Annotated in this window: 45 protein-coding genes, 1 tRNA gene and 2 riboswitches (1 of these 48 running past the window's edge); of the genes, 16 read left to right on the plus strand and 30 right to left on the minus strand. The window is 59.9% G+C overall.

Annotated elements, in window-relative coordinates:
- The coding region (locus NDJ10_RS06130; protein ID WP_296160468.1) for a 4Fe-4S dicluster domain-containing protein at positions 1 to 144 on the plus strand (144 nt) is incomplete at its 5' end.
- Between the two features lies 1 nt (position 145).
- On the opposite strand, the gene NDJ10_RS06135 is transcribed toward NDJ10_RS06130, so the two are convergent.
- Positions 146 to 967 (minus strand): phosphatase PAP2 family protein, encoded by an 822-nt coding sequence (locus tag NDJ10_RS06135; RefSeq protein WP_296160324.1) that lies wholly within the window; start codon positions 965 to 967, stop codon positions 146 to 148.
- 96 nt (positions 968 to 1063) lie between these two features.
- Between NDJ10_RS06135 and NDJ10_RS06140 the strand changes: the two genes are divergently transcribed.
- From NDJ10_RS06140 to gcvP, 5 genes are all read left to right on the plus strand, one after another.
- Positions 1064 to 2818: a phosphoethanolamine--lipid A transferase gene (locus tag NDJ10_RS06140; protein ID WP_296160325.1), complete on the plus strand. Its 1755-nt coding sequence runs from the start codon at positions 1064 to 1066 to the stop codon at positions 2816 to 2818.
- 83 nt (positions 2819 to 2901) lie between these two features.
- The gene (locus NDJ10_RS06145; RefSeq protein WP_296160327.1) at positions 2902 to 3906 is read left to right on the plus strand and encodes an alpha/beta hydrolase; all 1005 of its coding nucleotides are present in this window, start codon (positions 2902 to 2904) and stop codon (positions 3904 to 3906) included.
- A 113-nt stretch (positions 3907 to 4019) separates the two neighbouring features.
- Positions 4020 to 4124, plus strand: a riboswitch (glycine riboswitch).
- Between the two features lie 21 nt (positions 4125 to 4145).
- Positions 4146 to 4278: riboswitch (glycine riboswitch) on the plus strand.
- Between the two features lie 64 nt (positions 4279 to 4342).
- Complete coding sequence (gene gcvT, locus NDJ10_RS06150) at positions 4343 to 5488, plus strand: glycine cleavage system aminomethyltransferase GcvT (protein ID WP_296160328.1); 1146 nt, start codon at positions 4343 to 4345, stop codon at positions 5486 to 5488.
- A 52-nt stretch (positions 5489 to 5540) separates the two neighbouring features.
- On the plus strand, positions 5541 to 5915 hold the full coding sequence (gene gcvH / locus NDJ10_RS06155; protein ID WP_296160329.1) for a glycine cleavage system protein GcvH: 375 nt from the start codon (positions 5541 to 5543) through the stop codon (positions 5913 to 5915).
- A gap of 14 nt (positions 5916 to 5929) precedes the next feature.
- Positions 5930 to 8812: an aminomethyl-transferring glycine dehydrogenase gene (gene gcvP / locus NDJ10_RS06160; RefSeq protein WP_296160330.1), complete on the plus strand. Its 2883-nt coding sequence runs from the start codon at positions 5930 to 5932 to the stop codon at positions 8810 to 8812.
- 41 nt (positions 8813 to 8853) lie between these two features.
- Here the strand turns inward: gcvP and NDJ10_RS06165 are convergent, their stop codons facing one another.
- Complete coding sequence (locus NDJ10_RS06165) at positions 8854 to 10008, minus strand: DUF4382 domain-containing protein (RefSeq protein ID WP_296160331.1); 1155 nt, start codon at positions 10006 to 10008, stop codon at positions 8854 to 8856.
- A 396-nt stretch (positions 10009 to 10404) separates the two neighbouring features.
- Between NDJ10_RS06165 and NDJ10_RS06170 the strand changes: the two genes are divergently transcribed.
- A complete protein-coding gene (locus NDJ10_RS06170) occupies positions 10405 to 11232 on the plus strand; it encodes a proteasome-type protease (RefSeq protein WP_296160332.1) in 828 nt (275 codons plus the stop codon).
- Positions 11233 to 11259: 27 nt separating this feature from the next.
- Here NDJ10_RS06170 and NDJ10_RS06175 read toward each other — a convergent pair whose 3' ends face one another.
- Positions 11260 to 12093, minus strand: a complete 834-nt coding sequence (locus NDJ10_RS06175) for an undecaprenyl-diphosphate phosphatase (RefSeq protein ID WP_296160333.1) — start codon at positions 12091 to 12093, stop codon at positions 11260 to 11262.
- A gap of 70 nt (positions 12094 to 12163) precedes the next feature.
- The gene (locus tag NDJ10_RS06180; protein ID WP_296160334.1) at positions 12164 to 12766 is read right to left on the minus strand and encodes an isochorismatase family protein; all 603 of its coding nucleotides are present in this window, start codon (positions 12764 to 12766) and stop codon (positions 12164 to 12166) included.
- Between the two features lie 217 nt (positions 12767 to 12983).
- Here NDJ10_RS06180 and NDJ10_RS06185 point away from each other — a divergent pair, with 217 nt between their 5' ends.
- The 3 genes from NDJ10_RS06185 (at position 12984) to NDJ10_RS06195 (ending at position 16405) form a co-directional block, all read left to right on the plus strand.
- Entirely contained in the window at positions 12984 to 15254 is a 2271-nt protein-coding gene (locus tag NDJ10_RS06185; protein ID WP_296160335.1) for a xanthine dehydrogenase family protein molybdopterin-binding subunit, read from the plus strand.
- A 35-nt stretch (positions 15255 to 15289) separates the two neighbouring features.
- Positions 15290 to 15754, plus strand: a complete 465-nt coding sequence (locus tag NDJ10_RS06190) for a (2Fe-2S)-binding protein (protein WP_296160336.1) — start codon at positions 15290 to 15292, stop codon at positions 15752 to 15754.
- Positions 15755 to 15829: 75 nt separating this feature from the next.
- A complete protein-coding gene (locus NDJ10_RS06195) occupies positions 15830 to 16405 on the plus strand; it encodes a C40 family peptidase (RefSeq protein WP_296160337.1) in 576 nt (191 codons plus the stop codon).
- A gap of 2 nt (positions 16406 to 16407) precedes the next feature.
- On the opposite strand, the gene NDJ10_RS06200 is transcribed toward NDJ10_RS06195, so the two are convergent.
- From NDJ10_RS06200 to NDJ10_RS06320, 25 genes are all read right to left on the minus strand, one after another.
- Entirely contained in the window at positions 16408 to 16725 is a 318-nt protein-coding gene (locus NDJ10_RS06200) for a hypothetical protein (protein WP_296160338.1), read from the minus strand.
- Between the two features lie 41 nt (positions 16726 to 16766).
- A complete protein-coding gene (gene dinG / locus NDJ10_RS06205; RefSeq protein ID WP_296160339.1) occupies positions 16767 to 18896 on the minus strand; it encodes an ATP-dependent DNA helicase DinG in 2130 nt (709 codons plus the stop codon).
- Positions 18897 to 19694: 798 nt separating this feature from the next.
- Entirely contained in the window at positions 19695 to 19910 is a 216-nt protein-coding gene (locus tag NDJ10_RS06210; protein WP_296160340.1) for a hypothetical protein, read from the minus strand.
- 12 nt (positions 19911 to 19922) lie between these two features.
- Positions 19923 to 20351 carry a hypothetical protein gene (locus NDJ10_RS06215; RefSeq protein WP_296160341.1) on the minus strand — a complete coding sequence of 143 codons (429 nt, stop codon included), beginning with the start codon at positions 20349 to 20351 and terminating at the stop codon, positions 19923 to 19925.
- A 125-nt stretch (positions 20352 to 20476) separates the two neighbouring features.
- Complete coding sequence (locus NDJ10_RS06220) at positions 20477 to 22915, minus strand: DUF3987 domain-containing protein (protein WP_296160342.1); 2439 nt, start codon at positions 22913 to 22915, stop codon at positions 20477 to 20479.
- Positions 22908 to 23219: a hypothetical protein gene (locus tag NDJ10_RS06225; protein ID WP_296160343.1), complete on the minus strand. Its 312-nt coding sequence runs from the start codon at positions 23217 to 23219 to the stop codon at positions 22908 to 22910. Before NDJ10_RS06225 ends, NDJ10_RS06220 begins: the two co-directional genes overlap by 8 nt.
- Positions 23220 to 23230: 11 nt before the next feature.
- A complete protein-coding gene (locus NDJ10_RS06230) occupies positions 23231 to 23458 on the minus strand; it encodes an AlpA family phage regulatory protein (protein ID WP_296160344.1) in 228 nt (75 codons plus the stop codon).
- 535 nt (positions 23459 to 23993) lie between these two features.
- A complete protein-coding gene (locus NDJ10_RS06235; protein WP_296160345.1) occupies positions 23994 to 25232 on the minus strand; it encodes an integrase arm-type DNA-binding domain-containing protein in 1239 nt (412 codons plus the stop codon).
- Between the two features lie 193 nt (positions 25233 to 25425).
- Positions 25426 to 25502 (minus strand) — tRNA-Pro (locus NDJ10_RS06240).
- A gap of 34 nt (positions 25503 to 25536) precedes the next feature.
- Positions 25537 to 25986 carry a MerR family transcriptional regulator gene (locus tag NDJ10_RS06245; RefSeq protein ID WP_296160347.1) on the minus strand — a complete coding sequence of 150 codons (450 nt, stop codon included), beginning with the start codon at positions 25984 to 25986 and terminating at the stop codon, positions 25537 to 25539.
- 92 nt (positions 25987 to 26078) lie between these two features.
- Positions 26079 to 26417: an integration host factor subunit alpha gene (locus NDJ10_RS06250; RefSeq protein ID WP_296160348.1), complete on the minus strand. Its 339-nt coding sequence runs from the start codon at positions 26415 to 26417 to the stop codon at positions 26079 to 26081.
- Positions 26418 to 26452: 35 nt separating this feature from the next.
- The gene (gene pheT / locus NDJ10_RS06255) at positions 26453 to 28897 is read right to left on the minus strand and encodes a phenylalanine--tRNA ligase subunit beta (protein ID WP_296160349.1); all 2445 of its coding nucleotides are present in this window, start codon (positions 28895 to 28897) and stop codon (positions 26453 to 26455) included.
- An 89-nt stretch (positions 28898 to 28986) separates the two neighbouring features.
- Positions 28987 to 30060, minus strand: a complete 1074-nt coding sequence (gene pheS, locus NDJ10_RS06260) for a phenylalanine--tRNA ligase subunit alpha (protein WP_296160350.1) — start codon at positions 30058 to 30060, stop codon at positions 28987 to 28989.
- Positions 30061 to 30170: 110 nt separating this feature from the next.
- Complete coding sequence (gene rplT, locus NDJ10_RS06265; protein WP_296160351.1) at positions 30171 to 30530, minus strand: 50S ribosomal protein L20; 360 nt, start codon at positions 30528 to 30530, stop codon at positions 30171 to 30173.
- Positions 30531 to 30555: 25 nt separating this feature from the next.
- Positions 30556 to 30759 carry a 50S ribosomal protein L35 gene (rpmI, locus tag NDJ10_RS06270; RefSeq protein WP_296160352.1) on the minus strand — a complete coding sequence of 68 codons (204 nt, stop codon included), beginning with the start codon at positions 30757 to 30759 and terminating at the stop codon, positions 30556 to 30558.
- A gap of 167 nt (positions 30760 to 30926) precedes the next feature.
- The gene (gene infC / locus NDJ10_RS06275) at positions 30927 to 31520 is read right to left on the minus strand and encodes a translation initiation factor IF-3 (protein ID WP_296160470.1); all 594 of its coding nucleotides are present in this window, start codon (positions 31518 to 31520) and stop codon (positions 30927 to 30929) included.
- A gap of 79 nt (positions 31521 to 31599) precedes the next feature.
- Positions 31600 to 33513 carry a threonine--tRNA ligase gene (gene thrS / locus NDJ10_RS06280; protein WP_296160353.1) on the minus strand — a complete coding sequence of 638 codons (1914 nt, stop codon included), beginning with the start codon at positions 33511 to 33513 and terminating at the stop codon, positions 31600 to 31602.
- A 141-nt stretch (positions 33514 to 33654) separates the two neighbouring features.
- Positions 33655 to 34974 (minus strand): isocitrate lyase, encoded by a 1320-nt coding sequence (gene aceA, locus NDJ10_RS06285; RefSeq protein WP_296160354.1) that lies wholly within the window; start codon positions 34972 to 34974, stop codon positions 33655 to 33657.
- A 346-nt stretch (positions 34975 to 35320) separates the two neighbouring features.
- Entirely contained in the window at positions 35321 to 36790 is a 1470-nt protein-coding gene (locus NDJ10_RS06290; RefSeq protein ID WP_296160471.1) for an aldehyde dehydrogenase, read from the minus strand.
- A 31-nt stretch (positions 36791 to 36821) separates the two neighbouring features.
- Complete coding sequence (locus tag NDJ10_RS06295) at positions 36822 to 37682, minus strand: ABC transporter permease (protein WP_296160355.1); 861 nt, start codon at positions 37680 to 37682, stop codon at positions 36822 to 36824.
- 78 nt (positions 37683 to 37760) lie between these two features.
- Positions 37761 to 38666 (minus strand): ABC transporter permease subunit, encoded by a 906-nt coding sequence (locus NDJ10_RS06300; RefSeq protein ID WP_296160356.1) that lies wholly within the window; start codon positions 38664 to 38666, stop codon positions 37761 to 37763.
- Positions 38667 to 38675: 9 nt separating this feature from the next.
- Positions 38676 to 39776 (minus strand): polyamine ABC transporter ATP-binding protein, encoded by a 1101-nt coding sequence (gene potA, locus NDJ10_RS06305; RefSeq protein ID WP_296160357.1) that lies wholly within the window; start codon positions 39774 to 39776, stop codon positions 38676 to 38678.
- A gap of 97 nt (positions 39777 to 39873) precedes the next feature.
- A complete protein-coding gene (locus tag NDJ10_RS06310) occupies positions 39874 to 41034 on the minus strand; it encodes an extracellular solute-binding protein (RefSeq protein ID WP_296160473.1) in 1161 nt (386 codons plus the stop codon).
- Positions 41035 to 41126: 92 nt separating this feature from the next.
- A complete protein-coding gene (locus NDJ10_RS06315) occupies positions 41127 to 42536 on the minus strand; it encodes an aspartate aminotransferase family protein (protein ID WP_296160358.1) in 1410 nt (469 codons plus the stop codon).
- 48 nt (positions 42537 to 42584) lie between these two features.
- On the minus strand, positions 42585 to 43952 hold the full coding sequence (locus NDJ10_RS06320) for a glutamine synthetase family protein (protein ID WP_296160359.1): 1368 nt from the start codon (positions 43950 to 43952) through the stop codon (positions 42585 to 42587).
- Between the two features lie 124 nt (positions 43953 to 44076).
- On the opposite strand from NDJ10_RS06320, the gene NDJ10_RS06325 reads away from it, so the two are divergent.
- The 6 genes from NDJ10_RS06325 (at position 44077) to NDJ10_RS06350 (ending at position 56609) form a co-directional block, all read left to right on the plus strand.
- Positions 44077 to 45555 (plus strand): PLP-dependent aminotransferase family protein, encoded by a 1479-nt coding sequence (locus NDJ10_RS06325; protein ID WP_296160360.1) that lies wholly within the window; start codon positions 44077 to 44079, stop codon positions 45553 to 45555.
- Positions 45552 to 49124 carry an exodeoxyribonuclease V subunit gamma gene (gene recC / locus NDJ10_RS06330; protein ID WP_296160361.1) on the plus strand — a complete coding sequence of 1191 codons (3573 nt, stop codon included), beginning with the start codon at positions 45552 to 45554 and terminating at the stop codon, positions 49122 to 49124. Before NDJ10_RS06325 ends, recC begins: the two co-directional genes overlap by 4 nt.
- Positions 49121 to 52702: an exodeoxyribonuclease V subunit beta gene (gene recB, locus NDJ10_RS06335; protein WP_296160362.1), complete on the plus strand. Its 3582-nt coding sequence runs from the start codon at positions 49121 to 49123 to the stop codon at positions 52700 to 52702. Before recC ends, recB begins: the two co-directional genes overlap by 4 nt.
- Positions 52699 to 54462, plus strand: a complete 1764-nt coding sequence (gene recD, locus NDJ10_RS06340; protein ID WP_296160363.1) for an exodeoxyribonuclease V subunit alpha — start codon at positions 52699 to 52701, stop codon at positions 54460 to 54462. Before recB ends, recD begins: the two co-directional genes overlap by 4 nt.
- A 200-nt stretch (positions 54463 to 54662) precedes the next feature.
- The gene (locus NDJ10_RS06345) at positions 54663 to 55538 is read left to right on the plus strand and encodes an HNH endonuclease (protein WP_296160364.1); all 876 of its coding nucleotides are present in this window, start codon (positions 54663 to 54665) and stop codon (positions 55536 to 55538) included.
- Positions 55539 to 55985: 447 nt separating this feature from the next.
- Positions 55986 to 56609, plus strand: coding sequence for an FMN-binding negative transcriptional regulator (locus NDJ10_RS06350; protein ID WP_296160366.1), 624 nt, complete (start codon positions 55986 to 55988; stop codon positions 56607 to 56609).
- 67 nt (positions 56610 to 56676) lie between these two features.
- Here NDJ10_RS06350 and NDJ10_RS06355 read toward each other — a convergent pair whose 3' ends face one another.
- Positions 56677 to 57671, minus strand: partial view of an FAD-binding oxidoreductase gene (locus tag NDJ10_RS06355; protein WP_296160367.1) — the 3' portion only. 304 nt of this gene lie beyond the right edge of the window; only the last 995 of its 1299 coding nucleotides appear in the window; its start codon lies off the right edge, out of view; the stop codon is at positions 56677 to 56679.

Here is a 57671-nt window from a genome sequence, read left to right on the forward strand (position 1 = left end):
AAAAACGACGACAACACGGACCGCCTGCAGATCAACGCGGCCAATTGCGTGCATTGCAAGACCTGCGATATCAAGGACCCGACGCAGAACATCGTCTGGGTCACCCCAGAGGGTGGCGGTGGGCCCAATTACGCGGGAATGTGAGTTACCGCTCCTGGCTGTCGCGGCCAGGAGATAGGCTGGGACTGGCCTGCGTTGATGGATCAAGGCATTCTCTTTTTTGGGTAAGCCACCCAAACACCAGGTGGTTAGCCAAAGCAAGGAGCCAGCAAATCCAACCCGTCCATAGGGTGTGGCTGGGATAGTGCGCGCCGCGCACGGTTTGTGTCAGGCCGAAAACCAGACCCAGTAAAAGAACAACGAACAACATCAACCGGCCACGCCGGCGCATGGTTGTGTGGCTCGACGACAGCCACGGCAAGGAAAGGGCGATGAAGGCGAAAGCTGAGGCGACATGACCACCAGGAAAGCAATGCCCGGCACCACCATCGCTGAGGCCCCAACGCCAATGTGACACATACCAGGCCTTGCCCCCAAAATCCTGCAAATCCCACGGACAGCTGGTCAAACTGAAGTGCTTCAGAGTGCTGATCGTCACCAAGCACAGTCCGATGCCGACCGGGATTTCAATGTGCTGCCAACGGGGCAGGATGCGAAACAACCCGGCTGGCCACCAGATCATGGCCGTCAGTGCCAGAAAAACCGCAAAAGCCAGTTGCCTGCTGCGGGTGTGCAGTATTTCCCCCAGCCACCAGTTGTTTCGCAAAGCAAAACCCTGTTCATTAGCAAGCCAGTGCATCACGGTCAGGTCCAACCCGGAAAAATCCCAGATCAGCAGCCCCACCAGACTACCCACCGTGAAAAACGCCAGACGCAGAGAAAGTGCCAAATCAAAAGCTGATAGGCGGGTGGGTCTGTTGTGCATGTGTGCTGAACGGGTCTTGGTTTTTCGGGGCAGCTTTGCCATGAACCTGGTGGCAGGATTATGGGCAAGTTTGAGTTAATGCTGGGTTAATACAAGGCTTCAACAATCGCGGCTGTATTTTTACCGGCGCTCATTGTGATGACCCTCTCGCTTGCTTCTCACCGTCCGTTACACCCTGTTGCCATGTCGCTGATTTTGGCGCTTTGGCTGAGCACCATTGGCAATGCGCCGCTGTGGCTTGCGCTGCTGGGCTTGCCCGAATCGCACACCCCCAGGGCCTGGCTTGGCATCGCAGGTTTTGGCGTCGTGGTGTTGGCCACTACCGTGGTATTTCTAAGCCTGGTGGTCTGGCCGCGGTGGCGCAAACCGGTCGGACTTGTTTTGCTTCTGGTCGCAGCATGCAACAGCTATTTCATGTACACCTATGGCGTGGTTATCGACCCAAGCATGCTGACCAATGCGGTTCAGACCGATGCACGGGAAGTGCGCGATCTGTTATCGTGGTCGATGCTGACGGTGGTCATGCTGGGCGTTCTGCTGCCTGGTTGGTGGTGGTGGAAACAACCGGTGCAGCAGGTTCCTGCCAGAGCCCTCGTGGTCAAGCAAATCAGTCTGGCCGTGGTGGCCACCCTGGTCATGCTGGTGGTGGTGTGGTTGTCGTTCCAGGACCTGGCCTCAACCATGCGTAACCACAAATCCTTGCGCTACATGGTCAATCCCTTCAATACGGTTTATGCCACAACGCGTCTGGTGGTGGGTAAGTCGGCGCATGCAAGCCAACTCATTCAACCCATTGGCGAGGATGCGGCCCTGCTAGGCAGTGCCAGTGACGCTGACAAATCGCCCTTGATCGTGCTGGTCGTGGGCGAGACGGCGCGGGCCGCCAACGTGGGTCTGGCAGGGTATGCCCGAGACACCACGCCACGCCTCAAGCAACTGCAAGACGGTGGCGAGTTGGTGTATTTTTCAAATGTCTCTTCCTGCGGAACCAACACCCAAGTGTCGTTGCCTTGTATGTTCTCTGACCTGGGACACGATGCCTATGGAAAAACCGAAGCGCGTTTTGAGAATTTGCTCGACGTCCTGCAACACGCGGGCATGGCTGTGTTGTGGCTGGACAACCAATCCGGCTGCAAAGGCGTCTGTGATCGGGTACCTCACGCCGATACCCGCGAACTCAAGGACCCCGCGTTGTGCCCTGACGGCGAATGTTTCGACGAAGCAATGCTGCGCGTACTGCCCGAACGCCTGGGCCAGCTGGAGCCTGCTCGACGTGCGCGCGGCACGGTGGTCGTGATGCACCAGATGGGCAGCCACGGGCCGGCGTATTACAAGCGAGCACCCACCGAATTCAAGGTGTTTACCCCTGAATGCCGCAGCAATGTACTGCAAGAATGTTCCGGCCAGGAAATCGTCAATGCCTACGACAACTCGGTACGTTATTCGGACCACTTTTTAGGCCAGACCGTGGCTTGGCTCAAGACCCAAAAACGCCCGACCGCGCTGGTGTATGTCTCTGACCACGGTGAGTCACTGGGGGAAAAAGGCTTGTACCTGCATGGCATGCCCTATGCCATGGCACCCAAAGAACAAACCAATGTGCCGATGGCCGTGTGGTTCTCCTCACCCATGCTCAATCATCTGGGCTGGGATAAATCATGCTGGCTTGCGCAAGCCAGCCAACCGGTTACACATGACAACCTGTTTAGCTCCATGCTGTCGCTGGCGCATGTGCAGACCCGCTTGTACAAACCGCAACTGGACGTTTTTTCAGCATGCCCATCAGGTCAGCAGCAGGCTCAGGCCACCACCGGACGACCCAACGTGTCAGAGTACGCGGCAAAACCCCTGAACACAACCGTTGACACTGCACCTAAACCCAGCCACGGATAGCGACTGTGCCGAGTCGTCGGCCGAGAAATGGTATGGTTGGGTAACTACGACAGCAGCTGGCCTGCTGACTTGCGGGTTTTGCTATGAATCATGAAATTGAATGGACGTCCTGGGCGCCAGATGTACTGCCCGGCTTCGAGCAGGCTACCCTGTCAGGGCTGCTTGCATCAGATGGTCCTGTCGCGGTGGTGCTGGTTCGCAGACGCAGCCTCAAACCGTCTGGCAAGGCGGTCCTTTATGTCCACGGCTATGTAGACTACTTCTTTCAAACCCATCTGGCAGATTTCTACAACAAGGCAGGATTGGATTTTTATGCCGTAGACCTTCGTCGCCACGGACGATCCATGCGCGCCCATCAACTGCCGAACTACACCAGCGATATCGATGAGTATCTGCAGGATGTCGATGCCGCTGTCAATTTTCTGCAAGGGCAAGAGGGTGTGGACTGGCTGCTTCTCAACGGTCATTCCACCGGGGGTCTGGTGGCAGCCCTGTACGCGCACCGTGGGCAACATCGCGCGGCTGTACAAGCCGTGTTTCTGAATAGCCCGTTCCTGGACATGAACCTGCCTTGGTGGCAGGAATTGCTGCTGGAACCTTTGGTCGCGTCGCTTGGAAGCGTGTTGCCACACTGGCAGATCCCGCATCATGTGGTTGTTTACGGTGAAAGTCTGCATGCGGATCATCATGGTGCCTGGCGCTACAACACCCAGTGGAAGCCCATCGAAGGATTTCCCGTTTATGCCGGTTGGTTTCGCGCCATGCACCGGGCGCACGCAGAAGTCGCACAGGGGCTGTCCATTGATTGCCCTGTTTTGGTGATGCACGCACAGCGCAGTACCTGGCCGAAGCGCTGGAGCGAAGAAACCATGAGCACCGACATTGTTCTGGATATTGCAGACATGCAACGCCTAGCGCCCGGCCTGGGGCGTCAGGTTGAACGGCTGGCAATTGCAAACGGCGTGCATGATCTGGTCCTGTCGGCCCCACAGATAAGGGAAAAGGTGTTCAACAAATTGTTGAATTGGCTGGTCCGAATGGGTGCAACCCAATCCATTGCGCCGTACCATGGATCAGCTGTCGGTTAAGTGCTGGCTGCGCAGCGCACCTTGCCAGCATTGTTGTTTTCAGGTTTTTGTGGGAAGGTCGTCAAGGCAACAACTTTGACATAAATCCCGATTTGTGTCCGAGCCTGTAGAATTTATACCGTTCAGGAGAGAGCCAACCCATCGAGGTGGCCGCCGAAGGCGCAGAGTTGCTGATTGCAGCAATTTGAACGCTCAGGCAAAAGGACTGACAACCGTCACGAAGTCGCCAGACTTTTTGACGTCTCCCCACTGGAGAGAGGTCAGCCTTGGCGTATGCGCCAGGGCCGATCCACCGAAGGAGCAACCCAAACCCGGCGCCTTGCGCAACTGGTTTTGGCGAATCTCTCAGGTAAAGCGGACAGCGGGGGCAGCCCATGGCATTGACGCGGCGTCAGGTCATGGAATTTGATTTGCCCCCTGCTCTATTGGAGTCTTGATGTCCGCCTCACCTGACGATCTTCTGAAAGTCCCGCTCAACGACCTGCATCTTGCTTTGGACGCCCGCATGGTGCCGTTTGCCGGCTACAGCATGCCGGTGCAATACCCCGACGGCCTGATGGCCGAGCACAAACACACGCGCAGCGCGGCCGGCTTGTTCGATGTCTCGCACATGGGCCAGTTGCGGCTGGTGGGGCCGGATGCCGCTGCGGCTTTTGAGAGCCTGATTCCGGTCGACGTGATCGACCTGGGCGTGGGCAGGCAGCGCTACGGCCTGCTGCTCAATGACGCAGGCGGCATCATCGACGACCTGATGTTCGTCAACCGTGGCACGGACATCTTTGTCATCGTCAACGGCGCTTGCAAGGTGGGCGACATCGCGCACATCCAGGCCCGAATTGGCGGCCGTTGCCAGGTCATCCCGAGCCCTGAGCGCGCCCTGCTGGCGCTGCAAGGCCCGCAGGCCGTGAACGCCTTGTCGCGGCTCGCCCCTGGGGTGGAAAAGCTGGTCTTCATGACCGGCGGCCACTTCAGCGTGCAGACGGGTGACCGGGCCATTGACGTGTACCTGACGCGCAGCGGCTACACCGGTGAGGACGGGTTCGAGATCTCGGTCCATGAATCCGACGCGCTGGCATTGGCCAAGGCGCTGCTGGCACAGCCTGAAGTCAAGCCAATTGGCCTGGGTGCGCGCAATTCACTGCGACTGGAAGCCGGCCTGCCGCTTTATGGCAACGACGTTGACACCACTACCACGCCGGTTGAAGCCGGCCTGCAATGGGCGATCCAGAAGGTGCGCCGCGCCGGTGGTGCACGCGCGGGTGGCTTCCCGGGCGCAGACAAAATTCTGGCGCAACTGGGGGGCGAAACAGGTTCGGTGACACGCAAGCGGGTTGGCCTGAAAGCGCTGGCGCGTATTCCGGTGCGAGAGCATATTGAGCTGCAAAATCTGGCTGGCGAGCGCATCGGCGAAGTCACCAGCGGCCTGCTCGGCCCCAGCATCGACCAGCCCATCGCCATGGGCTATGTACCGCCTGCCCTGGCCACCCTGGGCAGCCAAGTCAACGCCATGGTGCGCGGTAAGCCGGTCCAGATGGAAGTGGTGGCCATGCCCTTTGTGCCGACCAACTATTTCCGCGGTTAATGCCTTTTCCAGTCCCTTCCCCACTTTTTATTCAAATTTTCAGAGAATCACCATGACCATCAAATACACCCCCGACCACGAATGGATCAAGATTGACGGCGACATCGGCACCGTCGGCATCACCCACCACGCACAAGACGCCTTGGGCGATGTGGTGTTTGTGGACCTGCCCGAAGTAGGCAAAACCTATGCGCACAAAGACCCGGCTGCTGTCGTCGAGTCCGTCAAGGCCGCCGCTGACGTCTACATGCCGGCCAATGGCGAAGTGACCGAAGTCAACGAAGCCCTGCGCGACGACCCCTCGCTGGCCAATTCCGACCCACTGGGCGCGGGCTGGTTCTTCAGGTTCAAACTGGCCAACCCGGCCGACCTGGATACCTTCATGGACGAGACCAGCTACACCGCCTTTGCCGCCGACGCACACTGAGCAGGCCGCCCACCATGACTCCCATTGCTCTTTCGCCTTTGGGCGAACTTGAAAACGCGTCTGAATTCATTGCACGCCACATCGGCATCGGTGCCGCTGACGAAGCTCTCATGCTTAAAACCGTGGCGGCGGCGTCGCGCGCTGCGCTCATTGATGACATCGTGCCGCGCAGCATCGCCCGCAGCCAGCCTATGGCCATCCCCGCACCCATCACCGAGGCCGCCGCACTGGCCGAACTCAAGGCCATGGCGGGCAAAAACAAGGTGCTCAAAAGCTACATCGGCCAGGGCTATTACGGAACCCACACGCCCGGCGTGATCCTGCGCAACATCCTGGAAAACCCGGCCTGGTACACCGCCTACACGCCCTACCAGGCCGAAATCAGCCAGGGCCGCATGGAGGCGCTGGTCAATTTCCAGACCATGGTGATGGACCTGACCGGCATGCCCATGGCCAATGCCTCGATGCTCGACGAAGCCACCGCCGCCGCCGAAGCCATGACCATGGCGCTGCGTGCCAGCAAATCCAAATCGACCACGTTCCTGGTCGATGCCGAGGTGCTGCCGCAAACCCTGGCTGTGATCCAGACCCGCGCCGAGCCGCTGGGCATCAGCGTCAAGGTCTGCCATACCAGCGACGACTTGGCGCAAGACAGTTTTGCCGTGCTGCTGCAATACCCCGGCACCAGCGGTGTGGTACGCGATGACCGCGGCCTGATAACGGCCATCAAGGCCCGGGGTGGCATCGTCATCATGGCGGCCGACCTGCTGGCGCTCACGCTGCTCACCGCCCCCGGTGAGCTTGGCGCCGACATTGCCGTGGGCACCACCCAGCGCTTCGGCATGCCCATGGGCAACGGCGGCCCGCACGCCGCCTACATGGCCTGCCGCGACGAACACAAACGCACCATGCCCGGCCGCCTGGTGGGCGTCAGTGTCGACAGCCACGGCAAACCTGCCTACCGGCTGGCACTGCAAACGCGCGAACAGCACATCCGCCGCGAAAAAGCCACCTCCAACATCTGCACCGCACAAGTACTGCCGGCAGTGATTGCCAGCATGTACGCGGTTTACCACGGCCCGGCTGGCCTCAAGCGCATCGCACAACGCGTGGCCACCTTGACCGCCGTGCTGGCTGCGGGTCTGAAGAGCCTGGGTTTTGCCATCACCAATGCCAGCGCGTTTGAGACGCTCACCGTGAACACGGGCGACGCCACCGCATCGATAGCCGCCAAGGCGCTCACCGCCGGTGCCAACCTGCGCCTGGCATCCAGCCAGACACTGAGCGTGTCGCTCGATGAGACCACCACACGCGCCGACGTGGCACAGCTCTGGAGCTTCTTTGCCAAACCGGGTCAGACCCTGCCCCAGGTCGTTGATTTCGAACAAAACACGGCCACCCTGCTACCCGCCGCCCTGTTACGCAACAGCAGTTACCTGACGCACCCGGTGTTCAACACCCACCACTCCGAGACCGGCATGCTGCGCTACATTCGCCGCCTGTCCGATTTTGATCTGGCGCTGGACCGCACCATGATCCCGCTGGGCAGCTGCACCATGAAGCTCAACGCCGCCAGCGAGATGATCCCGATCACCTGGCCCGAGTTTGCCAACATCCACCCCTATTGCCCCGAAGACCAGCGCGCGGGCTACGCCGAACTCGACGAGCAACTGCGCGCCTGGCTTTGCGAAGCCACCGGTTACGCCGGCATCAGCCTGCAACCCAACGCAGGCAGCCAGGGCGAATACGCCGGCATGATGGCCATCCGGGGCTACCATGAAGCGCGCGGCGAGGGCCACCGCAACATATGCCTGATCCCGAGCAGCGCGCACGGCACCAACCCCGCCAGCGCCACCATGGTGGGCATGAAGGTGGTGGTGACGGCCTGCGACGCCAACGGCAATGTCGACATGGCCGACCTCCAGGCCAAGTGCGAACAGCACAGCGCCAACCTCGCTGCCATCATGATCACCTACCCCAGCACCCACGGCGTGTTCGAGACCAGCGTCAAGGAACTGTGCGCGCTGGTGCACAGCCACGGCGGGCGGGTCTATGTGGACGGTGCCAACATGAACGCGCTGGTCGGCCTGGCTGCGCCCGGTGCCTTTGGCGGCGACGTGAGCCATCTGAACCTGCACAAGACCTTTTGCATCCCGCACGGCGGCGGCGGCCCCGGTGTCGGCCCCGTGTGCGTGGTGGCCGACCTGGTGCCCTACTTGCCCGGCGCGGGCGTCGGTGCCGTGTCAGCAGCGCCTTTGGGCAATGCAGCCGTGCTGCCGATCAGCTGGATGTACTGCCGCATGATGGGCGCGGAAGGCCTGAAGGCCGCGACCGAGGTCGCCATTTTGAGTGCCAACTACATCAGCGTTCGCCTGAAGGACCACTACCCCACGCTCTACACCAGCGCTTCTGAAGACGGCAAACCCGGCCGCGTCGCGCACGAGTGCATTCTGGATTTGCGGCCCTTGAAGGAAAGCAGTGGCGGTGTCCACGGCGTGACCGCCGAAGACGTGACCAAGCGCCTGATGGACTACGGTTTCCATGCGCCCACGCTGAGCTTTCCGGTACCCGGCACACTCATGGTGGAGCCCACCGAAAGCGAAACGCTCGATGAGCTCGACCGCTTCATCAACGCCATGATCGCCATCCGCGAAGAGATTGCCAAAGTCGAGCAAGGCGTCTGGCCAAAGGGCAACAACCCGCTGAGCCATGCACCACACACGGCGGCGACGCTGCTGGCTGAAACCTGGGACCGGCCTTACTCCAGGGAACTGGCTGCGTTTCCACTGCCCAGCCTTAAATCTTCCAAGTACTGGGTGCCGGTGGGGCGCATCGACAACGTCCATGGCGACCGCCACCTGTTTTGCTCGTGTGTTCCGGTCACCGACTTGAATTGAGAGAATGGCACAGGGGCGTTTATCGCCCCTGTCCTGATCACTCAAGGCACTAACACAAAGTCCTGCGTTGCATTTGTCACTGAAATGTCCTTGCTGACCGATTGGGGTTGGTAACCGGTCGCAGACGCTGCCACGCTGTACTTGCCCGCCATGCCCACTTGCATCGCCAGAGCAATCGGCAAAATGCCGCTGCCAAATTGACCAAGCATGGGTTCGCCAATGGGCAAGCTCAGGCTGTAGGCACCACCATTCAAATCATCAGCCGCGACCGACTTCACCGTCACGGTGGGTGCGGCACCAAAAGTTTGTTTCGCAGCCACGTAGGCCATTTCAGTGGTGCTGACCGGAGTCAACACGGCCGTGCCACTCACCGTGCCCATCAATGAAGTCGGCATCGTGATCCGCGTGTCCGTGGTGCTCAGCGGAACTATGCTGGTTTCAGTTTCGACCAGCACACCGGCAATGACCGCCGTGGAACGGCCATTGGCGGTCAGAACAACATCGTAGCTACCCGCTGGAAGGCGCGCCAAGAAGAATTCACCGGTGCTCATGTTGGGAGCCGTGGTCTGAACAACCACGCCATTCTGCTGCGCCGTCACCATGACGCCGCTGCCCAGCATGGCCGGGTCGATGAAACCGTTGATACCATTGAGCACAAAGGGGACGACCTTGATCACGGGTTTCAGCGCGTAATCACCGTTGGCGCGCTTCACGATCGACTTGCAGGCGTCGAAGTCCATCACCAGGTCAACCCGCTGGCCGGAAACCACGTCGAACTCGTTGACCAGCTTGATGCCGCTTTGCACCGCACTGGGGGTCACGAGTGCGGTCTCAACGCCACCCGTCGGGACCACCGAGTTGGCAAGTGCGTTTGACGTGTTTCGGTCCAAAACCAGACGCAGTTGCGTGTAGTGACCTGCCGCCAAGGGAGTCTCGCCAAGCGGCTCCAGCACACCATTGTTCAAATCGAGCAAATTGATCTTGCGTGCCGGGTTGAGGGTGATGTCGGTCCAGCCACCCTCACTCTCGGAGGCCGTGCTGCTTTGATGGACACGCACTTTGTTGACGGTCACGTTCACTTCATCAAAGCCGCAGGCGGGTGCATCGGTCAGGGACACCCCAAGCGTGCCCGGCGCACTTGCGCCACCGCCCCCGCCGCAACCGGCGACCAAGGCCGCCAGCACCGATGTTGTCATGAATGCCCGTGATTTGGACCAGGAAAATGGATTCATACTTTTCATTTCGTTCATCCTTTAAAAGTGACTTTGCAGACTGTCCACCCAAGCGATGTGCAGCCGGTATTCATCAGGCTTGCAGGTCATCACAGGCCTCATGAGCTTGCACAATGCACTTCAAATCGAAGCTGGTCTGTGCGCCAGTTCACACTTACTGCGATGCATCACCCCTCACAACGCAGCAATCTGCTACAAGCGTTTTCATTCTGGCACTGGCATATGTGGCCAGGCAATAGTCAAAAGACCCGGAATTGAAACAACATGTTTCTCCATGATTCCGACTTCGGGAAAGTTCTTGAGACTGCTTCCAGGTGTGCTGGCCATTAAACTAGCCCCATTCATTTCAAACCTGTACCCATGACATATTGCGTCGCCATCAAACTCAACGCCGGACTGGTTTTTCTGTCCGATTCCCGCACCAACGCGGGCCTGGACCAGATCAGCACCTTTCGCAAAATGATCGTTTATGAAAAGCCCGACGACCGCTTCATGGTGCTGCTGTCGGCGGGCAACCTGAGCATCTCGCAGTCGGTGCGCGAGATTTTGCAAGTGGAAAAACTCAAGGACCGCGACGAGGACGAGGGCATCACGATCTGGAACGCCAAAAGCATGTTCGACGCGGCGCGGGTGCTCGGTTCGGCCATTCGCCATGTCTATGAGCGCGACGCCGCCGCGCTCAAGCTGGCCGGTGTCGATTTCAATGTCTCACTGATTTTTGGCGGCCAGATCAAGGGTGAAGGCATGCGCCTGTTCCAGGTCTATTCGGCCGGCAACTTCATCGAGGCCACGCCCGAAACCCCGTATTTCCAAGTGGGTGAATCCAAGTACGGCAAGCCCGTGCTGGACCGCGTCATCACCCCGCACACGCCGCTGGATGAGGCCGCCAAATGCGCGCTGGTGTCGATGGATTCCACCCTCAAATCCAACCTGTCGGTCGGCCTGCCGCTGGACATGGTGGTGTACGAAGTCAACCAGTTCCAGACTGACAAAGTGGTCTGCATTGACGAGCACAACCCCTACTTCAAGATGATGCACAACAGCTGGGGCGCCAAACTGCGCGAGGTGTTTGACAGCATCGAAGACCCGATGTGGAACGGCGAGCAAACCAGCGTGCCGCTGATGCAGCCCGCCAGCCGCAACCAGGCCCTGAAGAAAATCACTTCTCCGCAGGAAAAGTTAATCTGACACCCTTGGGCTGCCCTCAGCTGATCGTCAAGCTGTCCAGTTGACAGTGCCGGTCCAGGCGGTGGCCAGCACCACGATGCCAAACACAATGCGGTAGTAGGCAAAGCCAACGAAGCTGTGCGTTGAGATAAAACTCAGCAACCAGCGAATGCACAACCAGGCGCTCAAAAAGGACATCACCAGTCCGACGACAAACATCGGGGCGTCCGCCATGGACAGCAAGGCACGGTCCTTGACCAGACTGTAGGCGCCGGCGCCGATCAGTGTCGGGATGGCCAGGTAAAAGGAAAAGTCCGTGGCGGCCTTGCGGCTCAGGCCCAGCAGCATGCCGCCGATGATGGTGGCGCCGCTACGGCTCATGCCCGGAATCATGGCCGTGCACTGCGCCAGCCCCACTTTGAGCGCGTCCATGGCCGTCATGGCGTCCACGTCATGAATGCGCGTCACTGCCGGATTTTTTTGCTGGCGCCGTTCGGCCCAGAGGATGATGAAACCACCAATGATGAACATGCTGGCCACCACCACCGGCGTGAACAGATGCGCCTTGATGGCCTTGCCGTAGAGCAGACCCAAAATGACCGCAGGAAAGAATGCAATCAGCACGTTCAAGGCAAAGCGCTGCGCCTGCTTCTCAGACGGCAGGGACACCACGGTGTCACGAATTTTTTGCCAGTAGACCAGGATCACGGCAAAAATGGCACCAGTCTGGATGGCAATGTCGAACACCTTGGCCTTGTCGTCGTCAAAACCCAGCAAGGCGCCGGCCAAAATCAGGTGCCCGGTGCTCGAAATCGGCAAAAACTCGGTCAACCCCTCCACCACGCCCATGATGGCGGCCTTGATCAGCAAAACAATATCCACGCAAGCTCCCTTACAACAAGCGGCAGATTATCGCTGCCTGCACCGCGCTGCTGAGGGCTGGCGACTGGCCTTACTTGATCAAGGCGTGCACTGCCTTGAACTGCGGCACTTCGGCGCTGCGCAACCACTCGAAAGCCACCATTTCCGTGGTCACCAGTTCGGCCCCGGCGCCGGCCAGGCGGTCAAAGGCGGCGTCGCGGTTGCGTTCGGTGCGCGAGCTGCAGGCGTCGGTCACCACCCAGACCTCAAACTCGTCTTCGAGCAAATGCAGCGCGGTCTGCATCAGGCACACGTGGGCCTCGCAGCCGGCGATCACGATGCTGCTGCGCTCGGTGGGCGTGTTGGAAGGTTTTTGCAGGTGCTTGGGCAGGCTGCGCGCGTTGCCTGCCGGTGCCTTCACCGGCGGGCGCAGCCACTCGCCCAGGCCTTCTTCGACACCACTGAACTGCATCTTGGCCAGCGTGCGCTGGCACAGGGCGCGCAGTTCAGGCGGGTTTCCGCCGAGCTTGGACGGGTTCTGCTCGGTGCCCCACACCGGCACCTGCATCCATTGGGCCGCCTGCGCCAGGCGCATGGCATTGGCCAGAACCAGTGGCGCTTCGAAAATGGCAGGCATCAGGCGGGTCTGGTAATCAACCAGCACCAATTGGGAAAGTTCAACGTCAAGCAGCATGGCGGGCTTTCAAAAATATAAGAAGGACAATCCCGGATTAAACCGCAGCTTGACCCCGGTTTTGTCGTGCCACAGCCGATCCTGCCTCAAGGACGTTCGAACGCATGCACTGCAGATCAAGTCTGCCATGGCAACGCCGTCTTGTCATGCCGGGCTCGACCAGACCTCCATGGGTTCCGCGGTAGCATGACGGCTTTCACCTCCCTGAAATTCAAGCATGCTCACACGTAGAAACTGGTTACTCGGCACCGTCGCTGCCACTGGTGCCTTGGTGGTGGGCTGGTCGCTGATGCCGGTGCGCCAGCGCCTGACGGGCTCGCAGGCGCTGTCCACCGGGCCAGGACAAAACGCCTTCAATGGCTGGGTCAAGATTGGCTTGGACAGCAGTGTGACGGTAATGATGGCCAAGTCGGAGATGGGGCAAGGCGTGCACACCGGCCTGGCCATGCTGCTGGCGGAAGAGCTCGATGCCGACTGGGCCCGGGTGCGGGTGGAGCACTCGCCGGTTGACGCCATCTACAACAACCTCAGCGCCGTGGTCGATGGTCTGCCGTTTCACCCGGATGACGACAGCGCGCTCAAAATCACCGCGCAGTGGCTCACCGCCAAGCTGATGCGTGAATTTGGCGTGATGATGACCGGCGGCTCCTCCAGCATCAAGGACCTCTGGCTGCCCATGCGCGAAGCCGGTGCCTCGGCCCGTGCCATGCTGATCGAGGCCGCCTCCCGCCAATGGCAACTGCCAGCCACCGAATGCACGGCAGCGCTTGGGCGCGTCACCCACCCCAGTGGCCAGTCCGCCAGCTTTGGCGAATTGGCCCGGGCCGCCAGCCAGCTGCCTTTGCCGCAAGACCCCAAGCTGAAGAGCCCGGCCCAATTCACCCTGATCGGCCACCCCAGACGCCGCCTGGAGGCGGCCTCCAAGCTAGATGGCTCGGCCGTTTTTGGCATGGACGTGCTGCCGCATGGCCTGCTGTACGCCAGCGTCAGCATGTGCCCCACGCTGGGCGGTCGCGTAGCCGGTTTTCAGGGTGATGCAGCGCTCAAGCTGCCCGGCGTGCGCCAGGTGCTCAAGCTCGACGCCTACCACGGCAGCACCGGTGGCGTGGCGGTGGTGGCCGACACCCCATACCACGCCAGCCTGGCGCTGGCTCAGGTGCGGGTCGACTGGGAGCACGGCCCCAACGCCACACTCGACAGTGCCGCTGTCATGGTGCAACTGGCGCAAACGCTGGATCAACAGGATGGCTGGGCCTATTACCGGCATGGTGATGTCAACACAGCTCTGGCCGCGGCCAGCAAAACCATCACGGCCGACTACCTGGTGCCCTACCTCGCCCACACGCCGATGGAGCCGATGAACTGCACGGTGCAATTCAGGGACGGCGTCGCTACGGTCTGGGCATCAACCCAGGTGCCCGGACTGGCGCGCGCCGCCGCCGCCAGGGCGCTGGGCATTGCCAGCGACAAGGTCACGGTGCAAGTGCAGTTTCTGGGTGGTGGTTTCGGCCGCCGGCTCGACGTCGACTTTATCGGCCAGGCCGCCGCGATCGCCAAAGAGGCCGGCGGTGCGCCGGTGCAAACCTTCTGGAGCCGGGAACAGGACATCACGCACGACTTTTACCGGCCGGCCTGCGTCTCACGCTTCACGGCAGGGTTCGATGCCCAAGGTGCACTCAGTGCCTGGAAAAATACCTCGACCAGCCAGGCCATCGTGCCGCAAATGCTGAAGCGCCTGTTCAGGCTGCCATCGGCCGGACCCGACAAAACTGCCGCCGAAGGTGCCTTTGACCAAGCCTACGAGTGGCCCAACGCCCGCATTGCCCATGAAATGGTGGAGCTCGGCGTACCGGTGGGCTTCTGGCGCTCGGTAGGCCATTCGCACCAGGCGTTTTTCAAGGAATGCTTCATGGATGAGGTGGCGCTGGCTGCGGGCCAGGACCCGGTGGCGTTTCGGGCTACCCTGCTGCAAAAACATCCACGCCATCTCAAGGTCCTGCAACAGGTCGCCGTCATGTCGGATTGGGGCCACACTTTCAAGCCCGCACCGGGCGCCTTGCCGCGTGCCCGGGGTGTGGCGCTGCACCAATCCTTCGGTTCGGTGGTGGCGCAGGTGGCCGAGGTCTCGGTGGATGCCAGCCAGAAAATCCGGGTGCACAAGGTCTGGTGCGTGATCGACTGCGGCTTTGCTGTCAACCCCAATCTGATCCGGCAACAGCTGGAGAGCGCCATTGTGTTTGGTCTGTCTGCGGCGCTCTACGGTGAGATCACCATCAAGAGTGGCCAGGTGCAACAAAGCAATTTTCACGATTACCCGATGCTGCGCATGGACGAATGCCCTGTCATCGAGAGCCACATCATGACCAGCACCGAGCCGCCCGAAGGCGTCGGCGAGCCCGGCACGCCACCGATTGCACCGGCCGTGGCCAACGCTGTGTTTGCCCTGACGGGAAAACGCCTGCGCGCCCTGCCCCTCAAACTGGCCTGAGACTGCTTGCCCAGCCGCCAACCAGGAAATCCACCATGACCCTACGCATCAGACTCAACGGTAAAACCATCGACGTCGCGGCCGAACCCGAGACCCCGCTGCTGTGGGTCTTGCGTGGCGAACTGCACACCAATGGCACCAAATTCGGCTGCGGCATGGCGCTGTGCGGAACTTGCACGGTGCATCTGAATGGCGAACCGGTGCGCGCCTGCGTGACGCCGCTGGCCGCTGTAGGCACAGGTGAAATCACCACCATCGAAGGCCTGCACGGCCCACAAGCCGATGCCTTGCGCCAAGCCTGGATCGATCTGGACGTGGTGCAATGCGGTTACTGCCAGAGCGGTCAGCTCATGAGCGCCGCCGCCTTGCTGAAAGACAAGCCCCAACCCACGGATTCCGACATTGACGAAGCCATGAGCGGCAACCTGTGCCGCTGCGGCACCTACCCGAGGGTTCGGGCGGCCATTCATCAGGCGGCAAAAACCATCATACAGACTTGAATATTATTTAAATCAATGGCTTACGAGATTCTTCAAGCATCCAATTGCGCTCAATAAAGTGTGTAAACTACGCCGATGCGCATCGCCCTCCTCATAACCTCCTTGCTAGTTGCCGCCAGTGCCTATGCTGCGCCGGCTGACGCGCCTGATGACATGAGCCGTTTTTTAAGTGACAAGGGCTTGTTGTCGCAAATGGACCAGATGCGCCAGAAAGTCACCAGCAAGGCGTCAGACCTGGTGGTCAACGCGCTGGGCTTCCTGGGTGTGCCCTACCAGCGGGGCGGCAACAACGCGGAAACCGGTTTCGATTGCAGTGGTTTTGTCAAAGCCATGTACGAACAGACCGTGGGCCTGATCCTGCCGCGCAAGGCCGAACAACAGGCTGCAGCCACCCAGCAAATTGACCGCTCTGAACTGCAGCCGGGCGACCTGGTATTCTTCAACACGCTGCGCCGCGCCTTCAGCCATGTGGGTATTTACATCGGTGACGGCAAATTCATCCATTCACCCAAACCCGGCGCCCAGGTACGCGTGGAAAACATGGGGATTTCCTATTGGAGCCATCGTTTTGACGGCGCGCGACGCGTCACTACGGCCGGAAATGGCAACGCCATCCTCGGGGCAGCCACGGCAGACCCGGCCCAGCGCTGAGTTCAGCGGCGTTTTTCGCTGACGTCGGAGACATCCGTGACCTCGGTCACCTCGGCATCAATCACATCCATCGGCATTTGGTTTCGGCTGGCGCCAGGCGTTGTGGACCGGTAAGCCCGTTGCCACAGGTCGGCCCGGTTCATCCTGAAAACCCAGGGCTGCACCGGTCGGCCAGTCAGCTTGGCCCACAAGGCCCGCAGCAGCCACAGCATGAGCACCAGGCTGGCGGCAAACAGCAAACTGGCCATGAAAATCAGCGCTGCCGCCAACAATCCCAGACGCAATATCCAGCGCATCACTTGCTTTACAAAGTTATTCACCCATCGATTCCTTGAACACAATCCATGCTGTCATCATCGCATCAAACGACCAAAACCGTCTCTGGCGCGCGTCTTGAAACCGCATAGGGAGGCAGGCCTTGCAGCATGCGGCGGCCGTAGCCGGTGCTCAGCAGGCGCTTGTCGTAACAAATGACACGGGCCAGGTCGGTTTCGGAGCGGATCGCCCGGCCGGTCCACTGCAGCAGCTTGATGCCGGTGGCTGGCACCACCAGCTCTGAAAACGGGTCACGTCCGGAACGTTTGAGCCATTCGGCACGCGCCTCTTCAACCGGATCCGAGGGCGGACTGAACGGCAGCTTGGCAATGAACACCGTTTCGCACAGCAATCCCGGCAAATCCAGCCCCTCGCCAAACGATTGCAGCCCGAAAATGACCGAGGCGCGCCCTGACTCTACCCGAGCCTGGTGGATGCCGAGCAAACGACCGCGCGCCATTTGCCCCTGTACCAGCACAAGTTCCAGCAAACTCGCATCCAATGCATTCACCGCCACCTGCATTTGCACGCGCGAGGTAAACAGCACCAAAGCGCCATGCGACACCGCGCGCAGGTCTGCCAGCAAGGCGGCCACCATCTGGGTGGTGTAGAGGTCAACTTGCTTCGGGTCGGCAGCGGTGTCGGCCACCACCAGCTGACCCTGGGCGCGGTAATCGAACGGGCTTTCCACCGCCAGCGTGTTCACCTGCGGCAAATCGGCCAACCCGGTCTCGCCGAGAAAAAAGTCAAAGCTGCCGCAGGTGGTGAGCGAAGCCGACGTCACCACGGCGCCGCGTACCTGCTGCCAGAGGTGTCGGCGCAGCAGGTCGCCGGGCACGATCGGGCAGGCGTGCGCGCTGATCGAAACCAGGCCAGAGCTGGTGTCTGACTTGAGCCATTTGGCCAGCGGCGGCTCATCACTGCTAAGCCACTGCGCGCTGGTACTCACCACGCTGCTGAGCTTGGGTGCCATCTGGCCCAGCCTGGCGTATTGCACCGAGCAGTTGGCGGCCTGCGACGGATCTTCCTTGGCACGTGCTTTCAGCTCTGCACCCAGGGCCTCCAGCGCATCAGACAATGCCGCAGCGTGGCCATGGATGAGCTTGAAGGGCTCCAGCACGGCCTCTGGCACGAGGCCATCCTTGAAACGGTAGACCGCGTCATAACCGGTCGACAGGCCACGCACCAGCTCCAGCGCCAGCCTGCCCGCGTCCAACAGCGCGGTCTTGAGCTGCTGCGCCAACGTGCTGACATCCTGCGCCAGCACAAGCCCCATGTTGTCGGCCACCTCGACCAGGGTCTTGGGCAGCTTGTCGAGCCAGCGCAGGCCGGTCAGGTCCATGGCGCTGGAAAACTGGTCCAATGCGACGGCTGGCAAATGGTGCCCCTCGTCGAACACCACCAGACAGTTGTCCAGATCCGGCAGCGCCTTCATGCCCAGCGACGCCAGTACCAGGTCGTGGTTGGCCACGATCACCTGCGCCTGCGCCAATTGCATGCGGGCCTGGTAGTAACTGCAGGTGGAAAACCGCGGGCAATAGCGTGCCGTGCAGGTGTGGCGCTCGGCGGCCACGGTCGACCAGTCACGTGCCTCGGGCTGCTCGGCCAGACTGTCGCGGTCGCCGTCCCATTGGCCTGTGCTCAGGCTTGAGGCCAGCGTTTCGTACAAGGCCAGACGCCGCTCCATCGGATCCTGCCATACCACGCCCCGGTTGGGTTTGAACGTACCGGGAACCTGTGCTGCAGTCGGCTCGTCGTCGCCTTCAAACAACTCTGCCGCGTCTTCCCCGACATGCCCCGCCAGGCGTTCCAGCTTGAGCTTGCAGACATAGCGCCCGCGGCCCTTGGCCAGGGCGTAGACAAAGGGCGTGTCAATCACGGCCGCCAGCGCCGGCAGGTCTTTGGTCATCAATTGCTCTTGCAGCGCCACGGTGGCGGTCGACACCACCACCCGCGTCTTGCGCGCCAGGGCCAGCGCCACGGTGGTCGACAAATACGCAGCCGACTTGCCGACGCCGGTGCCGGCCTGGATCACGGTGACCGCACTCTGCGGATTGTCCTGGTCGCCCAGCGTCACACCGTGCAAGCTGCTGGCAATGCGCTGCGCCATCTCGCGCTGGCCGCTACGTGCACGAAACCCGGGCGTGGCAGCCACCACGCGGTCAAATGCCGCCATGGCGAAGGCGCTCAAATCAGGATCATTCAATCAAGCACCCGCAAGAACAACTTGAACATTGATGCAAAGGGCATAGCGGAAAGTAAAAAAGGATTGGAAAGCTGATGCTTTTCAAGCCTTTAAATCATGGTCGTGTGAAAGCGCTCTAAAGATAGGCTGTAAGCCGCATGAATGCTATGTTTTACTTTTGAAAATGTCATTTCGTTCCCCGTTTTGTTCCCCGCTCTTGCCTTCGATACCCATCAAACCAGCCCGATTTCAGGCACGGTGTTTTTGATCTTGAATGGGCAAAAGTATTTTTCATGCCGTGGCTGATTTGCTACGCCGCCAGACTAACCAGCTCTGCATTGTCGCCTCGCGTGCGCTGCGATTTGCTGATTGATTTGAATGTCTTGAAAACGGGGATTTATTCTCTGCATGAGATACGGTGTGGTTTCCGGCCTTGGTAAGTGCCAGACATTCAAGGCCCCCTGCCCATGCATTGCTTATATAAACAACAATCTATAGATCGTGGAAAACTGTCGAATCTCGCGCCTCTGCGCACCCGTGGCTGAGTATGCCTTGGGAGTACCTTTTCTCTTTGGTGGGTCGTGCCGCGGTGTCAATTGCCTCGCGCGCGCGCATTTGGTCATCGTGACTTTTGATAGCCTCCTGCCATTCAGCCGGGAAAACGTCAGTAAAGTGGCCAAAAGTAGCAGCACGCGGCCGGGGAAAACTGCCTTGTAACAGGGAGATAACAGCAGGCTTTCCGGGAAACCTGCCATTAAATAACGGTGAAATACTATGCCGCGGCCGGGATTAGGGCCGAATGTCTTTGGACAACTGCCACTTGTCACGATCAGCGCCGTAAAGTGCTGGCGCTTTCCATCGCAGTGCACATAGGCCCGTAATCACCAGCCTGTCAATCAGCGCTTGTGGCCTTGCGTCAGGGAACATTGCCGCCGCCAATGCCAGCGCCTCAAGTGCAGCACTGCCGGGCATGTAGTCAATTCGAGTTCGTTCGCTTTTGGTCATGGTGAAAAGTCCTTAACTGATTGATTTGGTTTGGCTTTTGATAACTGACTCCCTGAATCCGTCACAGCGTTGGAGTTGCTGCACCAGATCAGCAGGCAACTGGTTATCACGCGCCCGGTGTGCCACCTTTGCGGCCTGCCAGTTGCCACAGCGCCAGCTTGTCACGCCGTAGCCTGTCAGGTGCGTGCATTCCAGGCATAGCGCCCGGTCGTCTGAGTCACGATCACGCTGCACCAGTTTGTCAGCCAGTGATTCAGCGTCAATCTGGATCAGTCCCTTGTCGGTGAAACGCGCCAGCCGTGCCGTGAAGGTGTCGATTTCGCTGCCCGTCATGGCCGTGGAATGTGGCCAGCACCAGCGGTCAGGGTCGTGAATGGCCACCGTATCCGGTGGGGGTGCCGGGTCATTTGCTGCCGCGGGATCACCCTTGATTTTCTGCATGGGTGCCAATATGGGCGCTACAAAACCTACAAAACCCCCTGTTTCATCGTCATTGATAGGTTTCGTAGCTTTCGTAGCGTCCGTTTCAGCGTGCGTGCTGATTTTTTTCAGCCTTGATAGCCACGTCATACCGCGCCACCTTTCAGCAGCGCCGGGTTAATCAGATAGCGGTCGCTCGGTCTGCCACCTGTCGCGCCAGCCTGCACTATGTCCCTGCGTAACCAGTCGTAATCTGTCAGCACGTCCGCTGCCTTGCGTACTGCCTCCGGTGTGGTCAGTCCGGCCCAATGCTTTACCGCCACCTGCCGCGGTGTGAAGTTGTCTAGGATCACGCCGTCACTGTCTGCCAGCTTTCCGGTTTTGATCTTGAACAGCAGCGTTTCCGCGCCCGTGGTTTCAGGGATCACCGCCGCCGCATAAAGCCTGTTGGCATGGGTGCGCAGATAGTCACCCATTGCCAGCGCCCGGATCAATTCAGCCTCATGAATCACGCCCCCGCTGTCCGGTGTGTCAATCAAGGCAAACACCAGCGCCAGCGCCGGGATCAGTTTTCTGTATTTGGACAAGTGCGACACCATCGCCGGGTGCAGGTCATCGCCGCGGATTTCAGTCTCGAAGGGAACCAGCCATTCAACAAACAAGTCTTGCGCGTTGGGACTGAATCGCCAGATCACGGGGTCGGTGTCACTGGCAGGTTGTAGCAGCGCCAGCCGCTCAAACACGGCCCATGCGGTTTGCTTTGCCGGGGTGTCTGGCCATTGGTCAATATGAACAAAATCGCCCGTCACGTCTGGCCATACCGTCAGGCCAAAGCGCTGCAATAAACCATCATCAGCACTGCCACCAGCCACCGCGCCGCGGACATATTCCTGAATCCTGCCCGGTTGTATGCCGCCGATCATCGCAAGGCAAACACGGGGGATATGAACAGTGCCACGCCCGATCCGGTCAAAGGTGTAGCCCTGATTGCCGTCATAGCTTTGCAGGTAGAACGCCCTCGATCCTTCTTCCCCTTGCTTGTCCAATCCAGTCAATAGCCCGTAAAGCTCATCACGATAGGACAAGGTTCCCCATTGGGTTTGCTGCATCAGTTCGCCCAGCTTTGCCACCGTTGCATCGTTGACGATATAGCGCCGCGCCATTGGCTCTGCCGGGGTGTCCAGTGGTGCCAGTAGCTGCCGCGCTGCCGCCGGGTCTTTGGATGCTATGCCCTTGGCTTTTTTCTCGTTGGCATCGTCCTGCATGGCCGTGACTTTGCAGTCCAGTTCCCATGCTTCATGCGCTGCCTGCCACAGTTCAAACTCTGCCGCCTGTAGTCGGTTAAGTGGCTTCAATGTTTCCCCCAGCGCCGGGGACTTCTTAACGCCCGGCCTGCCCACTACCGCGCCCCAAAGGTTCGGGACTACCTGCCAATCGTCCTTAGCTTTTGGCTGGATCACTGCACGCGCCCCGATCAAACTAGACAAGGCCACCAGCGCCGCCACCGCGGGAAAGTCTGCCGGGCATTGCATCCGGTGGGCAATATCCATCACCCAGGCACGCAAGGCCACGGGCAATAGCTCCGCGTCAAAGGGATCAACCGGGGGCAATGCGTCTGGCAGTGGCGTGGGGTCTGGCCATGCGTCCGCGCTGCCCGTTGGGGTGCTTGCTGGCGCTGTCACCAGTTCGGCCCGATCAATGCACGCCTTCACCGCGTCCAGTCCTGCCAGTTGGTGCAGGTCGTTGAAGTCGGTCGCACTGTCTGGCCTGTCGTATCCGAAAAACTCCGGTATTGCCAAATAGCCACCCACTGCCAGCGCTGCCGCCCGTGCTTTGGTCATGCCCGGATTGCCTGCCGTCAGGTGGTCATCGTCCGCCGCAATGATGATTTTCAGCGCCGGGTACTTCTCGCGCAAAGCTGTTGCCACCGCGTCTAGGTTGCCAGCGTTGAAGGCCACCGCCACCGCGCTGCCCGTGGCTTCATGAATGCTTGCGCCAGTAGCGAAGCCTTCGCAAACGATCACGCTGCCAGCAGGTTTTCCAATTGAAAAGTAACAGCCCTTCACCCTGCCGCCGGGCATAAATAGTTTGCTGCTGTCCGGTGCAATGGTCTGCAAACTGTAAATCGTGCCAGCCGTGGTGCGCATGGGGATCAGCAGGTTATCGCCCTCGATCTTCACGCCGTGGGGTTTGATGCCTTTGCGAGTCAGGTAATCATGCTGGGTGCAGAGCTTTGCGGCCGTCCAGCGCTTTGCAGCATCATGCGCGGCCTGTTGCTGGCGCTGCACCTGTTCTGCTTCACGCTGGCGCTGCATCGCCTGTACGCGCTCACGGTTCGCCTGTCGCTCTGCTTCGGTCATGGCCGTGTCTGACTTGCTGCACCAGCTTTGCGTAAAGCCTTCGCGCCAGCCACCGAAGCTGCCAGCCGCTATGCCGTCACTGTGCAGGCAATACCAGCCTGAATCATCCCGCGGCCTGCCGTTGGTGCTGAATCGGTGGATCACGCCGTCATCAATGATCGTGTCCGGTGGTGTTAGTCCCGCCGCTGCAATGGCCTGCCTGAATTGGTCAATCACGTCATTCATGATTCACCCCCAATTTCACCGCGAAGGCTTGAAGCTCTGCGAAGTCCTGACAGTACCGGGACATGCCGTATTTGCTCACCAGGTAGTCACCGCTCTGGCCTTTGTGGACTGCATGGCCAGCTAGCGCCAGCCGTGCTATTTGGTTGGCAATGGCTTTGCCGTCATGGGCTTGATTAACGGCCCCGTGGCTGCGAAAATCTGCGCTGTTGGTGTCAGTGTGCAGGCCGTTGGTGTTGATAGCGCCAGCGGCCTTTTCAATGGGCGTGTTTACTCCCGGCGCGCCGCCGTTGTTGGTAGTGAACATGGCGGTTCACCTTATTTCAGCGAAGCGATCAGATTGTGAATGTCGCTAGATTTCCAGCAAGTCACGCGATCAGACAATTTGATTCCAGCAGGGAATTTGCCCGACGCGACACCAGCCCACCAGTGCGAGCGACTGACGGGGACAAGGGATAACACTTTTGGCAAACGGTACAGCGCCAGCAGCTCAGTGTTGCCTTGAGGGGTTGCGACATTGGTAGCTTGGGTGGTTGTCGTGGTCATGGATGCTTTCAAAACAAGGTTGAAAAAGCTCAATGCACGGGGTACACCTGAATAAACGATCAGTACTCGTAAACCCTTATCGGACTTACGGGGACTGATTTGGACTAATTTTCAGTGTATAAACTAGGGCTTGAACAGTGTCGCAACTTTTCAAGGCCTTGTGCCCCTAAGCCCGTCATCGTGTTAGAAGCGTTGACGGGCTTTTGCATTTAAGAGCACTACCGAAAACTTACACAATCCTGAATTGACTTACCGGACTGTGTTGGCTTTCGGCAAGTCCAAGTTTATTACTCATTTGCGCTCACTTTTTATCTGTTCAGCCTTTGAGGGTCGCAAAACTCTACCTGTAGTGTTTTTATAGCAATAAAACGGCTGATTTAGTGTCTTTCGTTGATACCGCAACACGCCGCAATACACACGCAATACACCGCATAAACATGGTTTGTCGCTCGTTGTCGCTCTCAATTAGAGTCTTCTCTCTAATTCAGAGTAAAGGGGCAACTAATTGCGCGTTACCAGTCGAATAGTCTGCAAATCACGCCGCCTTGAACTGGATCACGTCCGCGCCCTTGGCCAGCTTGTCCAGGTAGTCCGCCCATAGCTGCATCATGTTTGCCCGGTGTTGCAGGTAGGTGGTGCGGTTGTAGCTGCGCCCGTTGCTGTCCTTCACCGCGTGGGCTAACTGCGCTTCGATCACCAGCGGGTCAATATCGTGGATTTCTGCCAGCATAGTGCGTGCCGTCGCTCTGAATCCGTGCACGCTCTGTTTATCCGGCCCGTAACCCAGCGTCAGCAGCGCCGCCCGTAGGGTGTTGTCAGATATGGGTCGGTCGTGGCTGCGCTCACCGTAGAAACACAATTTGCTGTGCCCGGTAATGGGGTGCAGCTTGCGCAGAATCTCTACTGCCTGAGTTGGCAGGGGGACTAGGTGGGGATCACCGTTTTTCTTGCCCTCTACCCGCCGTTTCATGCGTGCTGCCGGAATTGTCCACAGTGCCGCGTCCAGATCAAATTCAGCCCATGCCGCCGCCCTGAGTTCGCCGGGTCGTTGAAACAGCAGGGGTGCCAGTTGCAGCGCCGCCCGGACTATCGGCCCTCCCTGATAGCCACGGATCACGCGAATCAGTTCGCCCAGCTTCACGGGGTCGGTAATGGCTGCAAAGTGTTTGCCGTGGTGTGGCTTCAATGCGCCCTTAATATCTGCGCTTACGTCACGCTGTGCCCGGCCCGTGGCCACCGCATAGCGCCAGACCTGCCCGGCCGTAGTCAATACCCGGTGTGCCACGTCCAATGCGCCGCGTTCCTCTACCTGCCTCACCGCTGCCAATAGCTCTATCGGTTCAATGTCGCCTATGCGCCGCGCTCCGAAGTGGGGGAACAGGTCTTTTTCAAGATTGCGCTTTTCCCGAATGGCATAGTGACTGCTCCAACTGGACAACTTCATTTCATACCATTCCAGCGCCGTCACTTTGAAGGTGTCCGCGTCCGCCGTAATTGCCTTGAGCTTTTCAACCTTGCGCACCTGTACCGGATCACGGCCTTCGGATTTATTGAGCTTTGCAGCTTCACGGGCTTTGCGTGCTGCCGTCAGGGACACGCCGGGATAGCTGCCCAGCGCCAGCCGCTTTTCAACTCCCGCCGCTGAATATTTGAGAAACCAGCGTTTCGATCCTGCCGGGCTAACCTCCAAATACATGCCAGCCGCGTCAGTGAACCGTGCACGCTTCTTTTCAGGTGGGCAGGTAGCGTTTCTGCATTGGGCATCGGTCAGCATGGGGTTTCTCCTATGAAAACGGGGAACAAGTGCCTAAAAATACCGTTCCCCGTCGTTTCGTTCCCCGCTATGTTCCCCGCTTTGGGCTTGGCTGTCAATGTACGCCGTTGTACTGCATTGCACTGTAGCTAGACGTTTCCCCAATGAAAAAGGGCTCCAACTATCTCTAATTGGAGCCCTTTGGACTGTCTATTGGTCGGTGTGAAAGGATTCGAACCTTCGACCCCTTGCACCCCATGCAAGTGCGCTACCAGGCTGCGCCACACACCGAAGCTCTAAATTATAACCACAGAGCAGCCCGGTTTCAGAGGGCAGGCGACAGCAAAGCGCGTATTTCGTGGAGCTCATGGCGCACATGGAGCCAAGGGTCGTCAGACAAGTCAACAGGCAGCAAGGCGCTGTGCCCGGAAAAAACAGCAGGCAGGCTGTCATGCACGTCTATGACATCAACACTTTCAGGCAGGATTTCAGACAATTGGCGTTGCTCACGCTGGGACTGCATCAGTTCGTGCATTTTGTTACGTGCACCGCTGATGGTAAAACCCTGGTCATAGAGCAACTCGCGTATACGCCGGATCATCAGCACTTCGTGGTGCTGATAGTAGCGTCGGTTGCCACGGCGTTTCATGGGTCGCAATTGGGTAAATTCCTGCTCCCAGTAACGCAGCACATGGGGTTTGACACCGCACAACTCACCCACCTCACCAATGGTGAAGTAGCGTTTGGCTGGAATTTGGGGAAGCGAATTCTCCATGTGAATCAACAATCTAAGCTGCAAATGTGCAAGCGTACTCTAACTGAGCCCACACTGTAAAGACAGCTTACCCGCATAGGGCTGGCTGATGTTCAAACTTCATCGGAAGTTGCCATGGTGCCTGCCTGAATCTGCTCCTTGAGCTTCTGGCTGGCGTGAAAAGTGACCACCCGGCGTGCAGCTATGGGAATGGCCTCGCCGGTGCGCGGATTGCGCCCGGGGCGCGGTGACTTGGTGCGAATCTGGAAGTTCCCAAAGCCGGTGATCTTGACATCGTCGCCATCAACCAGACTGTTGGATACCAGGTCGAAAAAAGCATCGACCATGTCCTTGGACTCGCGCTTGTTCAGACCGATCTGTTCAAACAGCAGCTCGGCGAGTTGCGCCTTGGTGAGCGCAGGGGTTTCCAATGTTTCAACCGTAATGTCCATCGATGACTCGCTCGGTAGCTAGGGGGATAACCGACTCAGGCACGCTGACGCGCAGCAACTTTTTCGCTCAAGGCAGCGACCACGGCGGCCACAGCTTCTTCGATTTGCTGTTCAGACAAGGTCGCGTCCTGGGCATTAAGCGTCAAACGGATGGCCATGCTTTTCTCTGGCGACCCATTCTGCACATCCGTCGCCTGCTGCCTGGGCCGATAGATGTCGAACAGCACCGCGTCACACAGGATACCGCCACAGGGTGCTGCCCAAATGGCCTGCATCAGGGCGTCATGCGTGACCGACTCGGCAACCAGCACCGCAATGTCACGCTCGACGGCCTGGAAGCGAGGCACGGCCTCGAAGCGTGGCACCTGGCGACCCAGCGCTGCGTCCAGATCCACTTCAAACATGACAGGCGCTTGCACCAGATCATACGATTGACGCCATTTGGGATGCAGTTCACCGACAAAGCCAATCGCCGCACCCGCACCCGCACCCGCACACAGCACACGCGCACAACGCCCGGGATGCATGGCCGGGTGCTCGGCGGGCTCGAAGCTCAGGCGGATGGGCGCGAACAGGGCTTCAAGGTCGCCCTTGACGTCAAAGAAATCAACCGGGCGCTCTTTGCAACCCCAGTCAGGCGCGTCGACCGGACCCATGGCGACGCCGGCAACACGCATGGGCTGATCAAAGCCCTGCACCGTGGTGTCAGAACTTACCACCGAATCGTCACGTAAAAACACCCGGCCCAACTCAAAGACACGTACGCGCTGCGCTTTGCGATCCTGGTTGAACTTGAGCACCTGCAGCAAGGAACCGAGCAGGCTTGAGCGCATCACGCTCATCTGGCTGGCAATGGGATTGAGCAACTTGATGGGCTTGGGATTGCCGGCCAGCTCATGCTCCCAACTCGCTTCGACAAAGCTGAAGTTGATGGTCTCCTGGTAGCCCAGGGCGGCGAGTGCGCGGCGTACCGCAAACGGGCTGCGTTGGCTCTCGGGGCGAACCTTGGCCGTGATGGGTGCTTGCGGCGGCGTTTGCGGCAGCTTGTGGAAGCCGATCATGCGGGCGACTTCCTCGATCAGGTCTTCTTCAATTTGCAGGTCGAAGCGGTAGGAAGGCGAAGTGACTTCGATGACACCGTCACCTTCAGTCACAGGCAGACCCAGACCGGTAAGCGCCTTGACGCATTGCGCCTGGGTGAGTGGCATGCCCAGCACGCGGGCGGCCCGCGCCACGCGCAAAGCCACTTTGGCGGGCTGGGGCATGGCGACCTGCTGGTCGTCCACAGGGCCGCACACGGTGGCTGGCGTGCCGCAAATCTCCATCACCAATTGCGTGATGCGCTCAATGTGTTCGACGGTAAGTTCAGGATCAACGCCGCGCTCGAAGCGGTGGCCGGCGTCGGTGGAAAAATTGAAGCGACGTGAGCGCCCGGCGATGGCCCTGGGCCACCAGAAGGCGGCTTCGACATAGATGTTGCTGGTGTCATTAGACACGGCGGTGGCGTCACCTCCCATGATGCCGGCCAGGGATTCGACCTGGACCGCGTCGGCGATCACACCCACCTGGGCGTCAACGGTGACGGTGTTGCCATTGAGCAGTTTGAGCGACTCTTCTGCCCTGCCCCAGCGCACATCGAGGCCGCCGTGGATTTTTTCAAGATCAAAAATATGCGATGGCCGACCCAGCTCAAACATCACGTAGTTGGAGATATCGACCAGGACCGTCACACTGCGCTGACCGCAGCGGGCCAGGCGGTCGACCATCCAGGCCGGTGTGGCGGCCTTGGGGTTGACGCCTCGAATGATGCGGCCGGAAAAACGACCGCACAAATCAGGCGCGCTCACCGTAACCGGCAACACCTCGGTCAGGGCACACGGAGCCGTTGAGAACGCCGGCGTTTTCAGAGGCGCACCCGTGAGTGCGGACACCTCACGCGCCACGCCATAAACGCTCAGGCAATGCGCCAGGTTGGGCGTGAGTTTGAGCGTGAACAGGGTGTCGTCAAGCAGCAGATGCTCACGGATGTTTTGCCCCACGACAGCCTCGGCGGCCAACTCCAGCAGGCCACCGTGGTCTTCGGAAAGCTTGAGTTCGCGGGCCGAGCACAGCATGCCAAAACTTTCCACACCACGCAGCTTGCCGACCTTGATCAAAAAGGGCTGGCCATCTTCACCGGGCGGCAACTCGGCGCCTACCATGGCGCACGGCACCTTGATGCCAACCCGGGCGTTCGGCGCACCACAAACGATGGTGAGCAGTTCCGGTTGGCCAACGTCGACCTGGCAAACACGCAGACGGTCGGCATTGGGGTGCTGCACCGCTTCCCTGATTTCACCGACCACGATGTGGCTGAACGGTGGCGCCACGGGCTTGAGCTCTTCAACCTCCAGACCGGCCATGGTCAGGGTTTCGGCGAGTTCGGCAGTGCTTAACGGTGGGTTACAGAATTCACGCAACCAGGATTCAGGAAATTGCATAGTGGTTCAATCAATTAATCCGAAGGGGATATGGATCGCCGCGCTTTGCTCGCGATGACGACACCTATCGCTTGACAAATGTGTTTTTCTTAGCGGAACTGCGACAAAAATCGGATGTCGCCATCAAAGAACAAGCGCAGGTCGTTGACACCATAGCGCAGCATGGTGAGCCGGTCCGGACCCATGCCAAAAGCGAAACCGATGTAGCGTTCGGGGTCCAGACCCATGTTGCGGATCACGTTGGGGTGGACCTGGCCGGAGCCCGCCACTTCGAGCCAGCGCCCGGCCAGCGGACCGCTGGGGAACTGGATGTCAATCTCGGCGCTGGGCTCGGTAAACGGGAAAAAGCTGGGCCGAAAGCGCAGCACCAGGTCGGGGTTTTCAAAGAAAGTGCGGCAAAAATCAGTAAAGACGTATTTCAGGTCCTTGAAACTGATGGCCTCGCCCACCCACAAGCCTTCACACTGGTGGAACATGGGCGAATGGGTGGCGTCGCTGTCGACCCGGTAGGTACGCCCGGGCGCGATGACGCGGATCTCGGGCATGTCGCCACTGTACAGCGTGCCGTCGTTGGCGCTGCCATGGGCCAGGCGGTGATTCTTGACGTGCTGTACCGCGTGGCGGATCTGCATCGGGCTGGTGTGAGTGCGCAGTAAATTGGGGGCCTTGTCGCTGCCGCCTTCGACATAGAAAGTGTCGTGCATGGAGCGCGCAGGATGGTCTTCGGGGGTGTTGAGTGCAGTGAAGTTGAACCAGTCGGACTCGATTTCTGGGCCTTGCGCCACTTCAAAACCCATGGAACCAAAAATGGCCTCGATGCGCTCCAGGGTCAGTGACACCGGATGCAGACCACCGCTGCCACGCTGGCGGCCGGGCAAGCTCACGTCAAGGGCTTCGGCTTGCAGTTGCACCTGCAGTTCACGGTCGGCCAGCGCTTGGCGACGGGCGTTGAGCGCGACTTCGATGCCTTGCTTGGCCTGATTGATGGCCGCGCCTTGCAATTTCTTTTCTTCGACCGGCAAGCTGGCCAGGCCCTTCATGAGCTCAGTGATACGGCCGGATTTGCCCAGATACAGGGCCTTGCTGTTTTCAAGTTCAGCAGGGGTATGGGCCAACTCAAAAGCGGCACGGGCTTGTTCAACAACAGCGGTCAAGTCGTTCATAAATATTCTAGAAAGCTCTGATCCAAGGAAAAAGGGCTAGTGCCTTTTCAAGCTCTAGCCCTCATCTGTTTTTTGCAGGAAGCTATAAATTAAATAGCAACCAACGCAACTCAAGCTGCCAGTTTGGCCTTGACTTGTTCCACGATACCAGCAAATGCAGCCATGTCATGGATCGCAATATCAGACAAAACCTTGCGGTCAATCTCGATGCTTGCTTTCTTCAGACCGTTGGCAAATTGGCTGTAGGTCATGCCACACTGACGGGCAGCGGCATTGATACGGGCAATCCACAACTGACGGAAAACACGTTTTTTGGTACGGCGGTCACGGTAGGCATATTGCCCTGCCTTCATCACCGCTTCTTTAGCGATGCGGAAGACATTACCACGACGACCACGGAAACCTTTTGCAAGGGCTAAAACTTTTTTATGGCGGGCGCGAGCCGTTACACCACGTTTGACGCGAGGCATGTGAGTACTCCTTGTTCGTCGTTAATTAAATACCACGGCCTGGCAGCATCTGTGCCATGTGACCCATATTGGTCTCATGAACAGCAGTTGCACCACGCAATTGGCGTTTATTTTTAGTGGTCTTCTTGGTCAGAATGTGACGTTTGAAAGCGTGACCGCGTTTAACGGTGCCACCTGGACGGACGCGGAAGCGTTTCTTCGCCGCGCTTTTGGTCTTCATTTTGGGCATTTACTGCTCCTATTACATTGTGCTCGTGAGGCGTCTGCAAGCAATTTGCAGCCTTGATGGCCCCGAGCCACTTTTTAAGTGGCGAGTTAAAAACCCACCACTCTCAGCAGCGGGAATGAACCCGCCACTGCTGTGGCAAACCCCTTGCGGATGTCTGCCCCAATCTGTTACGCGCTGGCGCTGACCTCGGTCACCACCGGCTTGGCCGCCGCAACTTTCTTGCGCCCGGGCGCGATCATCATGATCATCTGGCGCCCTTCGAGCTTGGGAAACTGCTCGACCAAAATCGTATCGCCCAACTCATCACGAATGCGGTTCAGCAAGGCCATCCCGAGCTCTTGGTGGGTGATTTCCCGACCACGAAAACGCAAGGTAATCTTGCATTTGTCGCCGTCTGCCAGAAAGCGCTTGATGTTGCGCATCTTGATGTTGTAGTCGCCGTCATCGGTACCGGGGCGGAACTTGATCTCCTTGATTTCGATCACGGTCTGCTTGGCCTTGGCTTCGGCAGCTTTCTTTTGTTCCTGGTACTTGAACTTGCCGTAATCCATCAAACGACACACGGGCGGATTGGCAGTTGCAGCAATCTCGACCAAGTCCACGTCCAACTCACCCGCCATGCGCAATGCGTCATTGATGTTGACAACACCCAGGGGCTCGTTTTCAACACCCGAGAGGCGAACCTCTGGAACCATGATTTCCCGATTCAATCGGTGTTTGCGTTCTTCGCGGTGACGGCGATCACGAAATTCGGTAGCGATGACTTAATCCTTCACAAAAACTGCCACATCCATCGTGGCCAAAACTGGGCAGTGCAACCCCCATGAACAATTCAAAAAATCAAAGTATTGATTTATGCGTCACGTCCGCTGAGATTTTTTGAACAAACTCAGCAACCGACATCACGCCAAGGTCTTGTCCACCCCGGGCTCGCACTGCAACAGCACCGGAAGCCATCTCTTTGTCGCCAATGACGATCAGATACGGCACCTTCTGCATTGAATGCTCCCGTATTTTATACGTGATTTTTTCATTGCGCAGATCTGCCTCTACCCTAAAGCCTTGATTTTGCAGCGTTTTGACGACATCCCGGGCATATTCAGCCTGCGCGTCAGTGATGTTGAGCACCTTGACCTGCACCGGCGCGAGCCAGGTTGGCAGGGCGCCAGCGGTTTCCTCAATCAGAATTCCGATGAAACGCTCCAGGCTGCCGACGATAGCACGGTGCAGCATGACCGGGCGATGGCGGGCACTGTCTTCCCCGACGTAATCGGCATCGAGCCGTTCGGGCATCGAGAAATCGACCTGGATGGTGCCGCACTGCCAATGCCGGCCAATGGCGTCTTTGAGGGTGTACTCGACCTTGGGGCCGTAAAAAGCACCTTCGCCAGGGGACAACTCGAACTCACACCCCGAGGCGCGCAGGCTCTCGATGAGCGCGTGCTCGGCCTTGTCCCAGATCTCGTCGGAACCGATGCGCTGCTCGGGTCGGGTGGCAATCTTGTAAATGATGTTCTTGAAGCCAAAGTCGGCATAGACCTTTTGCAGCAGCGTGGTGTAAGCCACGCATTCGGCCAGGATCTGGTCTTCGGTACAGAAAATGTGACCATCGTCCTGGGTAAAGCCGCGCACGCGCATGATGCCGTGCAGACCGCCGGTGGCTTCATTGCGGTGGCACTGGCCGAACTCACCATAGCGCAAAGGCAGGTCGCGGTAGCTTTTCAGGCCTTGCTTGAAAATCAGGATGTGGCCCGGGCAGTTCATGGGCTTGAGGGCGTAGTCACGCTTTTCAGACTCGGTGGTGAACATGTTGTCACGGTATTTGTCCCAGTGACCGGTTTTTTCCCACAGACCCTTGTCGAGCAATTGTGGCCCCTTGACCTCCTGGTAGCCGTTGTCGCGGTAGACCTGACGCATGTATTGTTCCACCGCCTGCCAGATCGCCCAGCCCTTGGGGTGCCAGAACACCAAGCCCGGCGCATGGTCGTCCACATGAAACAGATCAAGCTCGCGACCCAGCTTGCGATGGTCGCGCTTTTCGGCCTCTTCGAGCATCGTCAGGTGCTGCTGCAAGTCTTCCTTGCTGGCCCAGGCAGTGCCATAAATACGCTGCAGCATTTCATTGCGATGGTCACCGCGCCAGTAAGCACCGGCGACTTTCATGAGCTTGAAATGCTTGAGCTTGCCAGTGCTGGGCACGTGCGGACCGCGGCACAGGTCTTCAAAAGTGCCTTCACGGTACAGGCTGACGTCTTCACCAGCCGGAATGCTGGCAATGATTTCTGCCTTGTAGTGCTCGCCCAGCCCCTTGAAATATGCCACCGCCTCATCACGGGGCAAGACCCGGCGCAGCACCGGCTCATCTTTGGCCGCAAGCACGGCCATGCGTTTTTCAATGACCGCCAGGTCTTCGAGCGTGAACGGACGCTCGAACGAAAAGTCGTAGAAAAAACCGTTTTCAATGACCGGGCCAATCGTGACCTGCGCCGTCGGGAAAATTTCCTTGACTGCGTAGGCCAACAGGTGCGCCGTGGAATGCCGGATGACTTCAAGGCCGTCAGCGTCTTTGGCCGTGATGATGGCCAGACTGCTGTCCTTGTCGATCACAAAGCTGGTGTCGACCACCTGCCCATTCACCTTGCCGGCCAGCGCAGCCTTGGCCAGGCCGGTGCCGATGGAGGCTGCCACCTCAGCCACGGTGACCGCAGCGTCATAACTGCGTTGAGAACCATCGGGAAGCGTGATTTGGACCATGACAATGAAGGGGATAGGTAATTGAAAAACGCGGAGAGCTCCGCGTTTGTGTCAGGTGATTTTAAACCGTAGTTCATCCCATGAAAAAAGGCCGGCTGCCCCCCTCAGGGAGCGCCAGCCTTCGACCTCCTCAGGCCCGTTTTAATGGAACTGCTCTTCTTCAGTCGAGCCGGTCAACGCCGTGACGCTGGACTTGCCGCCCTGGATGACGGTGGTGACTTCGTCAAAATAACCGGTACCGACTTCCTGCTGGTGCGAAACAAACGTGTAGCCACGATCGCGCGCAGCAAATTCTGGCTCCTGAACTTTCTCGACATAAGCGCTCATGCCGCGTGCCACATAGTCTTGCGCCAAGTCGAACATGTTGTACCACATGGAGTGGATGCCGGCCAGGGTGATGAACTGGTACTTGTAGCCCATGGCACCGAGTTCTTTTTGGAACTTGGCAATGGTCGCGTCGTCCAGGTTTTTCTTCCAGTTGAACGAAGGCGAGCAGTTGTAGGCCAACAGCTTGCCCGGGTGCTTGGCACGCACAGCCTCGGCAAATTTGCGGGCAAATTCGAGGTCGGGCGTGCCGGTTTCGCACCACACCAGGTCGGCGTATTCGGCATAAGCCACCGCGCGGCTGATGGCCTGGTCGAGGCCCTTGCGCGATTTGTAAAAACCCTCAGAAGTGCGCTCACCGGTGAGGAAGGGCTTGTCGTTTTCATCGTAGTCGCTGGTCAGCAGGTCGGCGGCTTCAGCATCGGTGCGAGCAATCACCAGGGTGGGCACACCACACACGTCAGCAGCCATGCGTGCTGCAATCAACTTTTGAACGGCTTCATTGGTTGGAACCAGCACCTTGCCACCCATGTGACCACATTTCTTGGCTGATGCCAACTGGTCTTCCCAATGCACACCCGCAGCACCAGCGCGGATCATGTTCTTCATCAACTCAAAACCGTTGAGTACGCCGCCAAAGCCGGCTTCGGCGTCGGCCACAATGGGTGCAAAGTTGTCAATGTAGCCCTTGTCACCGGCATCAATACCGCGGGAATGCTGAATCTCATCTGCACGGCGGAAAGTGTTGTTGATGCGCTCAACCATCTTTGGCACAGAGTCCACGGCGTACAGGGACTGGTCAGGGTACATGGCGGCAGAGGTATTGTTGTCAGCAGCCACTTGCCAGCCCGACAGGTAAATCGCCTTCACACCCGCCTTGACCTGCTGCATGGCTTGGCCGCCAGTGAGTGCGCCCAGGCAGTTGACATAGTCTTCGGTATGGAGCAGGCTCCACAGCTTTTCAGCGCCACGGCGTGCCAGGGTATGTTCGATGGGAAAGGAGCCCCGCAGACGCACCACATCGGCAGCACTGTAGCCACGCTTGATACCTTTCCAGCGCGGGTTGGTCGCCCAGTCTTTTTCCAAGGCGGCAATTTGTTGTTCGCGGCTCAATTGTTCGGTGAGAGCTTGTGGCATGGGGTCACTCCTAAGTTGATGAAATAAGGGCATCTGTCGCGGCAAGCTGTCGATGTCATGGCATTTATTCTATGTCTTATAGAAGACACTAAAGACATCTTATGTCTTATAGAAGACTTTTATTTAATTCATAAAAATCAACAACTTATATTTCATATTTCGATATATGAAATATGATTTTTTAAATTTAGCATTTTTTGCATGAATATGCGCGATGATTATTCCATTATGTGAAATCAATATTTCACAATTCAAAACAAAACCCCGTAACGCCTGAGCTCCCAATTGCTCACCAATTGCCTGAAGCTGCTTCACTCCTGTGCGACGGCTCTTGGTTCACCGTGTGTCAAACAGGACTGTCGATGCGGATCCAGGTGGTCTTTGTTTCGGTGTATTTGTCAAAGGCATGCAGCGACTTGTCGCGCCCTACCCCACTTTGCTTGTAACCGCCAAAGGGCACGGTGATGTCGTCTTCATCGTACTGGTTGACATGGACCGTGCCGGCACGCAACGCACGTGCCACACCATGCGCCTTGTTGATGTCACGCGTCCAGACTGCGGCCTGCAGGCCATAGATGCTCTGGTTGGCCTGGCGCAGCACGTCAGAGGTGTCGGTGAACGACAGCACCGACAGCACCGGGCCAAAAATTTCCTCGCGGGCAATGGTCATGCCGGGCGTGACACCGGCAAAAATGGTGGGCTGCACGTAGCAGCCACCGGTGTCCAGCAGTGCCTGCTCACCGCCTGCCAGCAGGGCTGCACCCTCCTGTTTGCCCAGTGCGATGTAGCGCAGCACTGAGTTCATTTGCGTCTGGTCGACGATGGCGCCCATCACGGTATCAGGCGCCAGCGGATTGGCAGGCGCGTAGCCGGGCACCAGCGCCAGCACTTTCTCAAGGAACTGGTCGCGGATGCTGGCCTCGACAAACAGGCGCGACGGTGCATTGCAGCTTTCGCCCTGGTTGAAGAAAATGCTGCCGACCGCAGCCTCAACTGCCTTGTCCAGGTCCGGGCAGTCGGCAAAGACGATGTTGGGCGATTTGCCACCCAGCTCGGTCCAGGCGCGCTTGAGGTTGCTCTGCCCGGCCATCACATGAATCTGCTTGCCAACCCGGGTCGAACCTGTGAAGGCAATGCAGTCCACATCCATGTGCAGAGCCAGCGGCGAGCCAGCCTCGGCGCCATAGCCCGGCACTACGTTGAACACGCCGGGCGGAATTCCCGCTTCAAGCGCCAGTTCGGCCAGGCGCAGTGCGGTCAAGGGAGACTTTTCGCTGGGCTTGAGCACCACGGAATTGCCGGCGGCCAGCGCCGGGGCGATCTTCCAGGCGGCCATGATCATGGGGTAATTCCAGGGCACGATGACGCCCACCACACCCACCGGCTCGCGCTGGATCAACGCCAGCGCGGTGCTGGCGGTAGGCGCTATTTCGTCGTAGATCTTGTCGACCGCCTCGCCGTACCAGCGGAGGCAATTGGCCGCGCTGTTGACATCAACGCTGCGGGCATAGCGGATGGGTTTGCCCATGTCGAGTGTCTCCATCATGGCGAGTTCATCGGCGTGGGCCAGCAGCTGGTCGGCGAATTTGACCATCACGCGTTTGCGCGCCGCCGGGGCCAAACCGCACCAGCGCCGGTCTTCAAATGCCGCTCGCCCCGCCGCCACCGCGGCATCGACATCGGCCTGGCCGCAACGCGCCACGGTGGTGAGCAGGCGACCATCAACGGGCGAAATGCAGTCAAAGGTCTGGCCGTCCTGGGCGTGCACGCGTGATCCGTTGATCAGGGCCCGGCCGTCATAAGCTTGTCCAAGCATGGGAATCACCTCGAAACTGATGGAATTCAACTCAGCGAGCCTGCAGTGCGGCCAGTTCGGCCCGCGTGGCGGCTGCGATCTCGCGCTCACGGCGTCGTGTCTGGCGCGCCACCCAGACGCTGTAGCCGATGACCACCAGCGTGACCGACACGATCAACAACGTGGCCGCCGCGTAAATGGTCGGGTTGATGCCGCGCCGGGCATATCCGAAGATCACCTGCGGCAGCGTGTTGACACCCGGGCCTGACAAAAATTCGGCAATCACCACATCGTCGAACGAGAGCGTGAAGGCCAGCAGGTAGGCGGCAAAAATGGCTGGCAGGATATTGGGCATGGTAATCAGGAAGAAGACCTGAAAGGGTTTGGCGCCAAGGTCCATGGCGGCCTCCTCAATGGCGCGATCCATTTCCAGCAAACGCGACTGGATCACCACCATGCCGTAGGCCATGCCCAGCAGGGTGTGCCCGAGCACGATCGTCAGCATGCCGCGCTGCGGCCAGCCGAAAGCGTTTTGCACCCCCACCATGAACAGTAGCAGGGACAGGCCAATCACCACCTCAGGCATCACCAGCGGCGCGTTGACCATGCCCGAAAACAGCGTGCGCCCGGGAAAACGCCGATAGCGCACCAGCACAAAAGCGGCAAACGTAGCCAGCACGGCCGAGGCCAGCCCGGCGGCGGTGGCCACCTTGAGCGAGAGCCAGAAGCCGTCGACGATCTTGGTGTCGCGTGTGAGCGCCTCGTACCAGCGCAGCGAAAAGCCGGTAAACACGGCGTCCTGGCGCGTGCTGTTAAAGGAAAACACCACCATGAAAAACAAGGGCAGATAAAGAAACAGGTAAGTCAGCCCCATCCACAGCTTGCCAAAATATTTTTCAAGATAGCGATTCATTGCAAATCCTTCAAAAATGTCATGCCATCGCCGCTGGCAAACCACGACTCGTCGGCCAGAACGTCGCGATGCAGGGGCTCACTCCTGTTCTCCGGTGTAGTGGTAGTAAATGGCCAGCGGCACGACGATGAGGCCAATCATCACTACCGCCAGCGCCGTGGCGCGCGGCCAGTTGTTGCTGCTGAACATTTCGTCCCAGACCACGCGGCCGATCATGATGTTCTCGGGGCCGCCGAGCAGCGACGGGATCACGAACTCGCCCACCGAGGGGATGAACACCAGCATGAAGCCGGCGATGATGCCGGCCTTGGACAAGGGCACCGTTACCAGCCAGAAGGCCTTGAACGGCGAGGCGCCAAGGTCATAGGCCGCCTCCAGCAGACGGAAGTCCATCTTGACCAGGTTCGCGTAAAGCGGCAACACCATGAAGGGCAAATAAACGTAGGTCATCCCGACCAGCATCGAGACATCGGTGTAGAGCATCTGAATGGGTTCATTGATGAATCCCAGCGCCATGAACACCTGGTTCAGCACGCCCTGGTCGGCCAGAATGCCTTTCCAGGCATAGACCCGCAGCAGAAAGGAAGTCCAGAACGGGAGCATCACCATCATCAGCAGAGCGGGGCGCACGCTGGGTTTGGCACGGGCAATGAAATACGAAAACGGATAGCCAATGAGCAGGCACAACAAGGCCGTGCACAGCGCGTACCAGAGTGAACGCAGGTAGGCTTCAATGTAGAGGGTCTGGAACAGCACGCCGTCATCGCCGCTGCGAAAGATGGAGCCATAGTTTTCGTATTTGAGCTTGAGCAAGCCGGTACTGGAGTCCCAGATCGGTTTGAACGGTGAAATGTCGTTACCCATGTCGACAAAGCTGATGTACAGCAAAATCAAAAACGGGAACAGAAAAAACAGGATCAGCCAGACAAAAGGCACGCTGATGACAAAGCGTTTGCCGGGCATCGTCAAACTCTGGATGGCCATGGTGGCTCCTTAGTCGCGCAGCACAATGCCAGCCACATCGCTCCACCAGAAAAACACATCGTCTTCCCAAGTGATGTTGCTGAGGTCATGGCGCGAGGTATTGGCCTCGGTAATCTTGACCCGGGTGCCGTCCGAGGCGGCGACGATAAAGGAGTTGTAGGAGCCGAAATAAGCGATTTCCTTGACTTTGCCCGAGAACAGGTTGTGCGCAAAATCGGGCCGCTCGCGGCTGATTTCTATTTTTTCGGGCCGCACCGCGATGGCCACCGGCATGTGCAGCGCACCGCTGACGCCGTGGCCGACATGGATCTCGCCAATGGCCGTTTGGACCGCACAACGGTCAGGCTCGTCAATGCTGAGTTTGCCGTCGAACAAGTTGACGTTGCCGATAAAGTCAGCCACAAAACGATTGACCGGATGCTCATAAACCTCTTCGGGCGAGCCCACTTGCAACACCCTGCCCTTGCTCATGACCGCGATACGGCCGGCCATGGTCATGGCTTCTTCCTGGTCGTGCGTCACCATGACACAGGTCACGCCCACTTTTTCAATGATGTTGACCAGTTCAAACTGGGTTTGCTCGCGCAGTTTCTTGTCGAGCGCACCCAGGGGCTCATCAAGCAACAACACCTTGGGGCGCTTGGCCAGGCTCCGGGCCAGCGCCACCCGCTGTTGCTGGCCACCAGACAACTGGTGTGGTTTGCGCTTGGCGTAGGGCGCAAGCTGCACCAAATCGAGCATCTCGCCAACGCGTTGCTTGATATCGTTCCTGGGCAATCCTTCGCGCTTGAGGCCAAAGGCGATATTCTCCCAGATGTCCAGGTGCGGAAACAAGGCATAGGACTGGAACATCATATTGAACGGACGCTCATACGGCGCCAGTTTGGCCACGTCCTGGCCACCCAACAGGATGCGTCCGGAAGTCGGCGTCTCGAAACCCGCCAGCATGCGCAACAAGGTGGACTTACCGCAACCCGAGCTGCCGAGCAAGGCGAAGATTTCACCCTGATGGATAGACAGATTGACCTCGTCAACCGCCAGGGATTCGTCGAAACGCTTGACCAGTTTCTCGGTCACAAGATAGTCTTTTTTGGCACCCACATCAGCCATGCTCAACCCTCTGCTTCAGCACAATCACACCCTTCATAAAAAAGGGCTGTTCATACCCTGCGTACAAACAGCCCAATGGCTTCATCAGGGCCAGGTACTACTTGCCTTTTTTGAAACTGTTGTAGGCGTTGGCCATGGCTTCACGTGCCTCATTGCTGAAGCTGCTGGGCGGGATCATCTTGGCAAAATAGTCAGCTTCGACAAAGATGGTCTTGTTGGCGGCGATTTCCGGCTTGACCAGCGACACCCCCGCCTTGTTGGCGGTCGGGTAGTTCATTTCGTTGGCCATCAGGGCAGCATTCTCGGGACGCAAATAAAAGTCAATGAAGGCATGGGCGTTGTTAGGGTGCTTGGCATCCTTGGTGATGGCCATGGTGTCAAAGAAGATCAACGCGCCGGTGCTGGGCAACATGGACTCGATCTCATCCTTGGACTTGTTCTCCTTGGCGCGCGCAGCGGCAATGTTGATGTCGCCCGACCAGCCAATGGCCACGCAGGCTTTGCCGCCAGCGATGTCGTCAATCATGGTCGAGCTGAAGATACGCACATCCTTGCGCACCTTGGCCAGCATGTCGGTGGCCAGCTTGTAATCTGCAGGATCATTGGAGTAAGCGTCCTTGCCAATGTAGTGCAGGGCCACGGGAATGATCTCGGTGGGTGAATCCAGGTAGGCAATACCGCAGGATTTGAGCTTGCTGGTGTATTCGGGTTTGAACACCAGATCCCAGGCGTTTTCCGGCATCGGCGTTTTGCCGAGGGCCTTGGCCACTTTGGTCTTGTTGATACCGACCGTGGTAAAACCCCAGGCCCAGGGCACCAGGTGCTTGTTGTCAGGGTCGGTTTTGGCACCCAATGTGGCCATGATGGCGGGGTCCAGATTGCCCAGGTTCTTGATCTGTGCCTTGTCCAACGCCTGCAACAGACCGCCTTCAATTTGCGGCTTGGCAAACACCGAGCCCGGCACCACGATGTCGTAGCCCGAGTTGCCTGCCACCAGCTTGGCGTGCAAGGCCTCGTTGGTCTCAAAGGTGTCGTAATTCACCTTGATACCGGTTTCTTTCTCGAACGTGGCAATCATGCCCTCGGGAACGTAGTCGGGCCAATTGTAGATATTGAGCACTTTTTCTTCGGTGTTGACCGCCGCGGGGGCGGGTGCACTTGCCACAGGGGCCGGAGCGGCCACTGGCGGCTCCTCTTTTTTGCCGCAGCCTGCCAAAACGATGGCAGAAAGCGCAAACGACCAAAGGTATTTTTTCATCATGGAAACACTCCGGGAAGAGAAGATGGTGAAGGGGAGCGGTAGTTTAAGGCTAGCAAAAACCAGACCAGACAAATTTTTCGATCTTTCGGTTAAATCAACCCTTTCTGGGTCAATTCCTGTTGTGTCAGGTCCAACGCCAGGCGAATCAAGCGCATCATTTCATCAATATCGGCATGGGTCATGGTCAGCGGTGGTGCAATGATCATGCGGTCGCCCACCGCACGCATGATCAGGCCATTCTGGAAACAATGGCGCCGGCAGATCATGCCCACTGACAGGTCTGCCGCAAACCGCTCCCTGGTCCGTTTGTTCCTGACCAGCACCAGGCCCGCAGTGAAGCCACAGGTTTCGGCCACCCCCACCAGCGGGTGCTCGGCGATGCCCTCGAAACATCGGGCAAGATAGGGACCGATATCGTCCCTGACGCGTTGCGGCAATTGCTCCTGTTCCATGATGTCCAGGTTGGCCAGCGCCACCGCACAAGCCACCGGGTGGCCGCTGTAGGTATAACCATGGTTGAACTCACCGCCTTTGTCGATCAGCACCTGCGCCACGCGGTTGCCCACCATAACGCCACCGAGCGGGATGTAGCCGCTGGTAACCGCCTTGGCAAAGGTCACCAGGTCGGGTTTGTAGCCAAATTTTTCATAGGCAAACCAGTGGCCGAGTCGGCCAAAGGCGCAAATCACCTCGTCGCTGATCAACAGGATGCCGTATTTGTCAACGATGCGCTGGATTTCTGGCCAGTAAGTCGTTGGTGGAATGATGACCCCGCCAGCGCCTTGAATTGGCTCGGCAATGAAAGCTGCCACCTTGTCGGCACCAACCAACAGAATCTTTTCTTCGAGCCAGCCCGCAGCACGCAGACCGAATTCTTCGGCACTTTCGCCCGGCAAGCCGTTTTCAAAAAAGTAGGGCTGCTCAATGTGCGTGATGTTGGGGATCGGCAGATCACCCTGTGCGTGCATGCTGCTCATGCCGCCCAGCGAAGCCCCGGCCATGGTGCTGCCGTGGTAGGCATTGTGGCGGCTGATGATCACCTTGCGCTGCGGCTGACCAGCCAAGTCCCAGTAGCGGCGCACCATGCGCACGTTGGAATCATTGCTCTCGGAGCCGCTACTCGAATAGAAAACATGCTCGAAACTGCGGTCGCCCACCTTGGGCGCCAGCGCGGCCAGCCGCGCCGCAAGCTTGACGGCAGGCACATTGGTGGTCTGGAAAAAGCTGTTGTAAAACGGCAGCGTCATCATCTGGTCGTACGCCGCCTGCGCCAATGCCTTGCGCCCATAACCGGCGTTGACACACCACAGGCCGCTCATGGCATCGAGCAATTTTTCACCTTCGGAGTCCCAGACGTAAATGCCTTCGGATCTGACAATCACACGCGCACCACGGGTAGCGAGGTCGCCATGGTCGGTGAAGGGATGGATGAAATGGGCACTGTCCAGCGCCTGAACCTGCTGAGTGGACAGGGGCGGCAAAGACGTCAAATTGGTCATGGTGGTGATCCTCTTGGTGCAACGGTGGATGGCATGAAAAAAAGTGCGTTACACGTGCAGCAGCAGGTGCTCGCGCTCCCAGGGCGAAATCACTTTCATGAACTCATCAAATTCAAGCTCCTTGATTTCCGAGTACACGGTGATGAATTCCTTGCCCAGCACCTCGTGCAGATCGGATTCGCGACGCAACCAGTCGAGCGCCTCACCCAAGCTGCGTGGCAGCGCATACGGCGACAGGTAGGCGTCGCCCTTCATTTCGGCCTTGGGCTTGATCTTGTTCTTGAGTCCGAGGTAGCCGCAGGCCATGGTCATGGCCAGCGCCACGTAGGGGTTGGCATCGGCGCCAATCACGCGGTTTTCGACCCGGCGCGCCTCAGGCGAGGAGATCGGCGAGCGAATGCCGACGGTCCGGTTGTCGTAACCCCATTCAATGTTGATCGGCGCCGCAGTGTTGCGCGACAGTCGACGGTAGCTGTTGACATAGGGCGCCACCAGCACCATGGCCGCCGGGATATAGCGTTGCAGGCCACCGATGTAGTGCATGAAGGCCTCAGAGGGCGTGCCGTCGTCGTTGCTGAAAATGTTCTTGCCGGTGGTCACATCCAGCATGCTCTGGTGCACGTGCATGGCGCTGCCGGGCTCACCGGCAATTGGCTTGGCCATGAAGGTGGCGTACATGTCATGGCGCAGGGCGGATTCACGCACGGTGCGCTTGAAAAGGAAGACTTCATCGGCCAGGCCCAGCGGTTCGGCGTGGAAGAAATTGATTTCCATCTGGCCGGCGCCGATTTCGTGAATCAGCGTGTCGACGTTGAGCTCCATCTTGTCGCTGAAGTCGTAGATTTCCTCAAACAACGGGTCGAACTCGTTGACGGCGTCGATGCTGTAGGCCTGGCGCGAGGTCTCGCTGCGGCCGCTGCGGCCGATCGGCGCGCGCAGCAAGGTGTTGGGGTCGGTGTTGCGGGCAGTCAGATAAAACTCCAGCTCGGGGGCCACGATCGGCTTCAAGCCCTCGGCGGCGAACAGGTCACAGACCCGGCGCAGCACGCTGCGCGGGGCAAACGACACCAGATTGCCCTTGTGGTCAAAGCAGTCGTGGATCACCTGCGCCGTCGGATCGGTGGCCCACGGCACAATGCGCACGGTAGACGGGTCCGGGCGCAGCTGCATGTCCTTGTCGGTGGGATCGATCACATCGTAATAAGGACCGCTTTCCGGGAATTCGCCGGTCACACCCATGGCCACGACCGACTGCGGGAGGCGCATGCCCCGGTCTTCGGTGAACTTGCCGCGGGGCAGAATTTTGCCCCGTGCGACACCGGTCAGGTCGGGGACCAGGCACTCCACCTCGGTCACACGGCGCTCGTTGAGCCACTGCTCCAGATCGTTGAAATTCATGGACTTCTTGGGATTCATGGTTTGCTCCAGGATGAAACGTGCCAGCTATTGTGCGCGTTGCATCAGGAACCATTGTGAGCCATAAATTGGTTCACAATCAGAACCATTTAAACCTGCCACATGGTGCCACTTCTGCCGCCCTATGCTCTCGGAACTGTTGTTGACTGAGATCGCCCGTCTGAACCAGCCCGCCAGGTTGTCGCTGCACCGGCAACTGTACGAGGCGCTGCGGCGTGCCATTCTGGACGGGAAAATCGCCGCCGGCGAGCGCCTGCCCTCCAGCCGCGACCTGACCCAGGACCTGCAGCTGTCACGCAACACCGTGGTCGCAGCGATCAACCAGCTGACCGTGGAAGGTTATCTGGTCAGCCATATCGGCAGCGGCACCTTTGTCAGCGACAACGTGCCCCGGATACCTGCACAACGCCAGCGGGGCGCACCCGAACGACACGCCACCCTGTCGACCCGCGGCCTGTCACTGAGCAGCAGCTTTTGCGCCTCCGAACTTGAAATTCAGCCTTTCACGGCAGGCATTGCCGATTTCAGCGCCTTTCCGGTGACGCTGTGGCAGCGCCTGCAAAACAAGCACTGGCGCATGACCTACCCCGACATGCTCGACTACAGCAGCTCGGGCGGCTACGCACCGCTGCGCCGCGCCGTGGCAGATTACCTGCGGGTGTTTCGCAGTATGCCGCTGGACCTGGAGCAAGTCATCATCACCAGCGGCACCCAGGAGTCGCTGGTGCTGTGTGCCCAGTTGCTGGCCAAACACGGCGATCCTGTCTGGCTGGAAGACCCGGCCTACTGGGGCGCCGTCAAGGCTTTCATGGCCACCGGCCTGGCGCTGCATGCGGTGCCGGTGGACGACCAGGGCATTGCCCCCCAGACCAGTGACAACGCCGTGCCGCCACGCCTGATCTATGTCACACCCTCGCACCAGTATCCCACCGGAGCAGTGATGTCACTCGCCCGACGGCACCAGATTTTGTCGTTGGCGCGCCAGCACCAGGCCTGGATACTGGAAGACGATTACGACAGCGAATTCCGCTTCAGCGGCCCGCCCATCTCGTCACTGGCCGGGCTCGACACCGACCAGCGCGTGATTTACCTCGGCTCGTTCTCCAAGGTGCTCTACCCCGGGCTCAAACTGGGCTACCTGGTGGTTCCGAAAGGACTGGCCGCGGCGTTCAAGCGTGCCCACTACGACCTGAATCGTCCCGGCCAGATGCCGGTACAAGCCGCGCTGGCCGAATTCATCGACATGGGACATTTCGCCAGCGCGTTGCGCAAGGCAAGGCAAAGCTACGCCCAGCGCCGTGCCAGCCTGCTGGCCGCACTGCAGCCCTGCCTGGGTCCCCTGGCCCGAATCACCGGCGCCGAGCAGGGTTTGCACCTGTGCCTGCGCCTGCCCGACACACTTGACGACAAGGCGCTGGCGCAGCAGCTTGGCAAACTCGGACTGACGGTACGGCCGCTGTCGGGCTACTGCCTCGCGCAGACCCGGCTGCGCGGCCTGATCATTGGCTACGGCTACGCACCGCTGGCAGAAATCGAACGCTTTGGCCCGCTGCTGGCCCGCACCATCGCAAGCGCCTTGTCACGCAGCGGCACTTCAGCATGACCCCACGCACCACCGAGCTCGCCACCCCCATGTTCAAACCGGGCTTCATGGTCCTGCACGGCAACCGCCTGGAAGACCTGCGCGACCTGCTCACCCAATTTCTGCGCGCGCAGCCGCTGCCACCTTTGACGCCCGAGGTGATCCTGGTACAAAGCAACGGCATGAAACACTGGCTGGAAATGGCGCTGGCTGACGATGCCGCCCTGGGCATTTGCGCCGCCACCCGGCTGGAATTGCCCAGCGGCTATCTGTGGCAGGTCTATCGCAATGTGCTGGGCGCGGCTGCCGTGCCACCGCACATGCCGTTTGACAAGGGGCATCTGCTCTGGCGGCTGGTGCGGCTGTTGCCCGAACTGGCGGCCAGCAAGCCCGTGTATGCACCACTGCAACGCTATCTGGATGGGAACACCGACGGGCGCCGGCTCTACCAGTTGGCGCTGCAGGTGGCAGACGTTTTCGATGCCTACCAAAGCTACCGCGCGGACTGGCTGACGGACTGGGCGGCAGGCTTCGACGTGCTGCGCGGTCACGATGGCCAGCCCGGCGCGCTGGCGGCCGCCCACGCCTGGCAAGCCCAGTTGTGGCGCGACCTGCGCGCCGATGTGGGTGCCGAACTGGCCGATGCCTCACGCGCCAGCGTGCATGCCCGCTTCATGGCCGCACTTGCGTCGCAGCGCGCGTCCTGCCAGGCCACGGGCCAGCGTCCGGCCGGCTTGCCGCCACGGCTGGTGGTGTTTGGCGTGTCGTCCCTGCCGATGCAGACCGTCGAGGCGCTGGCGCAACTGGGTCAGTTCTGCCAGGTGCTGATGCTGGTGCAAAACCCCTGCCAGCATTACTGGGGCGACATCGTTGCCGGGCACGACCAGTTGCGCGCCCAGCTGCGCCACCGGCAAGCCGCCCGGCCGATGGCCAGCGACAGCCATCCGCTGCTGGCCTCCTGGGGCAAACAGGGGCGAGATTACCTTCACCTGCTGGATGACTTTGACAATGTGGCGTTGTACCGGCAACGCATGAACCGGGTGGATGTGTTTGTCGACCCCGCAGCAGGGCAAGACAAACCGACGCTGCTGAACCAGCTGCAGTCGGGCATTTTGAACCTTCAGCCCGCAGGCGGCATGCCCGCTGCCAAGCGTGACACACTGCCAGATGACGACAGCATCAACTTCGTCAGCTGCCATGGCGCGCAGCGCGAAGTCGAGGTGCTGCATGACCAGCTACTGGCCTGGTTTGACGCCGACCCGGCCCTGGAGCCGCGTGACGTGATGGTGATGGTGCCCGACATGGCAGCGTTTGCACCGCACATTCAGGCAGTCTTTGGCCGTTTTGCGGCAGGGCAGCTCCGGCACATTCCGTACTCGGTCGCGGACACCACGCCGCGCCAGTCGCCGCTGGTGCAGGCGCTGGACCAGCTGTTGTCATTGCCGGCTTCCCGGGTGTCGCTGGCCGACTGGCTGGGCCTGTTTGAAGTGGCGGCAGTGCGCAAGCGGTTTGGCATTGATGAGGCCGACGTGGCAGAACTGCGCGAGTGGCTGGCCATGGCCGGTGTGCGCTGGGGTCTGGATGTCCACCACCGCATGGCCTGGGGTGTACCCACGGGTGTGACGGGACTGGACCAGAACACCTGGGCTTTTGGCCTGCGGCGACTGCTGCTGGGCTATGCCGTGGGCGCGGGTGCGCCGTGGGGCGCCACCCTGCCGCAGGCGGCCCTGAATGGCCTTGATGCCACGGTGATCAGCGCCTTGCTCGATTGGGTCGAGGCGGTCAACCAGACCTTGCGTGAACTGTCTGGCAGCAAAACCCCGGCGCAATGGGGACCCATTCTGACCGGCATCGTCGAACGCTTTTTTACCGCCGTCGATGACCCCGATGAGCGGCTCACCCAGCGCTGCCTGGCCGCGCTGGAGGTGTGGCTGCAAGCCTGCGAAGCGGCCCAGCTTGAGACCCCCTTGCCGCTCGATGTCGTGCGCGAGCATTGGTTGTCGCAGATTGAAGAAAGCAGTTTGCAGCAGCGTTTTTTTGGCGGTGGCGTGCAGTTTGGCACCCTGATGCCGATGCGCTCGATCCCGTTCAAGGTGATCTGCCTGCTGGGCATGAACGACGGCGACTACCCGCGGCAAAAGGCCGCCCGCGACTTTGACCAGATGCACTTGAGCTGGCGCGCCGGTGACCGCTCACGCCGCGAAGACGACCGTTACCTGTTTCTGGAAGCCATTTTGTCGGCGCGGCACAAGCTCTACATCAGCTGGCAAGGCCACCGCGCCAGCGACAACAGCGAGCAACCGCCCTCGGTACTGGTGGCACAACTGCTGGACTACCTGAATAACGGCTGGCAGCCTGCCATTCAAGCCCGGCAGCAACCGCTGCAAGCGTTCTCGCAGGCCTATTTTTTGCAGGATTCGCCATATCAAACCTATGCCAGAGACTGGGCACGAGTGCATCAACAGCAAACACCCCAGGCATCGCAAGCGCCAGACACGCCTCAAGCTGCCACGGCCGCCCCCACCAGCCTGACGCTGGCCGACCTGCGGCAACTGCTGCGCCAGCCGGTCGAAGTGTTTTTCAAGTCGCGCCTGCAGGTCCGGCTTGACACACTGGAAGAACTTGAACAGACGGAGGAACCCTTCACACTGAATGGCCTGGCGCAGTACCAGGCGGGTCAGACCTTGCTTGACGCCAGTGACATGGCGCCGGCACTGGAAAAACTGGCACTGTCAGGCAGCTTGCCGATGGCCGCTTTTGGCCAGCGCTTCGCCACTGAACTGCAAGCCAAAACGCAGGTGGTGCTGGACCGGCAAGGCGAATGGACGCTGCGCTACCCCAACCCGCTGCCGGCGCAGCCCATTGACCTGCAGATAGGTGGCATCAGCCTCACCGGCACGCTGGAGGGGCTGTACAGCGGAGATGCCGGCTGGCTGCAGCGCCATCAGCGCGTCGGCGCCGTGCTGGAGGGCGACAAGGAAACCCGCACGGCACGCGCCCATGTGGTGGTCGGCTTGTGGGTGCAACACCTGCTGGCCTGCGCCAACGCCATGCCGCTGAGCAGCGTGCAATTGGGGCTGGACGGTCAGGTGATCCTGGCCCCCCTGGCCCAGGACGAAGCCCTGCGTGTTTTACAAAAACTTGTCACAGCCTATCTGGCGGCCTGGGCGCGCCCGCTGCCGGTGGCCTGCAAAACCGCCTGGGCCTACCTGCAAGCCCAGGCGCAGGCTGCCCGGCTCGCCGCTGCGCAACCCGACAAGGAACCCAAGGACCCGCACGATGCGGCACTTGCCGTCTTTGAAGGCGCGCACAGCGCCGGTGAACGCGCCGAATCGGCCTATCTGGCGCGTGCTTTCGAGAGCTACGACGACATCGAAACCGAGTTGCCCGACTGGGCCGAGTGCTTGTACGGTGACCTGGCCCGGCATATTCGATTGACCCCAGGCGAAGGAATTCAAACTGGCGAGGCTTTTGATGACCCGGGGGACCTGCCTTTGTGGAAGGCCAGCCCTCGGGCCGAAGGCTGTTCGGGGGCAATCGCGGCGAGGGCGCCGCTCCCACAGGGCGCCGCTCCTGCAAGTTCACAATGACGATGCCATTCAACACCAAACAACTCGATCCGCTGACCCTGCCGCTCAGCGGTCTGCAGGTGATCGAGGCCTCGGCGGGCACCGGCAAAACCTGGACGCTGGCCGCACTCTATGTGCGCCTGGTGCTGGGCCATGTGCCAGACGGCACCGACCTCAACCAGGGCCTGTACCCGCCGCAAATCCTGGTCATGACCTTCACCGATGCCGCCACCGCCGAACTGCGCGGGCGCATCCGCGCGCGCCTGGCACAAGCGGCGCACTACTTTCAACACGACGAGCAGGCCGGCTTTGAGGTCGATGATTTCCTGCGCGCGCTACGCTCGGGAATCGATTCCGGGCAATGGCCTGCCTGCGCAGAGCGGCTGGACGTGGCCGCCCAGTGGATGGACGAAGCCGCCATCTTCACCATCCATGGCTGGAGCAGCCGGATGCTGAAAACGCACGCCTTCGACAGCGCCAGCCTGTTCCAGCAAAGCCGGGTGGAAGACAGCCAGCAGCTCAAACTGGCTGCGGCGCAAGACTATTGGCGCAAGTGGTTTTACCCGCTGTCGGCAGATCAACTGGGCGCCCTGCAGGCCGTGGGCAACACGCCGCAAGATCTGCTGGACCGACTCGAACCGCTGTGGGCCATCGAAGACAAGGCACCGCATGCAGCCACCGCGCCCGGACAGACGCCCGCCGAGGTGATTCGCGACTGGGCCAGTTGGCAAACAACATGCCAGGAGCTTGACCAAGGTGCGCACGCTGCTTGCACGGATGAACTGATTACCCTGCTCAGTGAAACCATTGCGGCAAAAAAGCTGAAATCTTACCGGGCAGATTGGCCAGTCAAGTTGACTGAATGGGCCAAAGGTGGCGCTTTTAGCCAACTCGACAAAAAAGCGCAGGGCGCTGCCATCACCTTGCTGCAACGGTTTTCACGGCAGGCCTTGTTGGACAAGGGCTGGGTTGAGGCCGATCACCACATCGCCTTCGCCCATATCGAGGCCCTGTGCATGCATCTTGCCGACGAGCCCGACGTGGCTGAACAGCTGCTGGCCCACGCCGCCTTTGAGGTCGGTGCCGCCTACCGGCAGGCCAAAACCCGCCTGGCGCAATTTGATTTTTCCGACCTGCTGCAAAACCTGTACCACGCGCTGCAAGCGCCGGATGGCCGCCTGGCAGAGGCCATTCGCCAGCAGTTTCCGGTGGCACTGGTGGACGAATTCCAGGACACCGACCCCTGGCAATACGGCGCCCTGGCCAAAATTTATGGCGCGTCAGAAGCCGCATCACGCAGCACCGGCCTGGTCATGATTGGCGACCCCAAACAGGCCATTTACAGCTTTCGCGGTGCCGACCTGGCCACCTACCTCAGTGCCCGTGGGCAGGCCCAGGCCATCCACACGCTGTCGGGCAACTTCCGCTCGACGGCGGGCATGGTGGCGGCAGTGAACCAGGTGTTTTCCCACGCGGTCAGGCCCTTTGGCGACGTGCCTTATGAAAAGGTGACCGCCTGCAATGACAAGGTGCTGCCGCTGCAGGTGGCGGGCCAGCCCCAGGCGGCCATGACCGTCTGGCACCTGCAACACGCCAGAATGCCACGCAAGCCGGTCTTGCTGCGTCAAATGGCCGAGGTTTTTGCCTCGCAAATGGTGGGCTTGCTCAATGCCGGTGCTGCCCGGCCCGGTGCCATGGCGGTGCTGGTGAAGAACTGGGTGGAGGCGCGCGCCATGCGCACCGCCTTGTCCAACCGTGGCGTGCGCAGCGTCTATCTGTCGGAGCGCGACAGCGTGTATGCCACCGCGCAGGCCACTGATCTGTGGCGCATTTTGCGGGCCGTGGCCCAACCGCGTGACGCCCAATGCGTCCGGGCTGCGCTGGCCACAGCGCTCTGGGGACTGCCCTGGCACGATCTGGAAAACCTGTTTCAGGATGAAATCGCCTGGGACGCATTGAGCGAACACTTTCATGACTGGCAAAAAGTCTGGCAACGCCAGGGTTTCCTGCCGATGCTGCACCAACTGCTGCATGAGCAATCCATTCCGGCGCGGCTGCTCAACCAGGGCGACGCTGCCGGCACGCAGGGCGAGCGCCAGCTGACCAATCTGCTGCATCTGGGCGATCTGCTGCAAACCGCCAGCCTGGGCTTGCAGGGCGAAGGCGCCCTGTTGCGCTACCTTGAAGACCAGTTGCGCGACCCGAAAGCGAGTGGCGACACGGCGCAATTACGCCTTGAAAGTGACGCCGATCTGGTGCAGGTCATCACCCTGCACAAGGCCAAGGGCCTGCAATACCCACTGGTGTTCCTGCCTTTTGCGTCGAACTACCGCGCCGCCGACAGCGGCCAGGACGATGCCTTGCGGCTGGCCGAAGACATCCGCCTGCTCTACGTGGCGCTGACCCGTGCCGAGCAGGCGGTATGGATGGGTGTCACCCCGACCCGCGGCGACATGGACGGCAAGAGCCCCAAGGTCAAAAGTGCCGTGTCGGCACTGCTGGGCCGTCAGGCTCTGGGTGACCTGGCCCGGTGCCTGCAAGCCTGGGCCTCAGAGCACATCGTGGTGCAAAACGCACCCGAGCCCGACAACATTGTCTACACCCCGCAAGCACCAGAAAAAAACTGGAAGCCCGCGCTGACACCGCAGCGCCAATTGCGCAGTCGCTGGTGGAGCGCCAGCTTTAGCGCACTCACGCGTGATGTGGCGCATGCGGCCCCGGCGCTGACCCCCGGGTCGGCGCTGGACGAACGCCTGGGCGACGCACAGATCGACAGCGCGCTAACGGACAATCTCAACGACGAGCCAGCGCAGCCCGAGCTGCTGCCCCTGCCTTTTAACGACTTCAGGGCCGGCAGCCAGTACGGTACCCTGCTGCATGATCTGCTGGAATGGCAGGCACAAAACGGCTGGCCCGCTACCCACGACAACCCGCCCACCGCCCTCAGCACGGCGTGGCAAAACCTGCTGACCCGCAAGGCGCAAGGGCTCAGGCTGGATGACGCCGAATGCGCCTTGCTGCGCACCTGGGTGCCAGCCATTGTCAGCACGCCCTTGCCGCTGGCGGCATCCTCCAGGCTGGTGTTGGCCAGCCTGACTGCCGACCAGTTTTGGGCCGAAATGGCCTTCAGCCTGACCGTCCGCGCACTGGACAGCGCCCGGCTTGACCACCTGATCGGCCAACATGTGCTGCCAGGCCAGCCGCGCCCAGCCATGCAGCCCCGGCAACTCGAGGGCATGCTCACCGGCTTCATGGACCTGGTGCTGGCATGTGAGGGCCGTTATTACGTGCTCGATTACAAATCCAACAAACTGCCCGGCTACGACCTGGCACAACTGCAGCAGGCCATTCTGGCGCACCGCTACGACGTGCAGTACACGCTGTATTTGCTGGCCCTGCACCGCTTGCTGAAGTCACGCCTGGCCGGCTACGACTACGACCTGCATGTGGGCGGTGCGTTGTACCTGTTTTTGCGTGGCATAGACCAGCATGGCGCCGGGCTGTATGCAGACAAGCCGCCCAAAGCGCTGATCGAAGCACTCGACGCGGCCTTCTCGGCCAGCCAGGCGCACACTGAGCCTTTGGAGGCCGCCGCATGAGCCCACCAATGGCTGAAGCCGACACGCTGACCGGGCTGGACCGTGCCCTGGTGGCCTTTCTGCAAGAGGTACAACCCAGCCCTGACCCGCTGCACAGCGCACTGGCTGCGCGGGTCAGCCAGCAGTTTGGCCTGGGCCACGCGTGTCTGGACCTGGCCAGCTTGCCACCTGAATTACGCCAGAGCGCCGCCAGTCTGCCCTGGATCGAAGGCCCTAACAGCCCGCTGGTGCTCGACGGTGCGCGCCTGTACCTGCGCCGCAATTGGCAAGCCGAACAAAGCATCCGTGCCTCGATTGCCGCACGCCTGGCGCAGCCCTGCCCCGCGCCGGTGTATCTCACCGAGACACTCTCGCAACTGTTCGGAGCGGGCCAATCAGGTACCGCCCCGGATTGGCAAAAAGTGGCCTGCGCACTGGCCGCGCGCAAACGTTTCACACTCATCACCGGCGGCCCCGGCACCGGCAAAACCACCACCGTGGTGCGCCTGCTGGCCCTGCTGCAATCGGACCCGGAACGCCAGCACACGCCCTTGCGCATCGCGCTGGCGGCACCCACCGGCAAGGCGGCAGCGCGGCTGGGCGAGTCCATTGCCTCGGCACTGCTCAAGCTGCCCGAACACCTGCAACAACACATTCCGACCCAGGCCGTCACCCTGCACAAACTATTGCAAGTGCGCAGCAAGCTGGCCCAAGACGCCGTGCCCGAGCTGGCCGTGGACCTGGTGGTGGTGGACGAAGCGTCGATGATCGACCTCGACATGATGGCCCGCCTGCTGGCCGCCGTTCCCTTGGGCGCCAGCCTGATCCTGCTGGGCGACAAGGACCAGCTGGCATCGGTCGAGGCCGGCGCCGTGATGGGCCAGCTGTGTGCCGGTGCCGACCTGGGCCGGTACACCCCCGACACCCTGGCCTGGCTGGCGCAAACCACCGGGGCCGACCTGAGCGCCTGGGCTGGCGACGGTTCGGCCCTGGCGCAGCAGACCGTCATGCTGCGCCTGAGCCACCGCTTTGCCGGCGACAGCGGCATCGGCCAATGGGCGCGTGCGGTGAATGCGGGCGATGTGGCCGGCGTAGAAAAACTGTGGCGCCAGGCCCCAGGCTGGCAAGCCACCACAGCCATTAGCGTCGACCGCCTGCAACCCGGTCAGCCCCAAGACGCGCGCCTGACCGTCCTGGTCAAACACGGCTGGACAACCTGGCTGCAAGCCCTGCAGCCGCTGAAAACGACCGCGTGCAGCGACGCCCAGGCGCTGGCCGCCCTGCAGGCATTTACAAAATTTCAGGTGCTGTGCACCGTGCGCGACGGCCCCTGGGGCGTCAACAGCCTGAACCAGCGCATGGCCAGCAGCCTGGGCCTGCCCGGCGAGGGCTGGTACGCCGGCCGCCCGGTGATGGTGACGCGCAACGACTACAACCTCAAACTGATGAATGGCGACATCGGCCTGTGCCTGCATCACGCGCGGGGTTTGCGCGTGGCTTTTCCGGACGGCCAAGGCGGCGTGCGCTGGGTCTTACCGGCCCGGCTGGACGCGGTAGAAACCGTGTTTGCCATGACCGTGCACAAATCACAAGGCTCGGAGTTTGACCATGTGGCCCTGGTGCTGCCCGACCGGCCGGTGGCAGTGTTGACGCGCGAGCTGCTGTACACCGGCATGACGCGGGCCAGGGCACGGCTGACCCTGGTGGTGCCGCAGGCCGGTGTGCTGTTGCACGCGGTAGCGGTCAAGGTGCTGCGCAGTGGTGGGCTGACTGAACTGTGAATGGCCTGAAGTCAGCGGGGCTGCGTAAGGGCTGCGGGTTGATCTTTCCGACTGGCAGCGGGAGCTCACGAGCAGCAGGAAAGTCATCACAGTCAAATTTCCATTAATGCGCCCGGCTGATGGGGATTCACGTTACGTTCAGGATCCCGGTATCGCATACACGTGCTGATCAGCAGTTCACCTAAGCTTACGTGGCACCCATGGTGAAGGTCATCGCTAAACTGATGGCTTCAGTCATCTTTCCGAAGGAGTCGGCCGATGCGGTCCCCGCCGTATTCGTACCAAAAAAAATCATGGCAACCGGACTTTGGACCAAGGAACAAATCAAGCTGGCGTTTCACTTGTACTGCCAACTTCCCTACGGACGGATTCACGGGCGCAACCCCGAAATCATGGCATTGGCAAAAGTAATTGGCCGTACCGCCGACGCAGTCGCAATGAAAATGCTCAACATTGCCAGCATCGACCCTGCAATCACCAGCTCAGGTCGTGCGGGTTTGGGCAACGCCTCGGCTCTAGATCGTGCAGTATGGGATGAGTTTCACGCAGACTGGGAGCGTTTGGCAATCGAATGCCAGCTACTGCGTCAGCAACTGGACAAAACCGCCATAGTCGAATCTGAGCTTGAAAACGATGTGTTGATCCCAGACGATTTCACTGCTGAAACGCGTCAGGTTCTGACAACTCAGCGCATCAAGCAGCATTTTTTTCGTCGAGCGGTTCTCAGCAGTTATCGTGGTCGTTGCTGCATGTCGGGGCTTTCTGATACTCGCCTGTTGATTGCCAGCCACATCGTTCCATGGAGCGCTGATAAGGCAAACCGGCTTAACCCCAGCAACGGACTTTGCCTGTCTGCGATCCATGACCGTGCTTTTGACAAAGGGCTGATTTCTTTGACCGAGGACTGGCGTGTCCTTTTGTCAAACGAACTCCGCCAACGTGAAGATGCGTTTGTGAAGGCGGTCTTTTTGCCATTGGAAAACCAGCCGATTGAAATGCCAGAAAAATTTAAACCAAACGACCAATTTATGAGCCACCATCGAGCATCCGTTTTTTTAGATGGCGCTCGCATTTAGGAGCTAAAAATGATTTTTCCCGACGAGTGCAACCCAGCAATTTTTCATGAAGATGTTTTTTACGCGTACTTTCTGCTGTACCGACACCTAGCATCGCGCCACAACATTTGGGGAGGTCATGGGCTAGAAACATTCGGTGAAGACTCTGAAATTGCCAGGAACTCCGACCTGAACTTTGTTTGGACAGTCCTCGATTGCGGCGAGGGAGCAGATCAGTGGATCGTCCCCGGGCTGCAATTTGTGAGCCGCATTTGCTATGTGCTAACCGAAGTGCCATATAAAACGACGCGCCGATCCAGTTTCGTACTGAAGGTCGTCCGCGCCCGATCACCCGGCGCGGCCTTGGCTGCCGAACCACAACCTTGCACCAGATCATGCAGAGACAAGCATCTGCAATAGTTGACTGCGGATAGTCCCCATGACCCGTTTGCCATTCAAGAGCCCACCATGTACATCCCCACCCACTTTGCAGAAACCCGACCCGAAGTCTTGCACCGCATCATTCAAACGCACCCACTGGGTATGCTGGTCAACCACACCAGCGCCGGACTGGATGCCGAACACCTGCCCTTTGCGTTCGATGCCAGTGCGGGAACGCATGGGGCGCTTCTGGCGCATGTTGCCCGCGCCAACACGCTGTGGCAGCGTTGCCCAAGCGGCACGCCGGTGATGGTCGTGTTTCGCGGTGCGCAAGCCTATATTTCACCGAACTGGTACCCCAGCAAACATGAAACGCATCGCCAGGTGCCGACCTGGAACTACGAGGTGGTGCATGCCCATGGCACGCTCACCGTGCATGACGACGTGCGCTTTGTGCGCCGCCTGGTGGCACAACTGACGCGCCAGCACGAGGCCACGGAGCCCAGGCCCTGGAAAATGGGGGACTCTGAACCGCAGTACATCGACACCATGCTGGGCAACATTGTGGGCATCGAAATTGCCGTCACCTCGTTGGTGGGCAAGTTCAAGCTCAGCCAAAACCGCGACGCGCGGGACCGCCTGAATGCCGCCGATACCCTGGCGTCACGGGGCCACACGGCACTGGCGCAAGCCATGCGCAATGTGGGATAAGCAGAAGCACAAAAAACTTCTGCCGCTCACCCGCTCTGCGAGCGACGTCGTAATCGTGTGATGTTGTTCACAACAGGTCACGCAGCCGGTGGTACAGGGTACCCAGCACCAGGCTGGGCATGCGCAACAGCGGCCCGCCGGGAAAACGGCGGTGCCGCAATTGGGCAAACAGGTCGAACTGCCCGGCCTGACCCGCTACCGCCTGCGCCACCAGTTGCCCGGCCAGCCCGGTGAGGGCCACGCCATGGCCGCTGAAGCCCTGCAGGTAGTACAGGTTGGCGCCCAGGCGGCCAAAGTCGGGCGCGCGGTTCATGCTGATGTCGACAAAACCACCCCATAAAAATTCGACCGGCGCGTGGCGTAACTGGGGAAAAACTTTTGCCATGCGCGCGGCCATCAAGGCCTGCAGGTTGGCGGGCGTGCGCGTGGTGTAGCTGACACGGCCGCCAAACAGCATGCGGTGGTCGGCGCTGAAGCGGAAGTAATCCAGGATGAAATTGTTGTCGCACACCGCCGCGTTGCTGGGTATCAGGCGCTGGCACAATGCGGGGTCGAGTGGTGCGGTGCCGATGATGTAGGTGCCCACCGGCATGATGCGCGGCGCAATGTCAGGCGCCACGGCCGGGCCGTATTCGGCCAGCATGCAGTTACCGGCCAGCACGCCAAAGGGCGCGGTGACCGAACCCTGCGCTGTGCTGGCCGTTAATTTCTCGCCGCGCTTGAGCCCGGTGACTGCCGAATACTCATAGATCTGCACGCCCAGGCTGGTGGCCGCGCGCGCCAGTCCCAGGCCGTATTTGAGCGGATGCAGGTGGCCCGACTTGCGCTCAAAGGCACAGGCCTGGTACAGCGGGCTGGCGATGTGGCGCTGCACTTCTGGACCGCTGGCAAAGTCGGTCACCAGACCGTAGTGCGCCATGGCCTGCATTTCGGCGGCCAGCGCGCGGGCTTTGCGCGCCGAGTCGGCCACATGCAGGTAGCCGTGCTGGCGGCCGCAGTCAATCTGAAAGTCTTTGATGCGCCGGTCGATCAGCTCGATCGAGGCCAGCGACAGGTCCCAGG

The organism is Rhodoferax sp. (genome assembly GCF_023700745.1).
Classification (GTDB): domain Bacteria; phylum Pseudomonadota; class Gammaproteobacteria; order Burkholderiales; family Burkholderiaceae_C; genus Rhodoferax.

What these genes read in the sequence shown, in the direction of transcription:
- NDJ10_RS06135 (WP_296160324.1), bottom strand. Translation starts at nt 967, where the DNA reads ATGGCAAAGCTGCCCCGAAAAACCAAGACCCGTTCAGCACACATGCAC.
- NDJ10_RS06140 (WP_296160325.1), top strand. Translation starts at nt 1,064, where the DNA reads ATGACCCTCTCGCTTGCTTCTCACCGTCCGTTACACCCTGTTGCCATG.
- NDJ10_RS06145 (WP_296160327.1), top strand. Translation starts at nt 2,902, where the DNA reads ATGAATCATGAAATTGAATGGACGTCCTGGGCGCCAGATGTACTGCCC.
- gcvT (WP_296160328.1), top strand. Translation starts at nt 4,343, where the DNA reads ATGTCCGCCTCACCTGACGATCTTCTGAAAGTCCCGCTCAACGACCTG.
- gcvH (WP_296160329.1), top strand. Translation starts at nt 5,541, where the DNA reads ATGACCATCAAATACACCCCCGACCACGAATGGATCAAGATTGACGGC.
- gcvP (WP_296160330.1), top strand. Translation starts at nt 5,930, where the DNA reads ATGACTCCCATTGCTCTTTCGCCTTTGGGCGAACTTGAAAACGCGTCT.
- NDJ10_RS06165 (WP_296160331.1), bottom strand. Translation starts at nt 10,008, where the DNA reads ATGACAACATCGGTGCTGGCGGCCTTGGTCGCCGGTTGCGGCGGGGGC.
- NDJ10_RS06170 (WP_296160332.1), top strand. Translation starts at nt 10,405, where the DNA reads ATGACATATTGCGTCGCCATCAAACTCAACGCCGGACTGGTTTTTCTG.
- NDJ10_RS06180 (WP_296160334.1), bottom strand. Translation starts at nt 12,766, where the DNA reads ATGCTGCTTGACGTTGAACTTTCCCAATTGGTGCTGGTTGATTACCAG.
- NDJ10_RS06185 (WP_296160335.1), top strand. Translation starts at nt 12,984, where the DNA reads ATGCTCACACGTAGAAACTGGTTACTCGGCACCGTCGCTGCCACTGGT.
- NDJ10_RS06190 (WP_296160336.1), top strand. Translation starts at nt 15,290, where the DNA reads ATGACCCTACGCATCAGACTCAACGGTAAAACCATCGACGTCGCGGCC.
- NDJ10_RS06195 (WP_296160337.1), top strand. Translation starts at nt 15,830, where the DNA reads ATGCGCATCGCCCTCCTCATAACCTCCTTGCTAGTTGCCGCCAGTGCC.
- dinG (WP_296160339.1), bottom strand. Translation starts at nt 18,896, where the DNA reads ATGGCGGCATTTGACCGCGTGGTGGCTGCCACGCCCGGGTTTCGTGCA.
- NDJ10_RS06210 (WP_296160340.1), bottom strand. Translation starts at nt 19,910, where the DNA reads ATGACCAAAAGCGAACGAACTCGAATTGACTACATGCCCGGCAGTGCT.
- NDJ10_RS06215 (WP_296160341.1), bottom strand. Translation starts at nt 20,351, where the DNA reads ATGCAGAAAATCAAGGGTGATCCCGCGGCAGCAAATGACCCGGCACCC.
- NDJ10_RS06220 (WP_296160342.1), bottom strand. Translation starts at nt 22,915, where the DNA reads ATGAATGACGTGATTGACCAATTCAGGCAGGCCATTGCAGCGGCGGGA.
- NDJ10_RS06225 (WP_296160343.1), bottom strand. Translation starts at nt 23,219, where the DNA reads ATGTTCACTACCAACAACGGCGGCGCGCCGGGAGTAAACACGCCCATT.
- NDJ10_RS06230 (WP_296160344.1), bottom strand. Translation starts at nt 23,458, where the DNA reads ATGACCACGACAACCACCCAAGCTACCAATGTCGCAACCCCTCAAGGC.
- NDJ10_RS06235 (WP_296160345.1), bottom strand. Translation starts at nt 25,232, where the DNA reads ATGCTGACCGATGCCCAATGCAGAAACGCTACCTGCCCACCTGAAAAG.
- NDJ10_RS06245 (WP_296160347.1), bottom strand. Translation starts at nt 25,986, where the DNA reads ATGGAGAATTCGCTTCCCCAAATTCCAGCCAAACGCTACTTCACCATT.
- NDJ10_RS06250 (WP_296160348.1), bottom strand. Translation starts at nt 26,417, where the DNA reads ATGGACATTACGGTTGAAACATTGGAAACCCCTGCGCTCACCAAGGCG.
- pheT (WP_296160349.1), bottom strand. Translation starts at nt 28,897, where the DNA reads ATGCAATTTCCTGAATCCTGGTTGCGTGAATTCTGTAACCCACCGTTA.
- pheS (WP_296160350.1), bottom strand. Translation starts at nt 30,060, where the DNA reads ATGAACGACTTGACCGCTGTTGTTGAACAAGCCCGTGCCGCTTTTGAG.
- rplT (WP_296160351.1), bottom strand. Translation starts at nt 30,530, where the DNA reads ATGCCTCGCGTCAAACGTGGTGTAACGGCTCGCGCCCGCCATAAAAAA.
- rpmI (WP_296160352.1), bottom strand. Translation starts at nt 30,759, where the DNA reads ATGCCCAAAATGAAGACCAAAAGCGCGGCGAAGAAACGCTTCCGCGTC.
- thrS (WP_296160353.1), bottom strand. Translation starts at nt 33,513, where the DNA reads ATGGTCCAAATCACGCTTCCCGATGGTTCTCAACGCAGTTATGACGCT.
- aceA (WP_296160354.1), bottom strand. Translation starts at nt 34,974, where the DNA reads ATGCCACAAGCTCTCACCGAACAATTGAGCCGCGAACAACAAATTGCC.
- NDJ10_RS06290 (WP_296160471.1), bottom strand. Translation starts at nt 36,790, where the DNA reads ATGCTTGGACAAGCTTATGACGGCCGGGCCCTGATCAACGGATCACGC.
- NDJ10_RS06295 (WP_296160355.1), bottom strand. Translation starts at nt 37,682, where the DNA reads ATGAATCGCTATCTTGAAAAATATTTTGGCAAGCTGTGGATGGGGCTG.
- NDJ10_RS06300 (WP_296160356.1), bottom strand. Translation starts at nt 38,666, where the DNA reads ATGGCCATCCAGAGTTTGACGATGCCCGGCAAACGCTTTGTCATCAGC.
- potA (WP_296160357.1), bottom strand. Translation starts at nt 39,776, where the DNA reads ATGGCTGATGTGGGTGCCAAAAAAGACTATCTTGTGACCGAGAAACTG.
- NDJ10_RS06310 (WP_296160473.1), bottom strand. Translation starts at nt 41,034, where the DNA reads ATGAAAAAATACCTTTGGTCGTTTGCGCTTTCTGCCATCGTTTTGGCA.
- NDJ10_RS06315 (WP_296160358.1), bottom strand. Translation starts at nt 42,536, where the DNA reads ATGACCAATTTGACGTCTTTGCCGCCCCTGTCCACTCAGCAGGTTCAG.
- NDJ10_RS06320 (WP_296160359.1), bottom strand. Translation starts at nt 43,952, where the DNA reads ATGAATCCCAAGAAGTCCATGAATTTCAACGATCTGGAGCAGTGGCTC.
- NDJ10_RS06325 (WP_296160360.1), top strand. Translation starts at nt 44,077, where the DNA reads ATGCTCTCGGAACTGTTGTTGACTGAGATCGCCCGTCTGAACCAGCCC.
- recC (WP_296160361.1), top strand. Translation starts at nt 45,552, where the DNA reads ATGACCCCACGCACCACCGAGCTCGCCACCCCCATGTTCAAACCGGGC.
- recB (WP_296160362.1), top strand. Translation starts at nt 49,121, where the DNA reads ATGACGATGCCATTCAACACCAAACAACTCGATCCGCTGACCCTGCCG.
- recD (WP_296160363.1), top strand. Translation starts at nt 52,699, where the DNA reads ATGAGCCCACCAATGGCTGAAGCCGACACGCTGACCGGGCTGGACCGT.
- NDJ10_RS06345 (WP_296160364.1), top strand. Translation starts at nt 54,663, where the DNA reads ATGGTGAAGGTCATCGCTAAACTGATGGCTTCAGTCATCTTTCCGAAG.
- NDJ10_RS06350 (WP_296160366.1), top strand. Translation starts at nt 55,986, where the DNA reads ATGTACATCCCCACCCACTTTGCAGAAACCCGACCCGAAGTCTTGCAC.